Origin of the sequence: Pseudomonas sp. 06C 126, assembly GCF_001855215.1 — a bacterium.
In the GTDB taxonomy this organism is placed as follows: domain Bacteria; phylum Pseudomonadota; class Gammaproteobacteria; order Pseudomonadales; family Pseudomonadaceae; genus Aquipseudomonas; species Aquipseudomonas proteolytica.
This window is the reverse complement of sequence record NZ_MIFU01000076.1, coordinates 56761-100231: the sequence shown is the minus strand read 5'-3', so window position 1 is coordinate 100231 and position 43471 is coordinate 56761. Positions and strand designations below refer to the sequence as shown.

Below are 43471 nucleotides of genomic sequence, written 5' to 3'. Positions count from 1 at the left end.
ACTGACCCACCGCTATCGCAGGCAAGCCAGCTCCCACATTCGTTTTGTGGCATGTCCAAAATTCCCAGCCTCGCCGCGATCCCCTGCGGTGGGTCAGCTGGACGCATAGGTGATTGACCCACCGCTATCGCAGGCAAGCCAGCTCCCACATTTGTTTTGTGGCGTGTCCAAAATTCCCTGCCTCGCCGCGATCCCCTGTGGGAGCGGGCTTGCCCGCGATGAGGCCACAACAGCCCCACATTTCTCCAGGCATAAAAAAACGCCGCGTACCTTGCGATACGCGGCGTTTTTTGTGTCAGCAGACCTTAGGCTTGAACCACCGGAATGTTGGCACTTGCAGCGATTTTACGGAACTCGGCGATCTGGTCGAAGTTCAGGTAGCGGTAGACATCACTGGCCATGGTGTCCAGTTTGGCCGCGTAGCCCATGTACTCTTCGACGGTCGGCAGGCGACCCAGCGTGGAAGCGACTGCCGCCAGCTCAGCCGAGGCCAGGTAGACGTTCGCACCATCACCCAGACGGTTCGGGAAGTTACGGGTCGAAGTCGACACTACGGTGGAGTTCGGCTCTACACGTGCCTGGTTACCCATGCACAGCGAGCAGCCCGGCATTTCCATGCGCGCGCCAGCCTTGCCGTAGATGCCGTAGTAGCCTTCTTCGGTCAGTTGGTGAGCGTCCATCTTGGTCGGCGGCGACAGCCACAGACGGGTTGGCAGCTGGCCCTTGACCTGCTCCAGCAACTTGCCGGCAGCGCGGAAGTGACCGATGTTGGTCATGCACGAACCGATGAACACTTCGTCGATCTTCTCGCCAGCAACGCTGGACAGCAGACGGGCGTCATCCGGGTCGTTCGGCGCGCAGAGGATTGGCTCGTTGATTTCGGCCAGGTCGATTTCGATGACTTCGGCGTATTCGGCGTCGGCATCGGCTTCCATCAGCTCAGGGTTGGCAACCCAGGCTTCCATCGCTTGGGCACGACGTTCCAGGGTACGCGCATCACCGTAGCCTTCACCGATCATCCAGCGCAGCAGGGTGATGTTGGAGTTCAGGTACTCGGTGACGGAGTCTTTCGACAGCTTGATGGTGCAACCGGCAGCCGAACGTTCGGCCGAGGCGTCGGACAGCTCGAAAGCCTGCTCCAGCGTCAGGTCGTTCAGGCCTTCGATTTCCAGGATGCGACCAGAGAAGGCGTTTTTCTTGCCTTTTTTCTCAACGGTCAGCAGGCCGGACTGGATCGCGTAGTAAGGAATGGCATGAACCAGGTCACGCAGGGTGATGCCAGGTTTCATTTTGCCTTTGAAGCGCACCAGGATCGATTCCGGCATGTCCAGTGGCATTACGCCAGTGGCTGCGGCGAACGCGACCAGGCCAGAACCGGCCGGGAACGAGATGCCCATCGGGAAACGGGTGTGGGAGTCACCGCCGGTACCTACGGTGTCCGGCAGCAGCATGCGGTTCAGCCAGCTGTGGATGATGCCGTCGCCTGGACGCAGCGATACACCGCCACGGGTCATGATGAAGTCAGGCAGGGTGTGGTGGGTGGTCACGTCGATCGGCTTTGGATAGGCCGCGGTGTGGCAGAAGGACTGCATCACCAGATCGGTGGAGAAGCCCAGGCACGCCAGGTCTTTGAGTTCGTCACGGGTCATAGGACCGGTGGTGTCCTGGGAGCCGACGGTGGTCATCTTCGGTTCGCAGTACGTACCTGGACGAACGCCTTTGCCTTCTGGCAGGCCACAGGCCTTGCCGACCATCTTCTGGGCCAGGGTGAAACCCTTGCCAGTGTCGACAGGTGCTTCAGGCAGCTTGAACAGGTCGGTAGGGCCCAGGCCCAGCTCGGCGCGGGCCTTGTCGGTCAGGCCACGGCCGATGATCAGTGGGATACGGCCGCCGGCACGTACTTCGTCCAACAGGACCGGGGTCTTCATTTCGAAGGTGGTCAGGACTTCATCGGTGCCGTGTTTGCAGACTTTGCCAGCATGCGGGTACAGGTCGATCACGTCGCCCATGTGCATGTTGGTAACGTCGAATTCGATTGGCAGTGCGCCAGCATCTTCCATGGTGTTGTAGAAGATTGGAGCGATCTTGCTACCGAAGCAGAAGCCGCCAGCGCGCTTGTTAGGCACGTAGGGAACGTCGTCGCCGAAGAACCACAGTACCGAGTTGGTTGCCGACTTACGGGACGAACCGGTACCGACTACGTCACCGACGTAGGCGATCGGGAAGCCCTGGCCGCGCATTTCTTCGATCTGCTTCATCGGGCCGGTCTTGCCTTGCTCGTCCGGCACGATGCCTTCACGGGCCATTTTCAGCATGGCCAGGGCGTGCAGCGGGATGTCAGGACGGGACCAGGCATCGGGAGCAGGGGACAGGTCGTCGGTGTTGGTTTCGCCGGTGACCTTGAATACACGCAGGCTGATCTTGTCGGCCAGGGTCGGGCGGTTCTTGAACCACTCGCCGTCGGCCCAGGACTGGATCACTTCCTTGGCGTGCTGGTTGCCGTTCTTGGCTTTTTCCGCGACGTCGTGGAAAGCATCGAACATCAGCAGGGTGTGCTTGAGCTGGGCAGCTGCAACGGCGGCCAGTTCGGCGTCGTCCAGCAGTTCGACCAGCGTCACGATGTTGTAGCCGCCTTGCATGGTGCCGAGCAGTTCAACAGCGCGCTTTTTGTCGATCAGGGGAGAAGAAACTTCGCCCTTGGCCAGGGCAGACAGGAAACCGGCCTTGACGTAGGCAGCTTCGTCAACGCCTGGTGGAATGCGGTTGGTGATCAGGTCAACGAGGAACTCTTCTTCGCCAGCCGGGGGATTTTTCAGCAGCTCGACCAGGCCTGCGGTTTGTTCGGCGTTTAGCGGCTGGGGAACGATACCCAGGGCTGCACGCTCTTCGATATGTTTGCGGTAGGCTTCAAGCACAGTTATTACCCTCATCAGTGGTCCCACGGGACGCTCATCCAGACATGCACGGCACGCATGCGCTCGAGGGCTTTTTGAGCCGTAGAGCCAGCGCTGCCGGCATTTCTCACAGAAGCTGCTTTCAAAGTTTTACGCCTGCAGAACGGAGCTGATGAGGGTTGGTGCTGGTTATTTAAAGGTTAAACAACCAGCGCCAACACCGTTCTGAAGGAACGACTGTGCTCGTGACGCTTTGAAAACAGCTTCCAACGGATTATTTGGCGCCTTACAAGGCCGGATGATTCTACGGCAAAAATTTTCTAAAGGTAAGTTGCCGCAGCAAGTTTGCAGGGTGATGAACCTTAGACAAAGGGCTAACATGGGCCACTGTTTCGCTGATTTGTGCGCTGCCACCCATGTCCAACCAAACCATCAAGACCCCTTGCATCGGCCTGTGCTCCACGGTTTACGGCGATCTCGTGTGCCGGGGCTGCAAGCGTTTCCACCACGAAGTGATCCAGTGGAACGGCTATGGAGAGGAAGAAAAACGTGCCGTATGGCTGCGGCTTGAGCAACTGCTGGTGCAGGTGATGGCGGGCAAACTGGAGGTTTTCGATCCCAAACAGCTGCGTTGGCAGTTGGAGCAGCGCAAAATCCGCTTTGTGCCGCACCAATCCGAATACTGCTGGGCCTACCAGTTGATCGCCCGGGGGGCGCGGGTGATCAACAACCTGGAAGCCTATGGGATGGTCCTGATGCCGGAGTTTCGCGACTGGAACCTGCCGGAACTGCGCGATGCCATTGATCGGGAATTTTTTATCCTGTCCGAGGCGCATTACCAGCGCTACATCGCCCCTGGGTTCCTCAAGGATGCACTTTCTGGCTGACGACACCGATCAAAATGTGGGAGCGGGCTTGCCCGCGATGGCGTCCGTTCAGGCAGAGATGTATCAACTGACCCACCGCCATCGCAGCGGTGCGGCGATCCGACAAGCCAGCCCCTACAATTGATTTTCATTGGCCGAGGGATGGGTATCAGGGCTTATTGGCCAGTTCCTCCAGGTGATCGATGATGCTCTGGGGCTTAAGCACCAGCACATCGCTCTCCAGCGCATCCAGCACCACTTCTGCCGTGTTGCCGATCAGCGCCCCGGAAATCCCGGTACGCGCCACGGTGCCAATGATTGTGACCGCCGCGCGCAATTTATGGGCGGCATGGGGAATCAGTACATCGGCCGGGCCTTCTTCGATGTGCAGGCGGTTGTCATCGATGTCGAATTCGGCCTGGAAGGCCTTGCACTGCTCGCGATAGCGGGCTTCGATGGTTTCTTTGAGTTGGAACACAGGATCAGCGGCCGACAGCATGGGCGACGGATGGGCGCTGATCACATGCAATTGGCCCTTGGCCAGGCTGGCAATGTCAAAGCCATGATCGACAATGGCGGCGTGCAGGGATTTATGCTCGTTGTCGAGGTTGCCCACGTCGATGGCCGCCAGGATCACCCCGTCGGTCCACGGGGTCGCGGTCTTGACCAACAGCACTGCCGCCGGGCACAAGCGCAGCAGCTTCCAGTCGTCGGGTGTCAGCAGGGCCTTTTTCAGCGGGCTGTCGGGGTAGTGCTGCTTGATCACCAGTGCGCACCCTTCGGCTTGCTGCACGGCGATGATGGTTTCGTGCCGATTGTTTTTCCAGGCCAGTTCGGTGCTGACGCTATAGCCGTCTGCCAACAGTTGTTCCTTCAGCAAGCTCAACAATGCCGAATGCTCATGTTTTGGATCGCATACCAGCAAATGCAAGTGTGCGTCGGTCACCCCGGCGATCAGCTTGGCGCGCTTGAGGGCCAGGCTCTCCGAGTGTTCGGGCTCGATGATCACGAGGATTCTGCCAATATCGTTCATGAGCGGGATCTCCAAGGGTGGAAAGGACAGGGCGTGGAACAACTATAGTTGTTGCCCGCCGTACGGCATGTTGATGCACATCAAGGCCCGTGACTGGTGGTCTGCAGCGGGGTCGGTATAATCGGCGGCCTTTTGTGATCCTTTGCCCGTGAGCCCGATGAACCTGCCCGAAATCCATGAATTCCTCGGTTGCCGCACCCCCGATGCCTGGGTCCAGGCCGCACTGGCCGACCAGGAAACCCTGCTGATCGACCACAAGAACTGCGAGTTCAAGGCCGCCAGCACTGCCCTGAGCCTGATTGCCAAGTACCACTCCCATGTCGACCTGATCAACATGATGTCGCGCCTGGCCCGCGAAGAACTGGTGCACCATGAGCAAGTCATGCGCCTGATGAAAAAGCGCAAGATCGAGCTGCGCCAGTTGCATGCCAGTCGCTATGCCTCGGGTCTACGCAAGGTGGTGCGCAGTCACGAACCGGTCAAGCTGGTGGACACCCTGGTGGTAGGCGCTTTTATCGAAGCGCGCAGTTGCGAGCGTTTCGAAGCACTGGTGCCACATTTGGACGAAGAGCTCGGCAAGTTCTACTTTGGCCTGCTGAAAAGCGAGGCGCGGCATTTCCAGGGTTATCTGAAGCTGGCTTATCAGTATGGTGATGCCAAGGACGTTGCCCAGGTGATCGAGCGGGTCCGCGCCGCCGAGCAGGAGTTGATCGAATCGCCGGACGTCGAGTTCCGTTTCCACAGCGGCGTACCGGCCTGATCGTGAAAGACTGCGGGCTATTTGTAAAAAACTCTTAAAAACATGAAGTTTGCGTCGAAGCCCCGCAGTAAGGGGCTCTGCATGCGCTTGTGGAGCGCGGTTGCCCACTATAATGCGCGCACTTCAATCGGCGCGCGCAGTGGAAACTTATGGAAAACTTGGGTCTGGGCAAGGTCTTGCTCGTTGAGGACGATGAGAAGCTGGCAGGGCTGATCGAGCATTTCCTGGCACAGCATGGCTTTGACGTGCGCGTGGTGCACCGGGGCGATGAAGCCTTGGCGGCGTTCCTGGCCTTCAAGCCGAAGATCGTCGTGCTCGACCTGATGCTGCCGGGCCAGAGCGGCCTGCATGTGTGCCGCGAGATCCGCAATGTGTCCGACACACCCATCGTGATCCTCACCGCCAAGGAGGATGACCTGGACCATATCCTCGGCCTGGAATCCGGCGCCGATGACTACGTGATCAAACCGATCAAACCACCCGTACTGCTGGCACGCCTGCGCGCCTTGCAGCGCCGCCATCTGCCGGAGCCGACGGTGCGTGGCTCGCTGGCGTTCGGCCAACTGGCGATTGACCGCAGTTGCCGGGGCGTGAGCCTGGGTGATGAGAAGATCGACCTGACCACCATGGAGTTCGAGCTGCTGTGGTTGCTGGCCAGCAGCGCGGGGAAGATCCTCTCGCGCGACGATATCCTTAACCGCATGCGCGGGATTGCCTTTGATGGGCTCAACCGCAGTGTCGATGTGTATATCAGCAAGCTGCGCAGCAAACTCAACGACAACCCCCGAGAACCCGTGTGCATCAAGACCATCTGGGGCAAGGGCTACCTGTTCAATCCGTTTGCCTGGGAGGTCTAGCCAGATGCTGCGCCTGTTTCTGCGCCTGTACATCATCCTGGCCCTGGGGTTGGCGGGGGCGATCTGGCTGGTGAACTACACCTTCGACGAATTGCTGCCCGAAGCCAACGAAACCTACAACCGTGAAGCCATGCGAGGCCCGGCCTACGGCTTGGTGGAGCAGTTGCGTCCGTTGCCGCCCGGGCCGGCCCGCGAGGCGCGGCTGGCCGAGCTGCAAAAGCACTATGGCTTGCGCCTGGGGTTTATTGACCGCGACGCAGCCGGCCTTGACCCCCGCGAGCAACAGTTGCTGGCTGATGGCAAGTTGGTGGTGCGCGGCGATTTCATGGAGTTCATCACTGAAATCGACGGCGGCGCGCAGTTGCTTGAGGTCAAGCTGCCGGTGGAACCACGCTGGCTGTATCTGTGGGCCTACAGCTTGTTGGGCTTGTGCCTGGCCATCGTCCTGTATTTCTGGGTGCGCCCGCACTGGCGTGACCTTGAGCACATCCGCCTGGCGGCCCAGCGTTTTGGTGACAATGACCTGGGCTCGCGCATCCTGTTGCCGCGTCGCTCCACCGTGCGTGAGTTGGCCGGGCACTTCAACCAGATGGCCGAGCGCATCGAGCACTTGATCGCCAACCAGCGTGAGCTGACCAACGCGGTGTCCCATGAATTGCGCACACCGATTGCGCGCTTGTCGTTTGAGCTCGATCAACTCAAGCAGGAAGCGGACCCGCGCCAGAGCCGCGCGCTGATTGGCGACATGTACGCCGACCTTGGCGAGCTGGAAGACATGGTTTCCGAGCTGTTGACCTACGCCAGCCTTGAGCGTGGTGCCACCCAAGTCACCCGCGAGAACATCGAGGCCCAAAGCTGGCTCGACAGTGTGATCGGCAGCGTCGCCCTGGAAGCGGAAGCGGAAGGCGTGCAGTTGTCACTGCGTACCTGTGAAGTGGAGTTCATCCAGATCGAGCCACGGTTTATGGCGCGCGCCGTGATCAACCTGCTGCGCAATGCCATTCGTTATGCCGAGCATCGGGTGGAGGTGTCGTTGGTCAAATTCGGCAGTGGCTATGAGGTACGCGTCTGCGATGACGGCCCCGGCGTGCCCGAGGATGGCCGTGAGAGAATCTTCCAGCCGTTTACGCGCCTGGACGCCAGCCGCGACCGCCGCACCGGCGGCTTTGGCCTGGGCCTGGCGTTGGTCCAGCGTGTCAGCCAGTGGCATGGCGGGCAGGTGCAGGTGCTGGACTCGCAGTGGGGCGGGGCGTCGTTTCGCATGACTTGGGCCTACGCCGATCTGTAGATGCCGACCGGCCGATTGTGGCAAACGGGCTGTTGTGGCGAGCGGGCTGTTGTGGCGAGCGGGCTTGCCCCGCGCTGGGCTGCGAAGCAGCCCCAATAAGTCCGCCGCGTTTCTTCAGATATACGGCGGTGACTGGGTTTGGGGCTGCTCCGCAGCCCAGCGCGGGGCAAGCCCGCTCGCCACAGGGCAAATCGTCAAAAGGTGTAGTTCAGCACGCCCATCACCGAAGTCTGCATCCTGCGCTCCACAATCGGGCTTTTACCCGCATCACCCGACAAGTACTGCACATCCAGCAAGGTCGAGAATGTGGTGTGCTCGCCAAGGGGCACGCTCCAATCGAGGTTCAGCCCCCGGCTGACCATCCCACCCTTGGCGTCATACGCGCGAAAGCGGCTGCGCTGGGCTTGGCCGCTGGTCACGCCATACCACGTCTGTACATAGTTGCTATCGCCAAAGCGGCTGTTGAGGCTGGCGTCCACGGTGCCGTAGTCGCCGTCATACAGGTTGGTGCCGATGCTCAACTCCAATGAAGTGAAGGCCTTGCCGCTGTCTTTTTTATCGTCTTGCTCCAAGGCATGTTCCAGGGTTGCGCCCAGGATCGCGCTGCCCAGGGTATAGCTGGCACTCACCCCAAACTGTGGCCGCGACTTGATGTCGCCCATGCCCTTGAGCCGGTCGGAACCCAGGTGGGTACTTTTCTTCTGGTCCTTGCGCGCGGTGCTGGCGCCGACATAGGCGCTGAAGCTCAACTGGTCATCTTCATAACCCCAGCCCAACCCCTTGTTGGTATCGAGAAAAATCCCCCATGGGCTGACGACGTTTACGCCCAGCAGGGGCGCGGTCATCCGTTCATTGCTGCCGCTGTAGCGCGGCAGGTTGGCCGCCCCGGCTTGCAGGCTGTATTGCCAGTCGGTGGCGACTGACAGTTGGGTGCAGGTGAGCAGGCACACAGAGGTGGCAGCGAGGTAGATTGTTCTTGAACGCATGATGGCCTTCGTTGTTCCATGGGAGGCTCGAATCCTAGGGACGGCGTGGGCAGGGGTCTTTGACAGCTTTGTCGGGAAACTGTCAAAGACTGTTAAGCCGGGGCTGCCTGCCCAGCGCCCAAACGCCGCACCGCCCCCAGACTTGATTTCAATCAAGGGCTCACTGGCCACCTGCCACCTACCATCGGCTGCATATTCCGGCCGTTGAAGTCAGTGAGCCCATGAACCGCACCAAGCCCTCGACCCTCGCTACCTTGGCGGCAAGTCCCGTCACCTGGTTGGTTGTCCTGGTTTTACTGTTCAGCCTGGCCGGCCCGGCCCAGGCCAAGTCCTACGGCGCGATTGAACAGCAGCGCATCGACAAGATCTTCCCCCAGGCAGACGCCATTTCCGCCCCTGAAGGCAAGTTCAAGGTGCGCACGCTGTCGGCCAAAGGCGCGGTGATCGGCTACGTGTTCCAGAGCCTGGATGTGGTGGATATTCCGGCTTACTCCGGCAAACCGATCAACACCCAAGTGATCCTCGACCCGGCCGGGGTGATCCGTGATGCCTATGTGCTGGAGCACCACGAGCCGATCCTGCTGATCGGCATTCCCGAGGCCAAGTTGCATGACTTCACGGCGCGCTACAGTGGGATCAACGTCAGGCAGCGGGTAGTGGTGGGGCACTCCAGCGACAGCCAGGCGGTGACCGTGGATGCGGTGGCCGGTGCCACCGTTACGGCCATGGTGGTCAATGAAGTGATCATGCGTGCCGCCCACGAAGTGGCGGTGTCGCTCAAATTGATCGAGGACAAGGCCAGCACCGCGCAGAAAGTCGCGCTGGTGCGCCCTGATCTGTTCGAGCCCGCCAACTGGGCGCAATTGACCGGCAATGGCGCAGTGCGCCGCCTGCACCTGACACGCGGCCAGGTGGACGCTGCCTTCAAGGGCACCGAGGCCGAAGGTGTGGAAGTGGCGGGGCCGGGGCAGGCCGACGAGACATTTATCGACTTGTATGTGGCGGATCTCAATGCGCCGACCATCGGCCGCAACCTGTTGGGCGAGGCGCAATACCGGGTGCTGATGCAGGGCCTCAAGCCTGGCGAACAGGCCATTGCGGTGCTGGGGCGCGGGGTTTTTTCGTTCAAGGGCTCGGGCTACGTGCGCGGCGGGATTTTTGATCGGGTGCAGTTGCGCCAGTTCGGCAACGTCATCAGCTTTCGCGATATGGACCACCAGCGCCTGTATGACGTATTCGCCGAGGGCATGCCCGAGTTCGAGGAAATGTCGGTGTTTATCGTGCGCCCCCAGGCCGCGTTCGACCCAGGCTCGGCGTGGACCCTGGAGTTGCTGGTGCGGCGCCAGACCGGCCCGGTCAGCGGCACCTTCACCAGCTTTGAACTGCCTTACCAGATGCCCGAGGCCTACCTGGAACGACCCCTGCCGACCGCCGCGGAACAGGCCGCCATCGACGAAGCCAACCGGCCGATGTGGATGACGATCTGGTACCAGAAACAGGTGCAGGTCCTGGTGCTGGGCGCCGCCCTGGTGCTGTTGACGGTGATTCTGTTTTTGCAGGACAGCCTGGCCCGGCGCCCGCGTCTGCTGCACTGGGTGCGTCGCGGTTATCTGCTGTTTACCGTGGTGTTTATCGGCTGGTACGCCCTGGGCCAGTTGTCGGTGGTCAATGTGCTGACCTTCGTGCATGCGCTGTTCCAGCAGTTCCGCTGGGAGCTGTTCCTCACCGACCCGCTGATCTTCATGCTCTGGGTATTCACCGCCGCCAGCATCCTGTTGTGGGGGCGTGGGGTGTTCTGTGGTTGGTTGTGCCCGTTCGGGGCGTTGCAGGAGTTGATCAACGAGGCGGCGCGCAAGCTCAAGGTGCGCCAGTTCGAACTGCCGTTTGCCGTGCATGAGCGGCTGTGGGCGATCAAGTACCTGATCCTGCTGGGGCTGTTTGGCCTGTCCCTGGAGTCGATGGCCACTGCCGAACGGTTTGCCGAAGTGGAACCGTTCAAGACCGCCATCACCCTGCATTTCGACCGCCAGTGGTGGTTCGTCGCCTATGCCTTGGTGCTGCTGGTGATCAACATTTTCACGCGCAAGGTCTATTGCCGCTATCTCTGCCCGCTGGGCGCGGCGCTGGCAATCCCGAGCAAGTTCCGCCTGTTCGACTGGCTCAAGCGGCGCAAGGAATGTGGCGATCCGTGCCAGTTGTGCGCCAAGGAATGCGAGATCCAGGCGATCCACCCCGATGGCCATATCAACGCCAATGAATGCCACTACTGCCTCGATTGCCAGATGACCTGGCACAACGACCACAAATGCCCGCCACTGATCAACAAACGCAAGAAACGCAACAAGGCCGCACCCACCCCTGGGCAATTGATCCCGGTGGTGCAGGTGGCGGTGCCTGAATGACGGCCTTGGGCACCCACTTTTCCCATCTGGAGCACATCATGAACGACAGCGAATCGAAAAAAACCGGGGCCACACCGCAACCCGAAGGCATGAGCCGGCGTGGCTTCCTCGGCACCGGCGCCGTGACCGGCGCGGTGCTGGCAGGCGCCTCGGCCATCGGCGGTACGGTGTTTACCCGCGAGTCCTTTGCGGCGGCGGCCAAGGAAGCGAAGTCGAAGATCCATGTGGGCCCGGGTGAGCTGGACCAGTACTACGGTTTCTGGAGCGGCGGCCACCAAGGCGAAGTGCGGGTGCTGGGGGTGCCGTCGATGCGCGAGCTGATGCGCATCCCGGTATTCAACGTCGATTCGGCCACCGGCTGGGGCCTGACCAACGAGAGCAAGCGCATCCTCGGCGAGGGCGCCAAATACCAGAACGGTGATTGCCATCACCCGCACTTGTCCACCACCGATGGCCGCTACGACGGCAAATACCTGTTTATCAACGACAAGGCCAACACCCGCGTCGCGCGGATCCGCCTGGACATCATGAAGTGCGACAAAATCGTCACCGTGCCCAACGCCCAGGCGATCCACGGCCTGCGCCTGCAAAAGGTGCCGTACACCAAGTACGTGTTCTGCAACGCCGAGTTCATCATTCCGCACCCCAATGACGGCCACACCTTCGACCTGCAAGACAAAAACAGCTTCACCATGTTTAACGCCATCGACGCAGAAAAAATGGAAATGGCCTTCCAGGTCATCGTCGACGGCAACCTCGACAACGCCGACATGGACTACACCGGCAAATACGCTGCGGCCACTTGCTACAACTCGGAAAAGGCCTCCGACCTGGGCGGCATGATGCGCAACGAGCGCGACTGGGTGGTGGTGTTCAACATCCCGCGCATCGAGGCGGCGATCAAGGCCGGCAAGTTCATCAACCTCGACGGGGTCAAGGTGCCGGTGGTGGACGGGCGCAAGGGCGACGATGGCAAGGACAGTGAATTCACCCGCTATATCCCGGTGCCGAAGAACCCCCATGGCTGCAACACCTCGCCGGACGGCAAGTACTTTATCGCCAACGGCAAGCTGTCGCCGACCTGCACCATCATCGCCATCGACAAGCTCGACGACCTGTTCAGCGACAAGATCAAAGACCCGCGCGGCGTGGTCGTCGGCGAGCCGGAGCTGGGCCTGGGCCCGTTGCACACCACCTATGATGGCCGGGGTTTTGCCTACACCACGCTGTTTATCGACAGCCAGGTGGTGAAGTGGAACATCGCCGAAGCCATCCGCGCCTATGGCGGCGAGAAGGTCAACTACATCAAGCAGAAGCTCGATGTGCACTACCAACCGGGCCACAACCACGCCTCGCTCACCGAAACCCGGGATGCCGACGGCCAATGGCTGGTGGTGCTCAGCAAATTCTCCAAGGACCGCTTCCTGCCCACCGGCCCGTTGCACCCGGAAAACGATCAGTTGATCGATATCTCGGGCGATGAAATGAAACTGGTCCACGACGGCCCGACCTTCGCCGAACCCCATGACTGCGTGATGGCGCGGCGTGACCAGATCAAGACCAAGAAAATCTGGGAGCGCAACGACCCGTTCTTTGCCGAAACCGTGGCCATCGCCGCCAAGGACGGGATCAAGCTGGAGACCGATAACAAGGTGATCCGCGACGGCAAGAAAGTACGGGTGTACATGACCTCCATGGCGCCGACCTATGGCCTGACCGAGTTCACCGTCAAGCAGGGCGATGAGGTCACGGTGACCATTACCAACATCGACCAGATCGAGGACGTGACCCACGGCTTTGTCATGACCAACCATGGCGTGAGCATGGAAATCAGCCCGCAGCAAACGTCGTCCATTACCTTCATCGCCGACAAGCCGGGGCTGCATTGGTACTACTGCAGCTGGTTCTGCCATGCGCTGCATATGGAGATGGTAGGGCGCATGTTGGTCGAGCGGGCTTAACGGCGAGCACCAACCAATGTGGGAGCGGGCTTGCCCGCGATAGCGGCGGTTCAGCCACTATTTTTGGCGGCTGGTATACCGCCATCGCAGGCAAGCCAGCTCTCACACTAGATCTGTGTCGCTCCACAGATTGGGTTTTGATCAAAAGGAATGCTCCGTGGTTCAACCCCGCACGTTATTGATCGGGTGTGTGTGGCTGCTATTTTCGGCCACCGCCAGCGCCGCTTTACTGCCCATCACCGACTTGCCGTTGGTAGCCGCAGGCCCGCAGCACTGGCGCCTGCCCGCCGGCGACTACCTGGGCTCCTTCAGCATCGACCGACCCCTGCAACTCACCTGCGAACCCGGTGCGGTGATCCACAGCCAGGGCTTGGGCAACGGCTTGCTGATCAGCGCTGCCGACGTCACCGTCGAGGGCTGCACCTTCCTCGACTGGGGCCATGACCTCACCGCGATGAACGCGGCGATCTTCATCCAACCCAAGGCCCACGGCACCTTGATCAAGGGCAACCATATGCGCGGCCAGGGTTTTGGGGTGTGGGTCGATGGCACGGCGGACGTGAGCGTGATCGACAACCAGATCCAGGGCGACCCCACCCTGCGCTCCCAGGACCGGGGCAACGGCATCCACCTGTATGCGGTCAAGGGCGCGCGAGTGATCGGCAACCACGTGCGCGACGCCCGCGACGGCATCTACATCGACACCTCCAACGGCAACCTGCTGCAAGGCAACACCCTGGAAGACCTGCGCTATGGCATCCACTACATGTTTGCCAACGACAACCAGGTACTCGACAACATCACCCGTCGCACCCGTACCGGCTACGCCTTGATGCAAAGCCGCAAGCTGACGGTGATCGGTAATCGCTCCGAAGAGGATCAGAACTACGGGATCCTGATGAACTACATCACCTATTCCACCCTGCGCGACAACGTGGTCAACGATGTGCGCGACGGCACCACGGGCGACACCATGATCACTGGTGCCGAAGGCAAGGCACTGTTTATCTACAACTCGCTGTTCAACAGCATCGAACACAACCACTTCGGGCGCAGTGCGGTGGGCATTCACCTCACGGCCGGCTCCGAAGACAACCGGATTGCCGGCAACGCCTTTGTCGGCAACCAGCGCCAGGTCAAGTACGTGGCCACACGTTTGCAGGAGTGGTCGGCGGATGGCCGGGGCAATTACTGGAGCGACTACCTGGGCTGGGACCGCAACAGCGATGGCCTGGGGGATGTGGCCTACGAGCCCAACGATAACGTCGACCGCCTGCTGTGGCTGTACCCCCAAGTGCGCCTGTTGATGAACAGCCCCGGCATCGAGTTGCTGCGCTGGGTGCAGCGGGCGTTTCCGGTGATCAAGTCGCCGGGAGTGATGGACAGCCATCCGCTGATGAAAGACCCCACGCTTTCCCTGCTCAAGGAGCCCGCATGATGCCTGTCGTCGAAATCCAAGGCGTGACCCAGCGTTATGGGCACGCCACTGTGCTGCATGACCTGAGCCTGAGCCTGGCGCCCGGGGAGGTACTGGGCCTGTTCGGCCATAACGGCGCGGGCAAGACCACCAGCATGAAGCTGATCCTCGGTCTGTTGCAGGCAAGCAGCGGCCAGGTGCGGGTGTTCGGCCGGGCGCCCAGCGATCCGCAGGTACGGCAGATGCTCGGGTACCTGCCGGAAAACGTGACCTTCTACCCACAACTCAGCGGCCTGGAGACCCTGCAGCATTTTGCCCGGCTCAAGGGCGCGCCGATGAGCCAGGTCGCGACGCTGCTCGAAGACGTCGGCCTGACCGCGGCGGCGCGGCGGCGGGTCAAGACCTATTCCAAGGGCATGCGCCAGCGCCTCGGCCTGGCCCAGGCCCTGCTTGGCGAGCCGCGCCTGCTGCTGCTCGACGAGCCCACCGTAGGCCTCGACCCGATCGCCACCCAGGATTTGTATCGCTTGCTCGACCGCCTGCGCGGGCAGGGCACCAGCATCATCCTTTGCTCCCATGTGCTGCCGGGGGTGGAAGCCCATATCAACCGCGCCGCGATCCTCACCCAGGGCCGCCTGCTGGCCCTCGGCACCCTGGCGGCGTTGCGCGAAGAAGCCGGGCTGCCGACCCTGATCCGCAGCAGTGGCTTGCAACGGGCGGCGCTTTTGCAAAAACGCTGGAGCGAGGCCGGCCACGTGACCCGGCGCTGGGGCGCGGAGGGCCTGCAAGTGGCTGCGTTCAATGGCAACAAGCTGGACCTGTTGCGTCAGTTGCTCGACCAGGAAAACCCCAGCGATGTGGAAATCGTCGTGCCGTCCCTGGAGGACCTGTACCGCCATTACATGGAAAGCCCTGCGGAGCGTGCCCTATGACGCCGATCTGGAACATGGCCCGCAAGGAATTCAGCGATGGCCTGCGCAATCGCTGGTTGTTAGCGATCAGCCTGTTGTTCGCGGTGCTGGCCATCGGCATCGCCTGGCTCGGTGCGGCGGCGTCCGGGCAACTGGGCTTCACCTCGATCCCGGCGACCATCGCCAGCCTGGCCAGCCTTGCGACTTTCCTGATGCCGTTGATTGCGCTGTTGCTGGCCTATGACGCGATTGTGGGCGAGGACGAAAGCGGCACCTTGCTGCTGTTGCTCACTTATCCCCTGGGGCGCGGGCAGATCCTGCTGGGCAAGTTCGTGGGGCATGGGTTGATCTTGGCCCTGGCGACCTTTATCGGATTTGGCTGCGCCATGCTCGCCATTGCGCTGCTGGTGGATGACGTCGAGTTCAGCCTTCTGCTGTGGGCGTTTGGTCGATTCATGCTGACGTCGACTTTGCTCGGCTGGGGCTTTCTGGGGCTGGCGTATGTGTTGAGCGCCGTCTCGGCAGAGAAGTCCACGGCGGCCGGGCTGGCCCTGGGCGTGTGGTTCTTTTTTGTCCTGGTGTTCGACCTGGCGTTGCTGGCGCTGCTGGTCATCAGCGAGGGCCAGTTCAGCCCGACGCTGCTGCCCTGGTTGTTGCTGTTCAACCCGGCGGATGTGTACCGGCTGATCAACCTGTCGGGCTTCGATACCGGCCCGGCGTCGGTGGGCGTGATGGCATTGGCGGGCGACCTGGCAGTACCGACGGCGGTGTTGTGGCTATGCCTGGCTTTATGGGTCGTAGGGCCACTGGCCTGGGCCTATTGGCTGTTTGGGCGGCGCGCAGCCTGAGTTTTTATTACTGGAGCGGATGAGCATGAAAATCGGGTTGGTATTGCTGTTGAGCCTGCTGTTGGTCGGGTGTGACAAACCGGTGGCGGCGGGCGTGGGTGATGGGCCGGTGGCGTTTCATCCGGCCGATGAGTGCCATGTGTGCGGCATGGTGATCAGCGAATTCCCCGGGCCCAAGGGCCAGGTGGTGGAGCAGGGCGTGGCGAAGAAGTTTTGCTCGACCGCAGAAATGCTCGGCTGGTGGTTGCAGCCGGAAAACCATCATGCCCAGTCAAAGCTGTATGTGCATGACATGGGGCGCAGTCATTGGGACACCCCGGATGATGCCCATCTGATCGACGCCAAGACGGCGTACTACGTGCTTGGCACCGGGCTCAAGGGCGCCATGGGCGTGGTGCTGGCCTCGTTTGCCGAGCAGGCGGTGGCACAGAAAGTCGCGGCGGATACCGGCGGGCGGGTGTTGCGCTTTGAGGAGATTGACCTGGCACTGTTGCAGCAGCCGAGTGGCATGGCCCATCGCGGTCATTGAGGCTGCTCTCCTGTGGGAGCGGGCTTGCCCGCGATAGCGGCAGTTCAGTCAGCATTTCTGGCGGCTGACACACCGCTATCGCAGGCAAGCCAGCTCCCACAGCCTAGCGGTTGACCAGCTTCGCCGGCAAGGCGATCACCAGCAAGCAACTGAGCACCAGGCTCCCGGCAAAGAACCACATCGCCCCGGCGCTGCTGCCCGTCAGGTCAATGGCCAGACCCATCAGCGAGTTGCTGACCAAGCCGGCGATGTTCGCCAGGGAACAGGCCAGGGCAAAGCCAGTGGCTGCCGCGGTGCCGGTGAGGAAGGTCGCTGGCAGGCTGAAAAACACCGGCACCGCGCCAAGGATCGCCGCCGAAGCCACGGCAAACAGGGCCACGGTGGCGACCACGTTATGGGTGAAGAAGGTGCTGCTGGCCATGGCCACGGCGCCCACCAGAAAGGGCACGATAATGTGCCAGCGGCGCTCACGGTATTTGTCGGAGCTGGCGCCGATCAGCAGCATGCCGGCCAGCGCGGCGACGCTGGGCAGGGCGGTGAGCAGGCCGATATGGAAGGTGTCGCTGATCCCCGCGTTACGGATCAGTGTCGGCATCCAGAAACCCATGGCATAGGCACTGAGCAGGATCGAAAAATCGATCCCACCGAGCATCCACACCTTAATGTTGAAGAACCCATCACGAAAGCGCCGCGGGCTGTGGCTGGCCTGGCTGGCGTCGGCGTGCAATTGCTGTTGCAGCAGGGCCTTTTCGTCGGCAGACAACCATTTGGCCTGGTGATAGGTATTGGGCAGCGCCCAGAACGCCAGCACCCCCAACAGCACGCTGGGCAATGCTTCAAGCAGGAACAGCCATTGCCAACCGCGCAGGCCGGCCAGTTGGTCGAAGTGGCTCATGATCCAGCCAGACAACGGCCCACCAATCACACTGGACAGCGGCAGGCCGATCATGAACAGCGCAATCACCCGCGCCCGGCGATGGGTGGGGAACCAGGTGGTCAGGTAGTACAACACCCCCGGCAGGAACCCCGCCTCGGCAACGCCGAGCAAAAAGCGCAGGACATAGAACTGGGTAGTGGAGGTGACCAGCAGCGTGCAGGCCGAGAGCAGGCCCCAGGTGATCATGATGCGGGCAATCCAGATCCGCGCGCCGACCCGCTCCAGGATCAGGTTGCTCGGCACTTCAAACAGGATATAGCCGACAAAAAACAGGCCGGCGCCCAGGCCGAACGCGGTTTCGCTGAACTGCAACTGGTCTTGCATCTGCAGCTTGGCAAAACCGATGTTGATCCGGTCCAGATAGGCGGCCAGGTAGCAGAAACACAGGAAGGGAATCAGCTTCCAGGTGATCTTGTGGTACAGCGCATGGATCGGGTCGGCGACCGTGGGCATCGGTGAGTCTCATGGGCAAGGAGTGGGGCGGGGCGAATATAGCATTCCGACACCGACAAGCTCTGTCTGAAACGCGCCACCTGACTGGGGTTGGCGTGCGAAAGCAGCTACGTTTAATGCTTCTAATAAAACAGAGTATCCACGGATGAACTACCAACCCTTTACCCGAACCTTGATCGCGACGGCCCTGGTCCTGACATTCAGCGGTGTGCAGGCGGCCTCCCAGGCCCCGGTGGCCGGTGAAAACGGCATGGTGGTGACGGCCCAGCATTTGGCGACCCATGTGGGCGTCGATGTGTTGAAGGCCGGCGGCAACGCCGTGGATGCGGCTGTCGCCGTGGGTTACGCCCTGGCGGTGGTTTATCCGGCGGCGGGTAACCTGGGGGGCGGTGGGTTCATGACCGTGCAACTGGCGGACGGGCGCAAGACCTTCCTCGACTTCCGCGAAAAAGCCCCATTGGCGGCCACCGCCGACATGTACCTGGACAAGGACGGCAACGTCGTCCCCGGCCTCAGCGCCAAGGGCCACCTGGCCGTCGGCGTACCCGGCACCGTCTCCGGCATGGAGCTGGCCCTGAGCAAATACGGCACCCTCAAGCGCGCCCAAGTCATCGCGCCGGCAATCAAGCTCGCAGAAAACGGCTTCGCCCTCGACCAGGGCGATATCGACATGCTGCATAGCGCCACCGAAGAGTTCAAAAAAGACCAGGACCTGCGCGGCATCTTCCTCAACAAGGGTGAGCCACTGCAGGTCGGGCAGAAACTGGTGCAAAAAGACCTGGCCCGCACCCTGCGGGAAATCTCCGCCAAGGGCACCGATGGCTTCTACAAAGGCTGGGTGGCCAAGGCCATTGTCGATTCCAGTCAGGCCGGCAAGGGCATCATCGCACAGGCCGACCTGGACAAATACCAGACCCGCGAACTGGCGCCCATCGAGTGCGACTATCGCGGCTACCACGTAGTCTCGGCGCCACCACCCAGCTCGGGCGGCCTGGTGATCTGCCAGATCATGAACATCCTCGAAGGCTACCCCATGGCCGAACTGGGCTACGGCTCGGCCCAGGGTACCCATTACCAGATCGAAGCCATGCGCCACGCCTACGTCGACCGCAACAGCTATCTGGGCGACCCGGACTTTGTACAGAACCCGGTGGAGCACCTGCTGGACAAGAACTACGCCGCCAAACTGCGCGCCTCCATCGAGCCGCAAAAGGCTGGCGACTCCACGGCCATCAAGCCCGGCGTGGCGCCCCATGAAGGCAGCAACACCACCCATTACTCCATCGTCGACAAATGGGGCAACGCAGTCTCGGTGACCTACACCCTCAACGACTGGTTCGGCGCCGGCGTCATGGCCAGCAAGACCGGGGTGATCTTGAACGACGAGATGGACGACTTCACCGTCAAGGTCGGCGTGCCCAACATGTACGGCCTGGTCCAGGGCGAAGCCAACGCCATCGCCCCAGGCAAGGCGCCACTGTCGTCCATGAGCCCGACCATCGTCACCAAGGACGGCAAGGCTGTGATGGTCATCGGCACACCGGGCGGTAGCCGCATCATCACCGCCACTTTGCTGACCATCCTCAACGTCATCGACTACAAGATGAACATCCAGGAAGCCGTCAACGCCCCGCGCTTCCACCAACAGTGGATGCCCGACAGCACCAACCTCGAAACCTTCGCCCTGAGCCCCGACACCCAGAAAATCCTCGAAAGCTGGGGCCACAAATTCGCCGGCCCCCAAGACGCCAACCACCTGGCCGCCATCCTCGTCGGCGCCCCATCCCTGGACGGCAAACCCGTGGGCAACAACCGCTTCTACGGCGCCAACGACCCACGGCGCAACACCGGGCTGTCATTGGGCTACTAACCCCAGGCAGGGCAGGGGCCAGCCGCCCTTGCTCTGCTTCACAGAAGAATATTTTTTGAAATCAAGGGGTTGCCAGTCCCGGCAAATCAGTACATAATTGCCGCCATCGAACGCACTGAGGCATAAAAAACTTCAATGTTTTCAATGAGATAGAGTAGAGGCAAGCTTCACATAGCCCACTCAAGTTTATATGCGGTGAATGTCGGTGGTTTTGGCATTGATCGTTTGAGGCCGAGTAGCAAAATGGTTATGCAGTGGATTGCAAATCCACCTACGCCGGTTCGATTCCGACCTCGGCCTCCACTCTTGAAAGCCCCGTAGATCAATGGTCTACGGGGTTTTTTATTGTCTGGGATTTGTGATCGTTTCCGCAACCTCTACATTTTTGACGTTCGCTAACCTTGTGAAATATCACACATTGACTCTGATGTAGGTGCTAAATTTCTCCTTGACCACTCTGCACTATCACGCCGGTGGGCAGACAAGGAACGCGATTATGGCAATGAATCCTGCAACGGCTGTTTCACTAAGTACTGTCCGAATTGAATCTTATTCAGAGGCTGGGAAAAGTGTTGGCACTGGTTATTTTTATAATATAGAAACCCCGACTACAGAGTCGGGATTTGTTGTAACCCCTCTGATTGTTACTAATAAGCACGTGGTGTGTGGGTCTGAGTTAATTAAAGTTACTTTGGATATTGCAAAAAGAAGCTCGCATATAAATGAAGATGGTAGTGTGGATTGGCAGGAAAGGCATACCTTTGAGTTGGATCCGCTTGATGGATCTATTTTGATGCATCCTGATGATGAAGTAGATTTGTGTGTGATACAGATGGGGCAAATATTAGGTCGAATTACTGAGGGTTACACTCCAAAAAATAATTTCTTGGATAAGCGATGGCGACTTGGTGTGGATGATTTTCCGCACATAAGACCAATCGAGTCAGTGGTGATGGTTGGATATCCAAATGGAATGTGGGATAAGCATAATAATAAGCCTATTGTACGGAAGGGAATGACCGCAACCCATTGCTTAACTAGGTGGGATAACAACAGATATTTCGTAATAGACTGCGCTTGTTTTCCAGGCTCAAGTGGATCGCCTGTATTTCTTTACGAAGATGGAATTTATCGAGTGAGTGGAGGCAAATATGCCCCCGGCTTGGGTGCTAAGCTCATAGGTACGTTATGGGGAGGGCCGACATATTCAACTAAAGGTAAGCTCATTCCAAAGCCGGTTCCATCTCTTTTGGCTACTGACGCAGGCGCTATTCCTGTTATAGAAGTAATGATGAATTTGGGGTTTGTAATTCATGCTGATGCGCTGGATGATTTTATTCCCATAATTAGTGGTCTGATTGAAAATAACCAGTGATGGGGATGCCCGTCTTTATTTTTAATCGATTTAGGTGTCTTTTATGCGGCGGAATACGCCGAACATTTTTTATATTTTATTTTAAGAGGAAAGATGGTTTTATTTTGTTGGCTTCACTATCTCACCTATTCTTCTATACACTTTTTTGGTCATTTCTTCTATGGAATGGCCGAGAAGCCGACTGGCATGAGTTAACTCGATTTCACTAGCAGCTTTTGGGCGAATGTCTTTGAACTGGAACTGACGGATCAGCACGGCTAGGGCCGTGTCACCGTCGGCACCGGCCTTAATGGCGGCTTTTTCTCGAGCTTCGTCCCAGCGGTTGCGTAACATTTGCGCGCTCATGCGAAGGCCGGATGTGTTGGTGATCAGTCTCGACGTTTTGATCCCTGCGAGGGTCCGGCGCTCCTGTAGATTGCTGATAAAAGCACTGAGCCCGGATTGCACTCCGTCGTCCTCCAGTAGAAGGCGCAGCTTTTTTTCGGTTTTTCCCTGTTTGACCATCAAAAACCCTGCGTTCAAGTCGGTGACGGCCACTTTGAGCACATCGGCAGGACGCTGGCCAGTGAGATAGGCCATGTCCATCGCGTCCTTTAGTTCCTGCACGGCCTCGGTGTACACCGCAACCCGCCGCACCCATTCAGCGGCGCAGCTCCACAAGCGGATATTTAAAGAGGCGTTAGGTTTGAGGGAGGCCAATCAAAGGGGCGAACAGGCGAGCACCAAGGCCAAGGGCTTCGCCCACAAGCCCGTTGAAAATCTCCTTGCCCCCTTCTTTGCCGGTAGCGGCAAGTCGTTCACCAATAGAGGGGCCGCTTTCGAGACTGGACGGTGTTGCTTTTAAAACTTCCAAACCTTTGGCAGTCAGGACGGCTTCTTCGATTCCATCTCTTGTTTCGCTAAAGCTGATGTATCCAGAAGTAGCCAGCCAACGAGCTGTTGCATAGAACATCTTGACTGCTTGGACTCGCTCTGGGTCTTGCGGAGACGGTTTACTCAAAATGCTATCAGCTATGAAGTGGCGGGACTGGAGATGTGTAGGAATGGGAAAGCTGGTGTAGAGCTTGCCAAAAATTTGTCCTGTCAATTCGTCGAAGCGTTCGATGTTGGAGGCTGTCATGCCTTGAACTCCTTGTAATTCAGCCAGGTGTGGAAATGCGATCAAACTCAGGTTTGGCTGCGTTTATAGCATATGGCTACCACCTTTAGAGAACCGTCATGTCGTTTACTCCGAAGCACCTCGAAGCCATCGAGCGCGCCATTGCGCGCGGCGAAAAGACCGTGCGCTACAGCGACCGCACGGTGGAGTACCGCTCCATCGACGAGCTACTCAAAGCCCGCGACCAGATCCGCACGTCGCTGACCGATTCCGCCGGGCCACGCTCTCGCGTGATCCGGCTCATTCACGGAGGCAAGGGGATCTAATGGCCCGACATTTTCCGACGCTCTCGCGTGTGCAATGCCAACCACCACCGCCACCGGCCGCGTGGCTCATGGAGCCACAAGAGCCCAACTTGACCCAGCGCATGCTCAACGAATTATCGGCATCACCGATGTCGGTGACCAAAACGGAAAAGGGGACGGATCTATTTTCAAAATAAATCCGCCCCCTTTTTACCTCGCGCCCCCTTTTTACTGTAGAGCGCTGGAGCGCCAATCAGCGAATACTCCTGTCACCTTCAACCCACCTGCTCGAACCTCCGCCGCTTCAGGAACAACCCCACCCCCAGTGCAACGGCAAAGATCGACAGCAACCCCAGGTCAAACCCAAACAAGCGGGTTTGGCTCGCGGCAACGCAGCCGACTGCACCTATCGCTATCAGCAGTACCCCTAACCATTTGCGAAGGGGGTACGGCTTAACAAATCGGTCGAGCAGGAAGAACAGCACCAGTGCAACGACCAGTTGGGTAATGTCAGACATGTGTTTCTCCCGTCAGGTCTTGATGATCAGTGTCGAGGCGCTGCGTTGCGGGCCGATGCCGCCATTGACCTGCGCCTCAATGCTCACCAGTACGTCGCCTGCGTGATAGGTGGGCAGGGTTTCATTCACGTACATGCGCACACCGGCGCCGACAGGGGCGCCCACGTAGGGGGAGGCAACATAAGAGGTGGCGCCAGCGAACGCCGAGGCTGCAAGGTTGGCGATTTTGGTGCGTTGAGTGTTGAGAACATCGCCCTGTTGCCGGGTCAGTGGCTTGGAGATGCCGATCATCATCAGGCACGGAAGGTTCTTGGCCAGCATCTTGTCGTACACCTCGACGACCTTGCGGTTGACCTCGTAGTGAGCGCTTTTCGCCTCGCCAAAATGCAGCTCGCGCAGGCGTCCGCGTTCGCTGTCGGTGAGGGTGACCTGCGAGACGTTGAACACGATCCCGTGATTGCCCATGTATTGGAAAGTCCCTTCGAACTTCATCGCACGCATCCTTTCGAGCCAAAGGCGGGGATTGTCTAGAAAGCACGCGCTGGATTCAAATCATTTCACCTGGCCGATCAGCCTGGATGCCCGGCCAGGAACACGTTAGATTCAGCCTCTAAAGGATGACTCACCCCCGTGGAGTAGAATTTTGCGCAAACTGATTATGGTGCTCATGCTCGGGTTCCCGTGCAGTTTTCCGGTAATCGCGGGTGATGGCAGGGCGGTGGAAGTCTCGGTCTTTGGAGCGGTTGTTTCGTCGAGTCTTGCGGTGACTCTTTTCCCCGTCACGCTGACTGAAGACAGTCAAGGAAGTAGCCGCAATAGCTCAAAGGGAGGCGATTCCAAGATAGTTGCCGCTCGCAATGATGCTGCCGCTTTCGTCGCGAGTGATGGGGTTATTAGAGGCGCGAGCCTGGAGGCGGCGTTCGAGGTTTTGCGGATTGGGCATGAGCCGGCCACAGCCAGCGACATGATGCTGGCTGAAGCCGTTTTGGTTTACGAATCGCGCTAGCGAAATAGGGCCTCGACCACTTTTAGCCAATCTGCCCACTGGGTTTGTGCGTCCTGCAGTCCCGTCGTGCCGTGGGGTTAAATCTTGAATTGCTTCAACAGACCTTCAAGGCGATGACCTATGGCGTATAGTTCATCGACGGTTTGCACGCCGTTTTGGGTCTGGTCGGCGACGCTTTCAATCGCGCGGGCTATTTGATGGACGCTTCGGTTGATTTCCTCGGCCACTGACGTCTGCTCCTGCGCGGCACTGGCGATGTGTGCGTTCATCGCATTGATGGTAACGATCAGTTCGACCGCTTTGCCCAACGACTGGCCAGCCTGTTCTGCGTGCAGGCTGGCGCCATTGCCCGCTTCGCCGGAGTGGCTCATCGCGGTCACGACCTTAGTGGTGGCCTGGTTGAGCCGCTCGATCATGGCTTGGATCTCCTGGGTGCTGAGCTGCGTCCGGCTGGCCAATGCGCGCACTTCATCGGCCACCACGGCAAACCCGCGCCCGGCGTCGCCGGCCCGTGCCGCTTCGATCGCGGCATTGAGTGCCAGCAGGTTGGTTTGCTCGGCGATCGAGCGGATGACATCCAGCACGGTGACGATGCCTTCTACATCGCCTTGCAGGCTTTTCAGCGATACGCCGCCCGTGGACAGGTCTGCGGTCAGCGTGTCCAAGCGGGCGATGCTTTCATTGACGACCTGCCTGGCATGCTGGGCCTGTAGATCGGTTTCGGCGGCTGCATCTGAAGCGCTCTGGGCACTTACGGCCACCTCATGCGCAGCGGATGACATTTGATTGATTGCTGCGGCGACCTGATCGGTTTCCTGGCGTTGCTGCGCCATGACGTGGTCGATGCATTTGCTCTGTTCGGCCACTTGGGTGACGGACTCATTCAACTCACGGGCCATGCTGACGATCTGGCTGACCAGCCCATGAATCTTGTCGCAAAAGGCATTGAACGACACGGCTACCTGTCCGAACTCATCGTGGCTGGTGGGTAGGCGCCGCGTCAGATCGCCTTCGCCAGCGGCGATTTCATCGAGGTGCTCGCGAATCCGTGACAGGGGGCGCAGGCTGTTTTTCACCAATACCCAGCCCAGCCCGCCGATGATGCCCAGTGCAATCAAGGCGATGACGGTTATCCCATAGACGAGGCTGCGCACCCGTTGATGGATTTCGGCGCGCACCTGGGCGACCTGGCTTTCGATGCTGTCGAGGTTGATCGCGGTGACTACCACCATGTCCCAGGCGGGCAGGTAAAAACTGTAGGCCAGTTTCGCAACCACATTGTCGGTATTGATCAAGGCCCCTGAATACGTGACGAAGTGGCTGCCGTTCTTCGCGGCGGCGACCATTTCCCGGTTCAGGTAAACCCCGTTCTTGTCTTTGCGGTCACTCATGTTGGTGCCGACGCCTTCGCTGCTGTCGCCACGAAACAGGCGCACGACCTGGCTGTCGTAACCGATAAAATAGCCGTCGTCGCCGTACTTCATCTTGGACAGTCGTGCGATCGCCAGCGCACGTGTGGCCTTTTCGCTCGTCTGGGCCTGCGCATAAAGGTCCGCCACCGAGGTTTGCGCAAGGGAGGCGTAGTCCTTCAAGCGTTCCCGACTTTCATCGAGCAAACGCTCGCGGGTCACCGTGACTTCCTGCTCGGCGCTCGCCAGCAGGTTGGCGCTTGTTGTCAGGGCCAGCACCGTGGACAGCAGCACCACGGGGGCCAGCACCAGGATCAGTACTTTGTTCTTGAACAGCATGTGGGGATGTCCTTACCTGAACTGGTGGGAAGGCGGCCGCAAGGGCCGCGATCGTCGACTTACCAGAGGGCAATGTCATAGGTGAGGTAGAGGCGGTTGCTGTCGCGCCCGCGGGAAAACTCAGAGCGGTAGACATAGTTGCGCATGCGCACACCCAGCCCCTTGAGCGTGCCGGCCTGCACCACGTAGGCCAGTTCGGTATCGCGCTCCCACTCCTTGACCGTACTGGTGGACTTGCCGTCATTGCCACTCAGGTAGCGCGCAGCGAAGGTCAGGCCGGGCACGCCGACGGCGGCAAAGTTGAAGCCGTAGTTGAGCATCCAGGTCTTTTCGTCTTCCTCGATGAACTTGCCAATGCCGGCGTTGCTGAACGAGTACACGGTGGCGCCGCTGATGTAGGGCAAGCCGGCATCGCCGCGCAGGGTCTGGTAGCCCCCGCCGACGGTATGCCCGGCGATCGCGTAGGACAGTTGCCCGCTGAGCATGTCGTTATCGATTTTGCCTGCATAGGCCGAGCCGCTGTCTACGCTGTTGAAGTAGCGCAGGTCGCCGGTCAGTACGCCACCGGCCAGCGGCAGATCGTGCTGGATGCCGGCGAAGTTCTGCCGGTAAAAATTCTCCAGCTCCCCGTAGTAGTAGTTCAAGCGGGTGTTCTTCCCCCATTTGTACTCGGCCCCGGCATAGTTGAAGTCTCCCGATTTTCCCCCGCTGTAGCCGTCAGGCACGATGGGTACGCTGTCGGTGGAGTCGCGTAATTTGAAACGGTCCAGGTGCCCGCCAGTGATGGTCAGGTTTTCAATGTCGTTGCTGCTGATCTGGGTGCCCTGGTAGGTCTGGGGCAACAAGCGTGCGTCGTTGTAAATCAGCACCGGCGTTTTGGGCAGCAGGGTGCCGTACTTGACGGTGGTGTTGGCGAACCTCGCTTTTGCGGTGGCGCCCGCGCTGGCAAATTCGCCGGCTGCGCGGCCGTCGTCATGCACCGGCATCAGCCCGGTGCCGCTGCGACCGCGTCCTGAGTCAAGCTTTACGCCGTAGAGCCCCAGGGCGTCTACGCCGAAGCCAAGAGTGCCGGCGGTGAACCCGGACTGATAGTCGAGCAGCAATCCCTGGGCCCACTCGGTGCGCTCGCTTTTTGCCGTTCTCGCGGCGCGTGCGCTCATGCCGTGTTCGTCGCGAAAGTTCTCGTTGAAATACACATTGCGCAGTTGCAGCTTGAGTTTGCTGTCATCAATAAAGCCTTGGGCATTGGCACCGGCGATGGGTACCAGGCCGAACGCGCAAAAAAGGGCCCGACGGGTATACATAGGGTTCATGGCAAACGTCTCGTTGTTGTTATTGGGCGTGCAGGGCAGCACGCGCCCCGTGAGCGAGGCGCGTTGGAACGCAGCAGGAAGATGAATCAGGTAAACAGGCTGATAGCCCCGGTCAGCAGGGCCAGCGCGGTAACGACCAGGGAGGTCAGCACCGCCCATTTGACGGTGGCTTTCTGGAAGTCGCCGATGTCACGGTCGACCATGCCCACCAGCAACAGGGTCGAGGCCACCAGTGGGCTCATCAGGTGCACCGGTTGCCCGAGGATTGAGGCTCGGGCGATTTCCACTGGATCAATGCCGTAGGCCGCGGCGGCATTGGCCAGGATCGGCACCACGCCGAAGTAGTAGGCGTCATTGGACAGCACGAAGGTCAGCGGCATGCTGGTGACCGCAACCACCAGTGGGAACAGATGACCCCAAGACGGCGGGATCCAGTCGACCAGGGTCTGCGCCAGGGCGTCGACCATCTTGGTGCCGGAAAAAATCCCGGCAAAAATCCCTGCGGCGAACACCAACAGCACGACCGTCATAGCGTTGCCCGAGTGCGCCAGGATGCGTTCTTTCTGAATGTCCAATTGCGGGTAGTTGATCATCAGCGCGAGCACAAAGCCGATCAGGAACAGGACCGCCGAGTGCATCAGACCCATCACCAGGGCGATCAATACCGCAATCACCAGCACCAGGTTGACGTAGGCCAGCTTTGGACGTTTGTGTGGGGTGTCTTCAAGAATCGCGTTGATGTAGCAATCTCCGCCACCGCTTTGCAGTTGCACGTTGCCAATCCGCTTGCGCTCGGCACGCCCCAGTATGAAGGCGGTGAAGACCACCCACAGGGCGCCGCCGATCATGGTTGGCAGCAACGGCACAAAGTATTCGCCGGCATCCAGGCCCAGTGCGGCGATGGCCCGTGTCGCGGGGCCGCCCCAAGGGGTCATGCCGCTCATGATGCTCAACGACAGCATGGAGATGGTCGCCAGGATCATCGGGTTCATGCCGATGCGTTTATACAACGGCAACATTGCGGCGCAGGTAATCATGTAGGTGGTGGTGCCGTCGCCGTCGAGGGCGACCAGCAATGACAGCAGGGCGGTGCCGACCGCGATTTTCATCGGGTCGCCATTGACGCGCTTGAGGATCTTGCGGATCAGCGGATCGAACAACCCCGCGTCGATCATCAGGCCAAAGAACAGGATGGCAAACAGCAGCAAGGCGGCAGACGGTGCGACCATTTTCAGGCCGTCGAGCATCATTTTGCCGGTGGTGCCGCCGAAGCCGCCAATAACCGCGAAGACGATAGGCACCACGGTGAGTGCGACGATCGGTGACAAGCGCTTGGTCATGATGAGGAAGGTGAATACGACCACCATGGCCAAGCCAAGGAAAGCGAGCATAGGACGATTCTCTTGTTGTTATCGTAAGAATGGCTGACGCCGAGGCGCACGAGCCCTGACCCGCCGGGCGGCACAATGGCGCCTGGCGGAGAAGGGGTTCAGTCAAGTCAGGGGTAGGTGTTTGTGGTTTGCGCTAGACGCGGCTGGCGACCTTCTGGTCTTCCCAGGCTTGTGCCTGTGCCGCACCGGGTTTTGCGTCGAGCATCCGCGCCAGCGTTTCGCGGTGGCAGGCATTTTCGGACATCGAAATCACCACCGTCGCGACCGCGTTGCTGGCCAGGCTGGTCAGCGCCCGCGCTTCCGACATGAAGCGGTCAACGCCGATCAGCAGCGCCAGGCCGGCCAACGGGATGTCGTGAATGACCGTCAGGGTCGAGGCCAGTGCCACGAACCCGCTGCCGGTCACGCCGGCCGCACCTTTGGAGGACAGCAGCATGATCGCCAGCATGGTGATGATTTGCGTCAGGCTCAGGTCAATGTTGCAGGCCTGGGCAATGAAAATCGCCGCCAACGACAGGTAGATGGCCGTGCCGTCCAGGTTGAACGAGTAGCCGGTGGGCAAGACCAGGCCCACGACGCCTTTTTTGCAGCCCAGCGCTTCGAGTTTTTCCAGCATGCGCGGCATGACCGGTTCCGTGGAGGAGGTGCCGAGCACCACCAGGAACTCTTCGCGAAAGTAGCGCAGCAGTTTCCACAGGCTGAAACCATTGGCGCGGCAAATGCTGCCCAAGACGACGAACACGAAGAAGCCGCAGGCGATGTACAAGGTCATGATCAGTTTCGCCAGCGAGCCCAGCGAGGTGATGCCGTACTGGCCGACCGTGAACGCCAGGGCCCCGAAAGCGCCGATCGGTGCAAAACGCATCAGGTACGCGAAGATCTTGAACACCATGTGCGAGGCGGATTCGAGTACATCGAGCACCGGCTTGCCACGTTCGCCCAGGGATGACAAGGCGAAGCCGGACAACACCGCGATAAACAGGACCGGCAGCACTTCCCCTTTACTGAAGGCACCGATAAAGGTGTCCGGGATGATGTGCATGAAAAACTCCACAACCCCAAGCTTCGCCGCCGACTCGGTGTACTGGGCCAGGCCTTTGGTGCTCAGTTGGGTGGGGTCGATGTTCATGCCGGCACCCGGCTGGAACACGTACACCGCCACCAGGCCAATCACGAGGCTGATCACCGTGAGGCCGAAAAACAGCAGCATGGTTTTGCTGAGCAGGCGGCCGAGCGAGCGTTTGTCGCTCATCCCGGCGATGCCGGTGACGATGGTGCAGAACACCACGGGAGCAATCATCATCTTGATGAGCTTGATGAACGCATCGCCCAGCGGCTTGAGTGCAACGGCCTGCTGGGCCCAGAAGTGCCCGACCACGATGCCCAGCACCACGGCGCATAGAATCTGGAAGTAGAGCGATTTTACAACTTTCATGGCATCACCCATTTTTAGTATTGTGCGGATGCAAAAATGCCAACGACCGCCGGAATTATCCGGCGAGGCGCTGAGAGTCCGTGGCATAGACGTAGCCGGAAAAAAGCCTGCGCGCGGTGCGAACGACCGAGGCCTGAATTGTCTCACCCTTGACGCCGGTGTAGGACAATACGACATCAATTCCTCCGCTTGGGTGCTCGATACGCACCGCTTCAAGGCGCGGCGTACTGATCCCGCCGAGCATCTGCGCGACGATGCTGCCTTCAACTACGCACGCGGTGGCCAAACCAATCGAGCCGGTAATGGCCAGCGCGCGGTGGCAGTTATGTGGCATGAAATAGCGAACCTGGATCGTACCGCCGGCTTTGGCGGGCGAGACTAGCACCGGCTTTGGAATCACTTTGTCGCTGACGTCACCCAGGCCCATGGCCCGGCCGGCCTGAAGTCGCAATGACTCAAGGCGTCGCAGGAAGTCTTTGTCGGCGTCCAGTTCGGCCGGGCTTTCATCGCCACGCTTGCCCAGTTGGCTGGCCTCGATCAGCACCATGGGCATTGCCATATCGATGCAGGTCACCGCAATACCGTCGATCACGTCTTGTGTATTGCCGGTCGGGAAGAGTTTGCCGGTCTTGCTGCCGGCCGCATCGAGGAATGTCAGTTGTACCGGCGCGGCGGTACCCGGCACGCCATCGATCGCGGTGTCGCCCTCGTAACTGACCTTGGCATCCGGTGTGTACACGTCGGAGTTGATGAAGGTCCCTGTGTTTACGTTGCGGATGCGGACCCGGGTGCGGCCCGGCGTGCCTTTGACCAGGCCCTGTTCGATGGCGAACGGGCCGACGGCGCACAGCATGTTGCCGCAGTTGGGCGCGCTGTCGACCCGACGTTGCGAAACCATCACTTGCACGAACAGGTAGTCAACGTCGGCGTCCGGGTGCAGCGATGGGCTGACAATCGCAACCTTACTGGTTTGTGGGCTGCCACCGCCGATTCCGTCGATCTCCAGTTCGTGGCCGGAGCCCATCAGGTTGAGCAGCAGTTCGTCACGGGCCTCAATGGCTGTCGGCAAATCCCAGTCGAGAAAGACTGGGCCTTTGGAGGTGCCACCGCGCATCAGCACACAGGGAATTCTTTGCATGATACTGACTCTTGTTGATCAATCGACGTAATTGATGTTCTTGGAGCAAGAGTCTCAAGCTTTAAAAAATGTATCAAATGCAAAAATTGAAGAGATTATTGCGTTTTTCGAATGATGAATTTACGCTGAGCCTTCTTCTGGCGCCTGCTGCTGATGAGATAAGACATGGACTATGAGCTGAACGATATTCGATCTTTCGTTAAAATCGCCGAACTTGGCAGCTTTCACGAAGCAGCTGATGCCTTGCATCTGTCCCAGCCTGCACTCAGTCGCCGGATAAAAAAACTGGAAGAGGGGTTGGGCACCTCTTTGCTTGATCGCACCACACGTAAGGTCAGCCTCACGAGCGTCGGGCGTGACTTTCTTCCCAAGGCGCGTCGTTTGTTGGATGACTTCGATGAGTCGATTCTCAATATCCGTGAACTGGCCGAACGCCAGATTGGCCGGGTAACGCTGGCATGTATCCCCACTGCCGCCTTCTATTTCTTGCCTTCAGTCATTCGCCTGTATAACGAACGCTACCCAAAAATCCGCATCCGACTGCTGGACTTGAGTGCCAATGAGGGGCTTGAAGCGGTACTGCGGGGGGAAGCCGATTTCGGTATCAACATGATGAGTGGGCAGCACCCGGACATTGAGTTCGTACCATTGGTCAGCGAACCTTTTGTATTGGCGTGCCGGCGTGATCATGAATTGGCAGGGCGCAGTTCGGTCACCTGGTCTGAATTGAGCGATTACCGTCTGATCGGGGTAGGGCGCCTGAGCGGCAACCGCATGTTGCTCGACCACGCCCTGTCGGGCTTGAGCTGGCGGCCGCAATGGTTCTACGAAGTCCAGCACCTCTCTACTTCGTTGGGCCTGGTGGAGGCTGGTTTAGGGGTTTCGGCGATGCCGAGCTTGGCCATGCCGGCTGAAGATCATCCCACCTTGGTCAGCGTCCCTTTGATTGAGCCGGTTGTGAACCGCTCTTTGGGCTTGGTCTACCGCCGCGGCTCATCGCTTTCACCAGCGGCGGAAAAATTCGTCTCGATACTGCTTGAGCAATGGCCGCAGTGAGCCAGGGCTAATCGAGCACAAAGGGGCAGATTTTTTATCTAAAAAGGGGCCCGCTCTGCGAGCGTAAATCGGTCCCTCATGTTGTCCGTTTTTGTATTGTCGATGATGATCAGGCGCGCCGCGCCATCAATAGCATCGAGGCCGCAGCGGACAACAAACCGGCACAGCAACGATTAAAAATCTTCTTGCCGCGAGGCTGCGTGAACCAGCGGCGCATGTGCAATCCGATGTATGCGTAGATGCCAATCGCAATCCACTCCAGTGCCAGGAACAGCAATCCAAGCAGTGTGAATTGGGAGCCGACATCTACCGTGGGGTCAACGAATTGAGGCAAGAACGCGGTAAAGATCAGAATGGCTTTGGGGTTGCCAGCAGCGACCAGGAATTCCTGCCTAGCCAGCCCCCACAGCCCCACCCGAGCATTTACTGATTCGGCCTCTGCTTGCGGTGCGGCGTTCCACAGTTGATACGCCAGGTAGAAGAGGTACGCCGCGCCGACTATTTTGATCCCGTAGAAGACAAGTTCTGAGGTTTGCAACACGACGGCCAAGCCCGCCGAGGCAAGTGCGATCATGATCGTGAATGCCAGCAAACGACCGACGCCTGCCATGCAGGCTGTGCGATATCCGTAGCGTGTTGCATTGCTGATGGACAGCAGGTTGTTGGGCCCTGGCGCCATATTCAGCGCAAAGCAGGCCGGCAGGAATAACGCGAGTGTTGCCAAGTCCATATGCATCTCCAGAGTTGCTGGGCATCAATCCACAGCCTGTAACCATTCAAGCAGCTCCATTTCCACACTACCCGGCCTGGGCGCTGTAGGCGACAGCAGGCAGTACCGCGAACCATCTTCAACAAAGCCCAATGGTGCGGCCAGCACGCCGCTTTGGATATCGTTGCGCACCAGGTGCCAGGGGCCGATGGCTACGCCAAGGCCAGCAACGGCTGCCTGGATGCTGAAATAGAAGTGTTCGAACGTTTGCATTTCCCTATCGGGAGTGGGTAGTCCCTTTGCGTAAGCCCATTCCTGCCATGCCGTAGGCCGGCTGGCTGTCTGCAGCAGCGGGGCAGAGGCGAGCAGGTTTTTGCCGTTTTTGCCAAACCACTGACCTGCCTTTTCTGGCCGGCAAACGGGGCCGACCTTCTCTGGGAATAGCGTCTCGGTATGGTAGCCGGGAGGGCAGGGGAAATCGTCGCGCCGGATGGCCAGGTCGATACCCTGGTTGAATGAGAACGGGCCACCGCCGGCAACCAAGTGAATATCCAGACCTTTGTGATGGGTTTGGAAGTCGCTCCAACGAGGGATCAGCCAGCGCATCAGCAGCGTTGGCTCGCAGGACAAGACAAGCTGGCGAGCTCGACGGGCGTCGCTGCGTATCTCGCGAACGGCGTGGCTCATCAACCCCAGCCCGTCACTCACGGCTTTTGCCAGGCGTCTTCCGGCATCGTTCAAAAACACTTTTCGGTTACGCCGCTCGAACAGCTCAACGCCCAAATCCTCTTCAAGCAGACGCACTGCGCGGCTAATGGCGCTGGGTGTCAGATGCAGCTCGTCAGCCGCCCGGGCGAAATTTTCCAGGCGTGCGGCTGATTCGAAGCAGCGCAAGCCAAGCAGCGATGGCAGGCGAGCCTCAGAAATCAGTGATTTATAGTCACTATTTTCTTCAGGAATCATCGTTATTACCCAAGCAAAGGATCTGTAAACATGGCCTATGCGACCGATAATTCAAAGGGTACAACATGAGCGAATGGATAGCAGTAATCACCATCACACTACTGGCGTGCATCAGCCCAGGGCCGGATTTCGCCATGGTCTCGCGCAACGGCTTGCTCCTGTCTCGAAGGGCTGGCGTGCTCACCGCTGTGGGAATTGGCCTAGGGGTGCTGGTTCACGTCTGCTACACACTGCTCGGCTTGGGGTTGGTGCTGCAACAGACACCTTGGTTGTTCAATGTGTTGAAGCTGGCTGGAGCGGCCTATCTTGTGTACTTGGGGATCAAGATGCTGCGCTCCAAGCCGGCCGTTGAACAGCTGGACGCGCCACCTCCTGCCCTGTCGGATCTGGAAGCGCTGCGTACGGGGTTTCTGACAAATGCGTTGAACCCTAAGACATCGATCTTCATCGTCAGCCTATTTATGGGCGTCGTAAGGCCGGACACTGGTTGGTCCGTACAAATCGGTTATGGGCTATTTATCGCCGGGGCACATGTAGTGTGGTTCAGCCTTATCGCGCTGTGTTTCTCCGCTGGGGCAGTGCGCGATAGGTTATTGGCCGCACGACAATGGATCGACCGGATTTTTGGTGCCTTGCTGGTGAGTTTCGGCGTACTGCTGATAATGGCTTGAAGGCGCGCGCGTTGGGGAAGCCAGCTGACGCTTGAGGTTCTATACGGGATTGGCGGGTCTGCCATTGCTTCCGCGCTGGGTGCCTGGATCGCCTGGCGCTACAGCCGCGGCTCAGGCGTTTATGGGAAGCGTCGACAAGGAAGTGGCCGATGATCGGGAAGTTGCTAGTGAGCGTTGGTATCGTGTTTTACGCAGTAGTAGTGCCGGTTGTTGTGCTGCTAGATATCGCCGCGATGCACGATATGCACTTTGTTGCCGTCCGGATCGCGCAGGTAAGCGCCGTAGTAACCGTCGCCATAGTGTGGGCGCGGGCCGGGCTCGCCGTCGTCGATTCCTCCAGCTAAAACACCCGCGGCATAGGCTACATCGACGGCTTCTGGCGAGGGTGCGGAGAAAGCCAGCATGCTGCCATTGCCCACTGTGGCGTCCTGGCGGTCGTAGGGGGCGTAGACGTAGAAGCGCGGCAATGGCCTGCCTGGGGTAATCCAGCATGCAGAAGACGGTCCGCCATCCGGCGTCACATGGCGCCGGCACAGACCCAGTGGGATCAGTATGGCGTCGTAGAACATGGCGGCTTTGTCCAGATCGTTGGTTCCGACAGTGACGTGGCTGAACATACCTACTCCTTGTGGGCTGTTGTGCAACAGCCGGGTTTTCAGATGACCGTACCCTAGCAGAGTAGGCGGTGACGCATTGCATCTTCGGTAGTAATCCCATTTACCCAAGCCCATTCTCTTTGGTATCCCGCGACCTGCTTACGTTGGACACCGGTATGCCCGGCTGCAATTCTTGGGCTCTACCCTCAAGGGGTTACTCTCAAGGATAAGGAATCGCCTGATGCTCGGTTACTACGCGCAATACAGCCAGTACTACATCACTACGCTGATGATCGTCACCACCCTGTTTTTTGCCTTGCCGATCTTTATCGCGCCGATTGCCTGGGCCCGCGCGATGCGCTGGACGATCCCCGAACATCAGCATCTGGCAATCTATTTTGGGCGCTGTTTGGGGGCGTTTATTCTGGTGGTGGAAGTGGCGATGTTGCGCTCTGCAACCACGGGCACCAGCTATAGCTATGCCTTCGATATGCTGTTCGTGGTTTTCTTGTTGATGTTTGTGGTGCATGTGTACGGCGCGTTGAAACGTATCCAGCCTATTACGGAAACCCTGGAGATCGGCTTCTGGATGATTCTGTTTGTGCTCAATATGCTCTTTTATCCTGCGACGGTAATTACCCTTTGAGAAGCACGCCTTGCAAAGCTCCCGTGCGCCTTGTAAGTGCTGTCGAGCCTACCTTTTTTCATCTGGAGTACTACGCTTATCGCAGCATAGGTATCTACACAACGTTCAAAAACTAACGAAAGTACCTGTGGCGAGCCCGCTCGCCACAACATCTCGATCTACTTGGATGTATGCGTTGCGGCAAAATTGTGTGGATGCCGATGCTCAACGCAGGACGACTCTGACTAGCTGTTCGACGTGATGCCGTCTGCTTATTCACTTGTCTCAAGGAGTTGTCCAATGAAACTCAAATACTTGGCGTGGTGTGGCCTCTGTCTCGCTTCGCTTGATGCTTATGCTGATATTGCCTTGCACACTGAAAAGCTGGACTCCGAGCAGTATGCGGTTGAAATCGTCTTGGGAAATACCTGTTCGAGCGCTGGCGGCAGGACGGTTTTGCTCCAGCCGGCGCAGGGATCCAAAGATAATGGCAGCGTGATCGTCTGCGAGGTGAAACATACTTCTGCGGGTAAAAGTCGTAGCTTTCTGCCTTTTTCTGTAAATGCCAAGGATGCCCCTCAACCATTAGGGTGTTCCATATCTAATGGGTCAAGGTCAGAAAACCAGGTTATTTGGCAACATAAGGGCAGTTATCGACCTGACGATCCGAAAAAACCTGAAGACACGCTCGTCAGACAGCTCTCAGGACATAACACGGCAATCATAAGAAACTACAATAAATTCAAATCGGTATGGATCAAGTACGACTATAACGGCCAAGTCCGTCAGGAGTTGATCGTACCTGAAGGGCGGCTGACTACAAGGCAGAGCGCGAAAATCCTGCAGGTCTGGTACCCCCATCCCTATGGTGATTTTGACTGCAGGGAGATGTAGGAAAAGGCGACTCTACGTCGCACGGCCAAAAACCTTTGGTTGCCCGTGAACAGGGCAGCCCTAGGCTGGCAGGCGCTCATGGCGTTAAGCTGGCCCTTTGCAATCATGGAGGGCTTTTTCTTGGGGATACTTCTCGTCACCTTAGTGATGGTTGGGGTCAGCTACTTCTTCCTTCATTGGATAGGTAAGGTTTGCCCACCACTGGGCAACTTCATATTCAAGTACAGCAAGCTCATCGGGCCGCTTCTTGTGGCCTATTGGTTGTATTACATGTTGCATAAGGACACCAACGGGTCTGCCATGCTGATGTTGGCCGTAGGTATCGTTTTGACGTTGATGCCCAATAAGAAGAGGTTTGCCTGACACCCTTACGAGTAGACAAATAGCACTGCGCATTATCCGGATTCACCGGAATATGTTTCCCGGATCGGGGCGATTATCAAAAAATCCCTGGTAGATATCCTGTGGTCATCGAAACCACTGACTATCTACGAGGCGACACTGATGTCCAGACTTTTCACCCCAGGTATTGTTGGCCAACTGAACACGCCCAACCGCGTGGTCATGGCGCCCATGACCCGATCCCGCAGTACCCAACCTGGCGATGTGCCGAACGCCATGAACGCGGTCTACTACGCACAGCGGGCTTCGGCCGCTTTTATTGTTACTGAAGCCACGCAGATTTCGCCCCAGGGCAAGGGCTATTCCTTTACCCCGGGGATTTACAGTGACGAACAGGTCGCCGGCTGGCGCCTGGTGACCGATGCGGTGCATGCCGCGGGAGGGCGAATTTTCCTGCAGCTGTGGCACGTAGGGCGTATGTCGCACCCTGACTTCCACAATGGTGATTTACCTGTCGCGCCGTCTGCGATCCCTTTCGATGGCAGCATCTGGAAAGTGGATGCCCAATCCGGTGTCGGCAGCATGGCCCCATGCCCGACACCACGGGCACTGGAGCGCGACGAAATCCGCGCGATTGTCGACGACTACCGGACGGCTGCGCGTAATGCCATGACGGCGGGTTTCGACGGTGTTGAAGTGCATGGGGCCAACGGCTATCTGATTGACCAGTTCCTGCGTACCACCTCTAACGTTCGTACGGATGAGTACGGCGGGTCGCGTGAGAACCGTCTGCGCTTTCTCAAGGAAGTCATGGACGCGGTGATTGATGAAGTGGGCGCCGACCGTACGGCGATCCGTGTGGCGCCGTTTCTCACAGCGCGTGGCATGGCGTGCCCGGACATTCTGCCCACTTTGTTGGAAGCGACCAGCTATCTGCAGGGCAAGGGCATTGCCTACCTGCACTTGGTGGAAGCGGACTGGGATGATGCCCCCAAGTTTCCCGAGGATTTCCGCCAAGCCGTGCGCGAGCGCTTTCGCAATGCGATTGTGGTGGCCGGCAAGTACGACGTGGAGCTCGCAGAATGGGTCCTGGAAAAAGGCTACGCCGACTTCGTGGCATTCGGACGTAAGTTTGTAGCCAACCCGGATCTGCCGTTGCGCCTGGAGAAGGGGTATCCATTGGCCGGCCTGGAAGGTGCCGAGTTGTTTGGTGGTACCGAGCGCGGTTACTCGGATTTTTCTGCCTGGGCCCAGTAGGGCGCAAACCTATAAGCCATAGCCAGGAACATCTCCTTGAAGCGCACTCAGGTCGCCAGCTTCAAGGAGATTTCGTCCATCAGCAGTTTGACCCGACGCGGCACCGCGTGGCCTGAAGGGTAGACAATCTGCAAATCCACGCCCTGCAACGAGTAGCTTTGCAGCACCTCCACCAGCCGACCTGCCTGCAAATCATCACGTACATCAATGTAGGACTTGATACAAATGCCATGCCCGTCCAGGCACCACTGGCGCACCTGCTCGCCATCATTGGCAATACGCCTGCCCGATACCAGAACCTTGAACGTACGGCCCTCGGCACGGAACTGCCATTCCCGGTGGATGTTGCTGCCAAAGCGCATCAGGATGCACTGCTGTTGTGCCAGGTCGGATGGATGCCGGGGCGTCCCGTGGGCGGCAATGTAGGCGGGGGATGCACATACGACCCTACGGCCCTCGCTGAGTTTTCTGACACGCAGGGTGCTGTCGGACAAGGCGCCGTATCGAATAGCGAAATCAATCCCTTGCCCCGCGAGGTCCAGGTAGCCATCGGTCAGGTTCAGGTCGAGGCTTACGTTGGGATGTTCTTGCAGGAAATCGTCGAGGATTGGCACCACACGGTTGCGGCCCAGGTCTACGGGGGCGCTCAGGCGTATCAGGCCTGAAATGCGTTCGGTGCCCAGCTTGATATTGCTCTCGATATCTTCCGCTTCTGCCAGCAGCCGCCGTGCGCCGTCCATCAGCATCCGCCCTTCATCCGTCAAACTGATCGAGCGTGTGGTACGGGTCAGCAAGGTTGCCCCGTAATGCCTTTCCAAGGCCCCGAGCCGTTCCGACACAGACGTAGGCGAAAGCCCGACCTCGCGGCCTGCGGCCGACAATCCGCCTTTTTCGACAATCAGTAGAAACAACGCGAGGTTCTCGAAAAGCATTGTCCGGACTTCCCTGAATATGGCTGGGCTTTTCGCAGGATTCTACGTCAGTACTGGATAGCGCTCATGGCATTTATGGCGCAGGCGAAACCATGAGTGCGCGCCTGACGAATTGCGCGGTTTTCTCCAGGGTTATTTCCAGGTCGGGATGCTTGAGCTGATAGCGGCTCTCCAGCTCCCGGCTCTGAGACATATCGAATCGCGCAGTCTGGATGAAGTTCAGGGACTCCGGGCTGGTACCCAAGTGCGTTGCCACCCCCGGTATTTTCAGTAGCCATTTGAGCAGGCCCAGGGGCAGATGGTGGCGGGGCGCTTGCACTTGCAGGGTGCCGGCGATATGCGTGAGCAGGCCTTGCAGGTTCGGGGTGCGCTCGTCCAGTGCCAAGGCTTGTTGGTTTGCCATTGCCGGGTCGAAGGCTGCTGCGACCATCAACGCAACCAAGTAATCAACACTGACCAAGGGCAGCCAGTGGCGTGGCGACCCTGGAATCGCTGTCAACTTGCCTGTCGCCAGGCCGCGAATCAGCTCGGCTATGGGCTGGCCCGCGAGGATATGCCCGCTTTCGCTATGCCCGCACACCGTTGCAGGGTGCACGATGGTGTAGTCGGCCTGCTGCGCCTGCATGTCGCGGATGACCGCAAAGTGTGCCTCCAGCTTGCTCGCCTCGTAGCCACCCACGCGCTGGTACACGGCGGGCCAATCGGTGGTTTCGGGGCGTTGGTGGTCAATGCCAATACTGTTCAGGTGGACGATGTTCTGCAGCATATAGCCGCCGACCATCAACAGCCGGCTACGCTGGCTTGCGGCCAATCGGGCGACCGCCAGGGCACCGTCCACGTTGACCGCGCGGGCTTGGTCCAAAGGCAGGCCCCAGGCGAATTGTGCGGCGAGGTGAAATACCACGCTGGCCGCGGCGATGCGCTGGCGGTCGGCCGCATTGAGCCCCAGTTCCTGCTGGTTAAGGTCGCCCTGAACGGCATGTATACGCGAAGGTTCTCCCCCCAGTTGCCGCACCTGTTCCCTGAGCGTCTCAAGGTTTGAAACGTGGCGCATCAGCACCCAGACCTTGTGCCCCGAAAAGGTCAGGCGAGCCAGCAAGTGTTGCCCGATAAATCCGCTGCCGCCGGTGACAAAACATTCCACGCTCATAGCGCACTCCTTGGTTGAATAAGGGGTGCAGGCTAAACTGTAGAGCTACCTCTACAGTCAAGGAGAATTTACCGTGAAAGTCGCAGAGCTGGAGCGTAGGAGCGGCCTCGGACGCCATACCTTGCGCTACTACGAGGAGCTGGGGTTGATCGCTGTACAGCGGGGCGCCAATAACTATCGCGCTTACAGCGAACAGACGGCACAGGATCTGGAGTTTATTCAGATGGCGCAGAAGATGGGATTTTCCCTGGCCGAAATCGGCGAGATCCTGGAGGCCAAACGGCAAAGTACGATCGACTGCGCCCAGGGTGCCGCGATGGTGGCCGATAAAATGGCTGAGATTGAACTCAAGATCAGCCATCTCAAGGTATTGCATGGCTTTCTGGATAAGGAGCGTCTGCGGCTTGAGGCCAGTGCCCTGGCCCTGGGGCAGACCGTTACCTATCGTCAGGCGCCGATGCCGGTTTAAGTGCCAGTCCTTTCAACGCCTCCCTTCAGGTACAGCTGACTTTGATCGTAAATTGTATCTCTCGATCTACCTCTAGCTGTACGGGGCGGCGCGTCACAGAACCCTCTACTGTCAGGGCGACAATAACTCGCCGGATGACGCACCATGTTTATGTCCACCAGCCTGCTTTCAGCCTTTGCGCTGTTTGCCTTCGTGTCTTCGATTACCCCAGGCCCCAATAACACCATGCTGTTGGCATCGGGCGTGAACTTCGGTTTTCGCCGCTCGATTCCCCATGCCCTGGGGATTAGCGTGGGCTTTATGGTGTTGGTGATTTCGGTTGGCTTGGGCCTGGGGGAAGTGTTCAAGGCGTTACCTTGGGCATACACCGCGCTGCGTTACATCGGCGCGGCGTACTTGCTGTACCTGGCGTGGAAAATTGCGACTTCCAGCGCGATGTCAGACGACACCGACCGCAAGAGCAAGCCCATGACGTTTTTTGCCGCCGCGGTGTTCCAGTGGGTCAACCCCAAGGCCTGGGTCATGGCGTTGGGGGCGATCACCACCTACACACCGGCGCAAGGTTACTTCACTAACGTGCTGGTCATTGCCGTGGTGTTTGCCGTGGTCAACCTGCCAAGTGTGTGCGTGTGGGCCGGGTGCGGCACCGCTTTGCGCAATGTCTTGCGTGAGCCGCGCTGGTTGAAGCTATTCAACTGGTCGATGGCGGCGCTCTTGGTGCTTTCGTTGTACCCGATGTTTTTTCTCGGGTGAGAGGTTCGGGATATAAACCCCCGGACCTATAGTGAAACACTCTAATGAACTGTGAAAATTGACAGTATCGGACAGTAAAGTGCTTGCGCACTATTAACCGCTGTTCACGGTTTTCGGGCCTTCCAAAAAATGCTGTTTTATTCGGGGCATCGCTAAACCATCAATCTTGAGTCAATGGAGTGTCACCCCATGTCAAAGGAATTAATCAACCCGCCCGGCACACAAGCGTTGCAAACCAATCCTGAAGTCGGAGGTGCTGCTGAGGCGTTGAAAGCCGCACCCTCTCAGTTGGCCTACCTCAAGGACAACTCCGTTAACCCGCCCAGATATTTGATGATGTCTAACGGATACGTCATTACCACCAAGGATGTTAACCAGGCCTCGAAATTCCTGGTTATCAGTTACGGCGACGGGAATTGGTACATCATGACCGTCGATACCGCAGAGTATCTGTCGTTTACCGATCGCAGCTATCTCTATGCCTATTCGGCGTGGAGCAATGCCAGGTACGTGACCCTTGATCCGGTGAGTTTTAAAAAATACCCCGGGCTCTACCTGCATGATGGCTACGTCTGTTGCAATGGGATGAAGGACAAGCCAGACAGCCTGATGAGCGTCCATCTCGAATTGATCCGTTAACGCCTTGAAAGACGCCAAACCGTGCGCTGGGTAACGCAATATCAGAAGTACCATTGTGCATCACGCGCACCTTGCCCCACCTACCGGTATCAGACCGGTGAAATCGTGGCCAGCAGGCCGATTCCAACGGTCAGTGCCAGAAACCCTAAAAGAAAAAATGCCATCTTAGCCATGGGACCTCCAAAAGGCGCAAGGGCGGCGGGAGAGTTCCTGCCGATAAGCCATTGTCGGGGCTATGGTCTGTTCGGTACAGATGCAGGTGGTAAAGAAAAAAGCGTATCAGATGCAGCTTGCAGGCTGGTATGCCGGGGTTAGGGCTGGCGCCTGGAGGTACTGATCAGACTGTACGCGGCACCTTCGGCGCTCTTGGGGCTGGCTCAACTGCGGGCAGTACATATTTGAGCCATTCTGTTCGGGGTGAGCCGGGCAGGGCCGGTATCGGGTCGGCGGCTGTCGATTCAGCTTCATCGATTGGGTAGCAGTTGTCGCTGCTGCGCCTGCCGTCTGGGTAGACGATGAAGCCGCCGCGACCGGTTTCACATTCGTGCAGATACACCGGCGACAGTTCCCGCTGCTTATCAATGCGCGCATTCAGATGGACGATATAGGTCCCCATGGCAATCGACACCCCCATAATCAGGCCCAGGCACACCAGTAACTGCCAGGTGTAACTGGCGCCCGCGTTATCGCAACGCACTGGCGACACAGCACGCAGCTGCCTGCTCGATACTCTGGCCCACCAGGAACCGACTGCCGCCGCCCAGGTTTACCAATTGCCCGCGAGACGGCAGGATGCTGGCCATCAGGCCGAAGAGAATCAAGGCCAGCAGGACTCTTTTGACCATCGCGTAAAGGTTCATGAGGGTGATGACCTCTGGATATGAGAGCCCCAGCTTAGAGAGTGCCGGGTTAACGCCAGGTAAACATCGGCGGGAAATTGCTCGACTTCCGTTATCCTTCAGACCTCTGCGCAACACCTGTCCGAGGGGACTTTTCCGTGCATATTCACCTGCTGCTGGTCGAGGACAACCTTGACCTGGCCACCACCGTCATCGAGTACCTGGAGATCAGCGGC

43 protein-coding genes, 1 tRNA gene and 3 pseudogenes (1 of these 47 cut by a window edge) are annotated in these 43471 nt (G+C 58.9%); 26 read left to right on the top strand and 21 right to left on the bottom strand.

Translation table 11 applies throughout. The features are described 5' to 3' along the window. Positions 1-305: 305 nt before the first annotated feature. On the bottom strand, positions 306-2915 hold the full coding sequence (gene acnB, locus BHC62_RS10655) for a bifunctional aconitate hydratase 2/2-methylisocitrate dehydratase (RefSeq protein ID WP_029294832.1): 2610 nt from the start codon (positions 2913-2915) through the stop codon (positions 306-308). 395 nt (positions 2916-3310) lie between these two features. Here acnB and BHC62_RS10650 point away from each other — a divergent pair, with 395 nt between their 5' ends. Then, positions 3311-3781: a DUF1289 domain-containing protein gene (locus tag BHC62_RS10650; RefSeq protein ID WP_029294834.1), complete on the top strand. Its 471-nt coding sequence runs from the start codon at positions 3311-3313 to the stop codon at positions 3779-3781. 148 nt (positions 3782-3929) lie between these two features. Here BHC62_RS10650 and BHC62_RS10645 read toward each other — a convergent pair whose 3' ends face one another. Further along, positions 3930-4793: a universal stress protein gene (locus tag BHC62_RS10645; RefSeq protein WP_070995003.1), complete on the bottom strand. Its 864-nt coding sequence runs from the start codon at positions 4791-4793 to the stop codon at positions 3930-3932. Between the two features lie 157 nt (positions 4794-4950). Here BHC62_RS10645 and BHC62_RS10640 point away from each other — a divergent pair, with 157 nt between their 5' ends. The 3 genes from BHC62_RS10640 (at position 4951) to BHC62_RS10630 (ending at position 7698) form a co-directional block, all read left to right on the top strand. Further along, complete coding sequence (locus BHC62_RS10640) at positions 4951-5553, top strand: tRNA-(ms[2]io[6]A)-hydroxylase (RefSeq protein ID WP_029294839.1); 603 nt, start codon at positions 4951-4953, stop codon at positions 5551-5553. Positions 5554-5702: 149 nt separating this feature from the next. Beyond that, on the top strand, positions 5703-6410 hold the full coding sequence (locus BHC62_RS10635) for a winged helix-turn-helix domain-containing protein (RefSeq protein ID WP_029294841.1): 708 nt from the start codon (positions 5703-5705) through the stop codon (positions 6408-6410). Positions 6411-6414: 4 nt separating this feature from the next. Next, positions 6415-7698 (top strand): ATP-binding protein, encoded by a 1284-nt coding sequence (locus BHC62_RS10630; RefSeq protein WP_029294843.1) that lies wholly within the window; start codon positions 6415-6417, stop codon positions 7696-7698. A gap of 194 nt (positions 7699-7892) precedes the next feature. On the opposite strand, the gene BHC62_RS10625 is transcribed toward BHC62_RS10630, so the two are convergent. Then, complete coding sequence (locus tag BHC62_RS10625) at positions 7893-8684, bottom strand: MipA/OmpV family protein (RefSeq protein WP_070995002.1); 792 nt, start codon at positions 8682-8684, stop codon at positions 7893-7895. A 221-nt stretch (positions 8685-8905) separates the two neighbouring features. Between BHC62_RS10625 and nosR the strand changes: the two genes are divergently transcribed. The 6 genes from nosR to BHC62_RS10595 all read left to right on the top strand — a co-directional run bounded on the left by nosR (position 8906) and on the right by BHC62_RS10595 (position 16752). Beyond that, positions 8906-11086: a transcriptional regulator NosR gene (gene nosR, locus BHC62_RS10620; protein WP_070995001.1), complete on the top strand. Its 2181-nt coding sequence runs from the start codon at positions 8906-8908 to the stop codon at positions 11084-11086. A 38-nt stretch (positions 11087-11124) separates the two neighbouring features. Then, positions 11125-13047 (top strand): TAT-dependent nitrous-oxide reductase, encoded by a 1923-nt coding sequence (nosZ, locus tag BHC62_RS10615; protein ID WP_029294848.1) that lies wholly within the window; start codon positions 11125-11127, stop codon positions 13045-13047. 178 nt (positions 13048-13225) lie between these two features. Further along, positions 13226-14485, top strand: coding sequence for a nitrous oxide reductase family maturation protein NosD (locus BHC62_RS10610; RefSeq protein WP_371128915.1), 1260 nt, complete (start codon positions 13226-13228; stop codon positions 14483-14485). Beyond that, entirely contained in the window at positions 14485-15396 is a 912-nt protein-coding gene (locus BHC62_RS10605; protein WP_070995006.1) for an ABC transporter ATP-binding protein, read from the top strand. The genes BHC62_RS10610 and BHC62_RS10605 overlap by 1 nt, the downstream gene beginning before the upstream one ends. Further along, positions 15393-16223, top strand: coding sequence for an ABC transporter permease (locus BHC62_RS10600; protein WP_029294854.1), 831 nt, complete (start codon positions 15393-15395; stop codon positions 16221-16223). The genes BHC62_RS10605 and BHC62_RS10600 overlap by 4 nt, the downstream gene beginning before the upstream one ends. Positions 16224-16248: 25 nt before the next feature. Then, positions 16249-16752 carry a nitrous oxide reductase accessory protein NosL gene (locus BHC62_RS10595; RefSeq protein WP_256324327.1) on the top strand — a complete coding sequence of 168 codons (504 nt, stop codon included), beginning with the start codon at positions 16249-16251 and terminating at the stop codon, positions 16750-16752. A 103-nt stretch (positions 16753-16855) separates the two neighbouring features. Here BHC62_RS10595 and BHC62_RS10590 read toward each other — a convergent pair whose 3' ends face one another. After that, a complete protein-coding gene (locus BHC62_RS10590) occupies positions 16856-18142 on the bottom strand; it encodes an MFS transporter (protein ID WP_070994998.1) in 1287 nt (428 codons plus the stop codon). A 145-nt stretch (positions 18143-18287) separates the two neighbouring features. On the opposite strand from BHC62_RS10590, the gene ggt reads away from it, so the two are divergent. From ggt to BHC62_RS27355, 3 genes are all read left to right on the top strand, one after another. Then, positions 18288-20012, top strand: coding sequence for a gamma-glutamyltransferase (gene ggt, locus BHC62_RS10585; protein WP_070994997.1), 1725 nt, complete (start codon positions 18288-18290; stop codon positions 20010-20012). Between the two features lie 229 nt (positions 20013-20241). Then, positions 20242-20315: transfer RNA gene (locus BHC62_RS10580), tRNA-Cys, on the top strand. 193 nt (positions 20316-20508) lie between these two features. Further along, positions 20509-21387 (top strand): serine protease, encoded by an 879-nt coding sequence (locus BHC62_RS27355; RefSeq protein ID WP_071610023.1) that lies wholly within the window; start codon positions 20509-20511, stop codon positions 21385-21387. Between the two features lie 99 nt (positions 21388-21486). Here the strand turns inward: BHC62_RS27355 and BHC62_RS10575 are convergent. Further along, positions 21487-22011: pseudogene (locus BHC62_RS10575) on the bottom strand (tyrosine-type recombinase/integrase); the annotation flags it as partial. Between the two features lie 55 nt (positions 22012-22066). Next, a complete protein-coding gene (locus BHC62_RS10570; protein ID WP_070994996.1) occupies positions 22067-22507 on the bottom strand; it encodes a hypothetical protein in 441 nt (146 codons plus the stop codon). Between the two features lie 98 nt (positions 22508-22605). On the opposite strand from BHC62_RS10570, the gene BHC62_RS10565 reads away from it, so the two are divergent. Next, complete coding sequence (locus tag BHC62_RS10565) at positions 22606-22812, top strand: phage head-tail joining protein (RefSeq protein ID WP_070994995.1); 207 nt, start codon at positions 22606-22608, stop codon at positions 22810-22812. Positions 22813-22831: 19 nt separating this feature from the next. After that, positions 22832-22954 (top strand): annotated as a pseudogene (locus tag BHC62_RS28925) (lysis protein); the annotation flags it as partial. Positions 22955-23066: 112 nt separating this feature from the next. Here the strand turns inward: BHC62_RS28925 and BHC62_RS10560 are convergent. After that, a complete protein-coding gene (locus BHC62_RS10560) occupies positions 23067-23309 on the bottom strand; it encodes a hypothetical protein (protein WP_029294865.1) in 243 nt (80 codons plus the stop codon). 12 nt (positions 23310-23321) lie between these two features. Continuing rightward, positions 23322-23801, bottom strand: a complete 480-nt coding sequence (locus BHC62_RS10555; protein WP_070994994.1) for a hypothetical protein — start codon at positions 23799-23801, stop codon at positions 23322-23324. A 151-nt stretch (positions 23802-23952) separates the two neighbouring features. Here BHC62_RS10555 and BHC62_RS10550 point away from each other — a divergent pair, with 151 nt between their 5' ends. Then, a complete protein-coding gene (locus tag BHC62_RS10550; RefSeq protein ID WP_256324326.1) occupies positions 23953-24315 on the top strand; it encodes a DUF2388 domain-containing protein in 363 nt (120 codons plus the stop codon). Positions 24316-24392: 77 nt separating this feature from the next. Here the strand turns inward: BHC62_RS10550 and BHC62_RS29310 are convergent, their stop codons facing one another. From BHC62_RS29310 to BHC62_RS10525, 6 genes and pseudogenes are all read right to left on the bottom strand, one after another. Next, positions 24393-25148 carry a methyl-accepting chemotaxis protein gene (locus BHC62_RS29310; RefSeq protein ID WP_371128914.1) on the bottom strand — a complete coding sequence of 252 codons (756 nt, stop codon included), beginning with the start codon at positions 25146-25148 and terminating at the stop codon, positions 24393-24395. A 108-nt stretch (positions 25149-25256) separates the two neighbouring features. Further along, positions 25257-26063 (bottom strand): annotated as a pseudogene (locus BHC62_RS29305) (cache domain-containing protein); the annotation flags it as partial. Positions 26064-26122: 59 nt separating this feature from the next. Beyond that, positions 26123-27367 carry an OprD family porin gene (locus BHC62_RS10540; protein ID WP_143007524.1) on the bottom strand — a complete coding sequence of 415 codons (1245 nt, stop codon included), beginning with the start codon at positions 27365-27367 and terminating at the stop codon, positions 26123-26125. Between the two features lie 95 nt (positions 27368-27462). After that, a complete protein-coding gene (locus tag BHC62_RS10535) occupies positions 27463-28767 on the bottom strand; it encodes a CitMHS family transporter (protein WP_029294875.1) in 1305 nt (434 codons plus the stop codon). 133 nt (positions 28768-28900) lie between these two features. Further along, entirely contained in the window at positions 28901-30214 is a 1314-nt protein-coding gene (locus BHC62_RS10530; protein WP_029294877.1) for a dicarboxylate/amino acid:cation symporter, read from the bottom strand. A gap of 43 nt (positions 30215-30257) precedes the next feature. Next, entirely contained in the window at positions 30258-31340 is a 1083-nt protein-coding gene (locus BHC62_RS10525; protein WP_029294879.1) for a 4-oxalomesaconate tautomerase, read from the bottom strand. Positions 31341-31505: 165 nt separating this feature from the next. On the opposite strand from BHC62_RS10525, the gene BHC62_RS10520 reads away from it, so the two are divergent. Continuing rightward, on the top strand, positions 31506-32396 hold the full coding sequence (locus BHC62_RS10520; RefSeq protein ID WP_029294881.1) for a LysR family transcriptional regulator: 891 nt from the start codon (positions 31506-31508) through the stop codon (positions 32394-32396). 109 nt (positions 32397-32505) lie between these two features. On the opposite strand, the gene BHC62_RS10515 is transcribed toward BHC62_RS10520, so the two are convergent. Continuing rightward, entirely contained in the window at positions 32506-33126 is a 621-nt protein-coding gene (locus BHC62_RS10515; protein WP_070994991.1) for a LysE family translocator, read from the bottom strand. A 24-nt stretch (positions 33127-33150) separates the two neighbouring features. Beyond that, positions 33151-34068 (bottom strand): LysR family transcriptional regulator, encoded by a 918-nt coding sequence (locus tag BHC62_RS10510; RefSeq protein ID WP_070994990.1) that lies wholly within the window; start codon positions 34066-34068, stop codon positions 33151-33153. A 65-nt stretch (positions 34069-34133) separates the two neighbouring features. Here BHC62_RS10510 and BHC62_RS10505 point away from each other — a divergent pair, with 65 nt between their 5' ends. Next, on the top strand, positions 34134-34739 hold the full coding sequence (locus tag BHC62_RS10505) for a LysE family translocator (protein WP_029294887.1): 606 nt from the start codon (positions 34134-34136) through the stop codon (positions 34737-34739). A gap of 218 nt (positions 34740-34957) precedes the next feature. Here BHC62_RS10505 and BHC62_RS10500 read toward each other — a convergent pair whose 3' ends face one another. Next, the gene (locus BHC62_RS10500) at positions 34958-35356 is read right to left on the bottom strand and encodes a VOC family protein (protein WP_070994989.1); all 399 of its coding nucleotides are present in this window, start codon (positions 35354-35356) and stop codon (positions 34958-34960) included. Positions 35357-35576: 220 nt separating this feature from the next. Here BHC62_RS10500 and BHC62_RS10495 point away from each other — a divergent pair, with 220 nt between their 5' ends. From BHC62_RS10495 to BHC62_RS10480, 4 genes are all read left to right on the top strand, one after another. Further along, positions 35577-35981 (top strand): hypothetical protein, encoded by a 405-nt coding sequence (locus BHC62_RS10495; protein WP_070994988.1) that lies wholly within the window; start codon positions 35577-35579, stop codon positions 35979-35981. Between the two features lie 279 nt (positions 35982-36260). Continuing rightward, complete coding sequence (locus tag BHC62_RS10490; protein ID WP_070994987.1) at positions 36261-36854, top strand: hypothetical protein; 594 nt, start codon at positions 36261-36263, stop codon at positions 36852-36854. Between the two features lie 78 nt (positions 36855-36932). Continuing rightward, positions 36933-37217: a hypothetical protein gene (locus BHC62_RS10485; RefSeq protein ID WP_070994986.1), complete on the top strand. Its 285-nt coding sequence runs from the start codon at positions 36933-36935 to the stop codon at positions 37215-37217. A gap of 141 nt (positions 37218-37358) precedes the next feature. Beyond that, the gene (locus BHC62_RS10480) at positions 37359-38453 is read left to right on the top strand and encodes an alkene reductase (RefSeq protein ID WP_070994985.1); all 1095 of its coding nucleotides are present in this window, start codon (positions 37359-37361) and stop codon (positions 38451-38453) included. Between the two features lie 47 nt (positions 38454-38500). Here BHC62_RS10480 and BHC62_RS10475 read toward each other — a convergent pair whose 3' ends face one another. Together BHC62_RS10475 and BHC62_RS10470 are read right to left on the bottom strand one after the other, a co-directional pair. After that, entirely contained in the window at positions 38501-39385 is an 885-nt protein-coding gene (locus BHC62_RS10475) for a LysR family transcriptional regulator (RefSeq protein WP_070994984.1), read from the bottom strand. Between the two features lie 73 nt (positions 39386-39458). After that, positions 39459-40535, bottom strand: a complete 1077-nt coding sequence (locus BHC62_RS10470; RefSeq protein ID WP_070994983.1) for an SDR family oxidoreductase — start codon at positions 40533-40535, stop codon at positions 39459-39461. A gap of 73 nt (positions 40536-40608) precedes the next feature. Here BHC62_RS10470 and BHC62_RS10465 point away from each other — a divergent pair, with 73 nt between their 5' ends. The 3 genes from BHC62_RS10465 to BHC62_RS10455 all read left to right on the top strand — a co-directional run bounded on the left by BHC62_RS10465 (position 40609) and on the right by BHC62_RS10455 (position 42396). After that, positions 40609-41004 (top strand): MerR family transcriptional regulator, encoded by a 396-nt coding sequence (locus BHC62_RS10465; RefSeq protein WP_029294903.1) that lies wholly within the window; start codon positions 40609-40611, stop codon positions 41002-41004. Positions 41005-41148: 144 nt separating this feature from the next. Continuing rightward, positions 41149-41757, top strand: a complete 609-nt coding sequence (locus BHC62_RS10460; protein WP_070994982.1) for a LysE family translocator — start codon at positions 41149-41151, stop codon at positions 41755-41757. A 189-nt stretch (positions 41758-41946) separates the two neighbouring features. Then, complete coding sequence (locus BHC62_RS10455; protein ID WP_029294908.1) at positions 41947-42396, top strand: hypothetical protein; 450 nt, start codon at positions 41947-41949, stop codon at positions 42394-42396. Positions 42397-42733: 337 nt separating this feature from the next. On the opposite strand, the gene BHC62_RS10450 is transcribed toward BHC62_RS10455, so the two are convergent. Both BHC62_RS10450 and BHC62_RS28570 read right to left on the bottom strand, forming a co-directional pair. Further along, positions 42734-43093, bottom strand: coding sequence for a hypothetical protein (locus tag BHC62_RS10450; protein ID WP_224791183.1), 360 nt, complete (start codon positions 43091-43093; stop codon positions 42734-42736). Beyond that, positions 43080-43256: a hypothetical protein gene (locus tag BHC62_RS28570; RefSeq protein ID WP_166647853.1), complete on the bottom strand. Its 177-nt coding sequence runs from the start codon at positions 43254-43256 to the stop codon at positions 43080-43082. The genes BHC62_RS10450 and BHC62_RS28570 overlap by 14 nt, the downstream gene beginning before the upstream one ends. A 137-nt stretch (positions 43257-43393) precedes the next feature. On the opposite strand from BHC62_RS28570, the gene BHC62_RS10445 reads away from it, so the two are divergent. Further along, positions 43394-43471, top strand: the start of a protein-coding gene (locus BHC62_RS10445; protein WP_029294912.1) for a response regulator transcription factor. The gene runs 597 nt beyond the window's last position; only the first 78 of its 675 coding nucleotides appear in the window; the start codon lies at positions 43394-43396; its stop codon lies beyond the right edge, outside the window.

Coding starts and splice junctions, on each gene's coding strand:
- BHC62_RS10650 (WP_029294834.1), top strand. CDS start 3,311: ATGTCCAACCAAACCATCAAGACCCCTTGCATCGGCCTGTGCTCCACG.
- BHC62_RS10645 (WP_070995003.1), bottom strand. CDS start 4,793: ATGAACGATATTGGCAGAATCCTCGTGATCATCGAGCCCGAACACTCG.
- BHC62_RS10640 (WP_029294839.1), top strand. CDS start 4,951: ATGAACCTGCCCGAAATCCATGAATTCCTCGGTTGCCGCACCCCCGAT.
- BHC62_RS10635 (WP_029294841.1), top strand. CDS start 5,703: ATGGAAAACTTGGGTCTGGGCAAGGTCTTGCTCGTTGAGGACGATGAG.
- BHC62_RS10630 (WP_029294843.1), top strand. CDS start 6,415: ATGCTGCGCCTGTTTCTGCGCCTGTACATCATCCTGGCCCTGGGGTTG.
- BHC62_RS10625 (WP_070995002.1), bottom strand. CDS start 8,684: ATGCGTTCAAGAACAATCTACCTCGCTGCCACCTCTGTGTGCCTGCTC.
- nosR (WP_070995001.1), top strand. CDS start 8,906: ATGAACCGCACCAAGCCCTCGACCCTCGCTACCTTGGCGGCAAGTCCC.
- nosZ (WP_029294848.1), top strand. CDS start 11,125: ATGAACGACAGCGAATCGAAAAAAACCGGGGCCACACCGCAACCCGAA.
- BHC62_RS10605 (WP_070995006.1), top strand. CDS start 14,485: ATGCCTGTCGTCGAAATCCAAGGCGTGACCCAGCGTTATGGGCACGCC.
- BHC62_RS10600 (WP_029294854.1), top strand. CDS start 15,393: ATGACGCCGATCTGGAACATGGCCCGCAAGGAATTCAGCGATGGCCTG.
- BHC62_RS10595 (WP_256324327.1), top strand. CDS start 16,249: ATGAAAATCGGGTTGGTATTGCTGTTGAGCCTGCTGTTGGTCGGGTGT.
- BHC62_RS10590 (WP_070994998.1), bottom strand. CDS start 18,142: ATGCCCACGGTCGCCGACCCGATCCATGCGCTGTACCACAAGATCACC.
- ggt (WP_070994997.1), top strand. CDS start 18,288: ATGAACTACCAACCCTTTACCCGAACCTTGATCGCGACGGCCCTGGTC.
- BHC62_RS27355 (WP_071610023.1), top strand. CDS start 20,509: ATGGCAATGAATCCTGCAACGGCTGTTTCACTAAGTACTGTCCGAATT.
- BHC62_RS10570 (WP_070994996.1), bottom strand. CDS start 22,507: ATGACAGCCTCCAACATCGAACGCTTCGACGAATTGACAGGACAAATT.
- BHC62_RS10565 (WP_070994995.1), top strand. CDS start 22,606: ATGTCGTTTACTCCGAAGCACCTCGAAGCCATCGAGCGCGCCATTGCG.
- BHC62_RS10560 (WP_029294865.1), bottom strand. CDS start 23,309: ATGTCTGACATTACCCAACTGGTCGTTGCACTGGTGCTGTTCTTCCTG.
- BHC62_RS10555 (WP_070994994.1), bottom strand. CDS start 23,801: ATGAAGTTCGAAGGGACTTTCCAATACATGGGCAATCACGGGATCGTG.
- BHC62_RS29310 (WP_371128914.1), bottom strand. CDS start 25,148: ATGGCGCAGCAACGCCAGGAAACCGATCAGGTCGCCGCAGCAATCAAT.
- BHC62_RS10540 (WP_143007524.1), bottom strand. CDS start 27,367: ATGTATACCCGTCGGGCCCTTTTTTGCGCGTTCGGCCTGGTACCCATC.
- BHC62_RS10535 (WP_029294875.1), bottom strand. CDS start 28,767: ATGCTCGCTTTCCTTGGCTTGGCCATGGTGGTCGTATTCACCTTCCTC.
- BHC62_RS10530 (WP_029294877.1), bottom strand. CDS start 30,214: ATGGGTGATGCCATGAAAGTTGTAAAATCGCTCTACTTCCAGATTCTA.
- BHC62_RS10525 (WP_029294879.1), bottom strand. CDS start 31,340: ATGCAAAGAATTCCCTGTGTGCTGATGCGCGGTGGCACCTCCAAAGGC.
- BHC62_RS10520 (WP_029294881.1), top strand. CDS start 31,506: ATGGACTATGAGCTGAACGATATTCGATCTTTCGTTAAAATCGCCGAA.
- BHC62_RS10515 (WP_070994991.1), bottom strand. CDS start 33,126: ATGGACTTGGCAACACTCGCGTTATTCCTGCCGGCCTGCTTTGCGCTG.
- BHC62_RS10510 (WP_070994990.1), bottom strand. CDS start 34,068: ATGATTCCTGAAGAAAATAGTGACTATAAATCACTGATTTCTGAGGCT.
- BHC62_RS10505 (WP_029294887.1), top strand. CDS start 34,134: ATGAGCGAATGGATAGCAGTAATCACCATCACACTACTGGCGTGCATC.
- BHC62_RS10500 (WP_070994989.1), bottom strand. CDS start 35,356: ATGTTCAGCCACGTCACTGTCGGAACCAACGATCTGGACAAAGCCGCC.
- BHC62_RS10495 (WP_070994988.1), top strand. CDS start 35,577: ATGCTCGGTTACTACGCGCAATACAGCCAGTACTACATCACTACGCTG.
- BHC62_RS10490 (WP_070994987.1), top strand. CDS start 36,261: ATGAAACTCAAATACTTGGCGTGGTGTGGCCTCTGTCTCGCTTCGCTT.
- BHC62_RS10485 (WP_070994986.1), top strand. CDS start 36,933: ATGGCGTTAAGCTGGCCCTTTGCAATCATGGAGGGCTTTTTCTTGGGG.
- BHC62_RS10480 (WP_070994985.1), top strand. CDS start 37,359: ATGTCCAGACTTTTCACCCCAGGTATTGTTGGCCAACTGAACACGCCC.
- BHC62_RS10475 (WP_070994984.1), bottom strand. CDS start 39,385: ATGCTTTTCGAGAACCTCGCGTTGTTTCTACTGATTGTCGAAAAAGGC.
- BHC62_RS10470 (WP_070994983.1), bottom strand. CDS start 40,535: ATGAGCGTGGAATGTTTTGTCACCGGCGGCAGCGGATTTATCGGGCAA.
- BHC62_RS10460 (WP_070994982.1), top strand. CDS start 41,149: ATGTTTATGTCCACCAGCCTGCTTTCAGCCTTTGCGCTGTTTGCCTTC.
- BHC62_RS10455 (WP_029294908.1), top strand. CDS start 41,947: ATGTCAAAGGAATTAATCAACCCGCCCGGCACACAAGCGTTGCAAACC.
- BHC62_RS28570 (WP_166647853.1), bottom strand. CDS start 43,256: ATGAACCTTTACGCGATGGTCAAAAGAGTCCTGCTGGCCTTGATTCTC.